Origin of the sequence: Frigoribacterium sp. CFBP 8751, from assembly GCF_014841545.1 — a bacterium.
Classification (GTDB): Bacteria; Actinomycetota; Actinomycetes; order Actinomycetales; family Microbacteriaceae; genus Frigoribacterium.
Genome location: NZ_JACYUB010000004.1, coordinates 111,907 through 167,803, shown reverse-complemented (window position 1 = coordinate 167,803; position 55,897 = coordinate 111,907). Strand labels below are relative to the sequence as shown.

Genomic DNA, 55,897 nt, shown 5'->3' with positions numbered 1-55,897 from the left:
CTCTTCGGCTACCGCGGCACCTTCACCTGCGAGTGGGTCGCCGCATCCGACGCGCCGGCCCGGCTGAAGCCGAGACGCACCGAGGCCCGCCTCTAGGCCGCGGGCCGTGCCGGTCGGACCACGTGGCGCAGCGCGGTCGCGAGCCCACCCCGCCCCGCGCCGCCCCGCCCCGCCCCGGGATCGGCGACACCCCCTGTCGGCAAGTCCTGACTCCCGTCACCGCCGCACCCCTCCCACACCGATCACGGCACCCCACCGCCGCACCCGCCAGGAATTGCCGCCACCAGCACCGGCACCGGCACCGGCACCGACGTCGGCACGGACACCGACCCCCGTCGACAAGTCCTGACTCCCGTCACCGCCGCACCCCTCCCACACCGATCACGGCACCCCACCGCGTCACCGGCCAGGAATTGCCGACACCGACACCGGCACCGGCACCGGCACCGGCACCGAACACGGAACGAGACCGGCATCCGCACCGGCGTCGGCCTCGGCACCGGCATCGGCATCGGCATCGGCATCGGCATCGGCATGGAACCCGGGCCTCGGCGTCGTCGGCCGGCCCGGAGGGGCGGGTCGACTCCCGGCGGAGGAACGACCCGGCCGGTCACATCAGCAGGCCAGGGAGGGCCGTGTACGCGACGACGAACACGATCGACAGGGCGACCACCGACCCCGCCGTGACGACGGGCACCCATGTCCGGGCGGACGACCGGGTGCGCATCGTGCCCCAGGCGAGGAACGCCGCGCCGAGGACCACCTGGAGCACCCAGTAGACGGCGCCCGGCCCCTGGTCGAGGACGACGAGCCCGTAGAGCCCCTCCCCCACGAGCACCGTCGAGAGCGGCACGACCGCCAGGGTCCGCCAGGTCGGCGACGACGCACGGAGGAGTGCGGCGCTGACACCGATGACCGGCCCCACGAGGAGCCCGAGGATCGTGAAGACGTTCTGGAACGGCTCGTCGTAGGGGAAGCCGCGCCACCCCGACACGATCCGGTAGCCCTCGACCAGCAGCACGAACGCCACGGCGCCCAGGACGGCCGACAGGGCCGGGCGGGCGCGCACGGCCAGGACGAGCGCGAAGACGAGGACCGACCAGCCACCGGACGAGTTCGCGAACCCTCCGAGCCACTCGGGCAGGAAGCCTTGCGCCGGGCTCGTCAGGCCGCCGAGCACCAGTGCTCCGGCAGCCACCACGGCGACCCGACCGGCGCCGAGGACGATCGTCACGGCCCGGGACCCCTGCCGTCGGGCGGCCGGCGTGGTGGGGCGGTCGAGTCGGGTCCCGGTCATGGCAGCTCTCCTTCGAGGAGGTGCCAGCGTACGAACGACCGGCGTCGTCACGCGTCCTCCGCGCGTCGCAGCCCGTGCCCCCCGAGGATGACCTCGCCCACCTCGCCCGTCGAACCGGGACGCCGGCCGGACCCGCGCGCCGTCAGAAGGTGGCGAGCGCGCTGACCGTCATCTGCTGCACCCGGGCGTTCGCACACGCCTCGAAGCTGGACCCCGAGGCGGGCACGAAGATCGACTCGAGCGAGCCGGGCGGGTAGATGCGGAACCCGTCGGTCGCCTGCGGCCGGCACTCCGCTGCGTCGTAGTTCCCCGTCTGGGCGATCTGCACGATGGTCTGGACCTCGCCACCGGGGGCGAGCGTGTGGGTCTCGTGCGAGGACGACCGGTCCAACGCGGCCGAGGCACCGATCTGGGTGCCGTTCCCGTCGCCGACGAACGAGACGCCGGGCCAGCCCTGCAGGGTGCAGGAGCGCTGGCCGCTGTTGGTCAGGATGATCGCGACGCCGTAGCTGCCGGCCGCACCCCCGCCTCCGTCGGCGATCTCGGCGGTGAGCTCGCCCACCGTGCACCGCGAGGAGGCGTCGCCCGGGGCACCGTCGCCCAGGTCGCCACCGCCGCCGGACGCCCCGTCGGGACCCGGCGTCGCCGTGGGAGAGGAGGCGCTGGTCGGCGAGTCGGTCGCCGACGAGCCGGACGTCGGTGAGGCCGTGACGGTGACGGTGGGGGCCGCCGCCGTCTCGGGGCCATCCGAGGCCGAACAGCCCGAGAGCACGACGGCGAAGGACGCCACGACGACCGCGGCGGGGACGAGGGAACGGAACGGACGCTTCACGCCTCCACCGAATCACGCCCGGCTAGGTTTTTGCACAGTCTGCACCGTTGGTCGCTCGTTCCGCGGCCTCCGACCGGACGACGAAGGGCCCGACATCCGCGGATGCCGGGCCCTCCGGGGTGCCGACCGAGGTCGGCGGGACGATCAGCTCTGGCCGAGGTCGTCCTTGGCCTTCTCGGTCTCGAGACGCTCTTCGCTCATGTGCTGGTCCTTGTGGCCCTGCTTCGTGAGCTCTTCGTCGTCCGTGCGCTTGCCGACGGCCTCTTCGGCCTTGCCGGCGGCCTTCTGGACGAAATCTTTTGCCTTGTCACCAACGGACATGACGTACCTCCTGGTTGTGGGTCGACCGGACTGACCCGGTACGTCTGTGACGGTAGGCCGGGCGTCCGCGGGCCGCCGGGGTTCACAGGCTGTTCCAGGTTCGTACCCGGACCTCGACCGGACCGATCGGTCTCGACCCGGCCCACGCCGTCCCCTAGGATCAACGCCGAGGGGGCACCATGGCACGACACGCACCAGGGTCGGGCGGCGACGACGACGTCACGCCCGGTCACGAACCCTTCGCGCCCCGCGCGTCCGACACCGGCGACGCCCCCGCGGCGGAGGTCGCGCCCGACGGCACCGAGCCCCGGCTCGTCGCATGGTCGCACCGCGGCGCCGCAGGCACGGCCGGTGCCGCGACCGCGGCATCGGCCGACCCGGCGAGCGCGACCGAGGCCGACGAGGCCGACGAGGCCGACGACGAACCCGCACCCCGGTCCGGCCGTCGCCGCCTCGCGATCGTCGGTGGCGTCGTCGCCGCCGCGGCCCTCGTCTCCGTCGTCGTGAGCGCGGTCCTCTTCACGAGCGGCTCGGCCCCGCTCGCGGCCGGTGCCCCGACCGAGTCCGCGCGCCCGACCACGGTCGCCCGCACCTCGACGCCCACCCCCAGCGCGACCCCGTCGCCGACGCCGACCGCCCCCGCGACACCCTCGCCGCGGGCGGCCACCCCGCCGCCGCAGGACGCCGCCGTGCCGGCGCCCTTCATCACCCCGGTCGCGGCCGGCACGGTGGTCGCCGAGGGCGACCTCGCCTCGCCCAAGGGCAGCATCCACCTGCACTACCGCGTGGTGGCCGGGGGTGACGACACCTACGCGACCGAGCTCACGGACGCCACCTCGAGCCTGCCCGTGCCGGTGGGCGTCGCGTTCTACCAGGTCGCCCCGTCCGTCGGCGACGGCGTCACGTACGGCGGCGACGGGGGCGTCGAGCTCGGGGCGTCCGTCACGACTCCGACGGCGGCCTCGGGCAGCTTCGGCTCGATCAGCCAGCCCTCGTACCTCTCGACGCTCGTCGTCCACTCGACCAGCACCTCCTCGGATGTCCCCGTCGAGATCTCGGCCGGCAAGGTGCTCGCCGTCGCCCCGGTCGCGTGGTCGGTGCCGCCGCGGCAGACGAACATCGTCCCGGTCGACTCGGGTGCGGTGGCCTTCGCCTCGGGGGCGCTCGAGGCGACCACGGCGTCCGGGGCCCCCAAGCGGTACACCGTCGCACCCGACGACCTCATCGACGTCGTCGCCCAGCGCTTCGGCATCTCGGTCTCGGCGCTCCTCTACATGAACCAGGGCCTGCAGGTCATCGACGACGCGCAGCACCTGTTCGAGGGCACGACGCTCGTCCTCGACCCCGACAGCGTCTGACCCGGGACGTCCCCGACGGCGACGCCTAGGGTCGAGTGGTGAGACTCCACCTCGCCCCTGGCCGGCTCGTCCGTCGCGCCGTGTGGTGGGTGCAGGACTACGCCTACGCCGCCGTCTGGCAGGTGCGCGCCGTCACGAGTCCGCGAGACCCCGATCGTTACCTCGGCGGCACCGGTCGGCCCGTGCTGGTGATCCCCGGCGTGTGGGAGACCTGGTCCTTCCTGCGACCGATGATCGAACGCCTCCACGCCGAGGGCCATCCCGTGCACGTGCTGGACGACCTGCGGTGGAACAGCCGTCCGGTCGAGGCCACCGCGCGCGACGTCGCCGCGTACCTGCTCACCCACGGACTCACCGACGTCGTGATCGTCGCCCACAGCAAGGGCGGCCTGATCGGCAAGTACGTCATGGCTCTGCTCGACGAGACCCGCCGCGTGCGGTCGATGGTGGCCGTCTGCTCGCCGTTCTCGGGGTCGCGCTACGCCACCTGGCTCGTGCTGCCCGCCCTCCGGGCCTTCTCGCCCCGGGACGCGACGACGATGCTGCTCGCCCGCGACGAATCAGTCAACGGCCGCATCACCTCGGTCTTCGGCGAGTTCGATCCGCACATCCCCGAGGGCAGCCAACTGCCCGGCGCCGTGAACGTCCGCCTCCACGCGGGCGGGCACTTCCGGGTGCTGGCCCACCCCCGCACGATCGCGACCGTGCTCGCCGCCGCGGGCGAGCCCGTCGAGCCGGTCAGGCCGGTGTGAGCAGTTCGCGCGCGAGCACGTCCGCGACGGCCAGCACCTTGTAGCCCTCGCTCTCGAAGAACACCGTCATGCGGTCGGCGTCCGTGCTCATCACGGTGCCCTCGCCCCAGGTCGCGTGCACGACGCGGGCGTCGGGCGCGAACGCAGGAGGCGCGGTGTCCGTGACGCCGTCCTGCCCGCCTTCGCGCGCCTCCTGGGGTTCCCCGGCCTTCTCGGCGGCCCGGCAGCCGTCGCAGTTGCCGCAGCGTTCGGGCGACTCCTCGCCGAAGTAGCCGAGCAGGAAGTGCCGTCGGCAGCCGGGAGCCTCGGCGAAGGTGCGCATCATCTCGATGCGCGAGCGTTCGACCCGGTCACGCGTCTCGGCGACCCCGCGCGCCGCCTCGGCCGCGCTGCGGGCGTCGAAGCCGTCGACCGGCTCGAACCCCCTCGACGACTCGGACAGCGCACCGCCCTCGAGCAGCAGGTCGATGAGGCGCGAGACCGTCCGGGCGCCGAGGGCCAGCTGGTCGGACACCTCCGATCGCCGGACCGGCCGTCCCGCGGCCGAGAGCGCGGTGAAGACGCCCCGCAGGTCTGCTCGCCCGGGCAGGCCCGATGCGAAGAACGACCGCAGGGAGAGGTCCTCGGGCCGGTAGTGCAGGGTCGCGGTGGCGGGGTCGCCGTCCCGCCCGGCCCGACCGATCTCCTGGTAGTACGAGTCGAGCGAGTCGGGCACGTCGGCGTGCACGACGAACCGGACGTCGGGCTTGTCGATGCCCATGCCGAACGCGCTCGTCGCCACGACCACGTCGACCTCGCCCGCGTGGAACCGCTCGTGCAGCTCACCCCGCTCGGCCGACCGCTGGCCGCCGTGGTAGCCGACGACGGTGCGGTCGGGGCAGCGCTCGGCGATCGCGGCGGCGTAGTCCTCGGTCGCCTTGCGGGTGGCGACGTAGACGATGCCGGGGGTCGTCGAGGCGGCCACCTGCTCGACCACGGCGCGGGCCTTCTCGTCGTCGTCCTCGTGCCGCACGACCTCGAGGGAGAGGTTCGGCCGGTCGAAGCCGTGGCTCAGCACGAGCGGGTCGTCGAGGCGCAGGCGCTCGACGATCTCGTCGCGCACCGGGCCCGACCCGGTCGCCGTCAACGCCAGCACGGTCGGGCCGCCCAGGCGCTCGACGACCTCGCCGAGGTGCAGGTAGTCGGGCCGGAAGTCGTGCCCCCACGACGACACGCAGTGCGCCTCGTCGACGACGACGAGGGCGACCCCGGCGTCGCGCAGGCGGTCGACGGTCTCGTCCCGGGCGAGCTGCTCGGGGGCGAGGAACACGTACGTGACCTCTCCGGCGGCGAGGCGCTCCCAGCCCTCGTCGTTCTCGGCGTCGGTGTGGCCCGAGTTGATCGCGACGGCGGGCGGGGCGTCGGGGCGTCCGACGAGTCCCGCGACCTGGTCCGCCTGCAACGCGATGAGGGGCGAGACGACGACCGTCGGCCCGTCGAGCACGGCACCGGCCACCTGGTAGATCGCCGATTTGCCGAAGCCGGTGGGCATGACCGCGAGGGTGTCCCGGCCGGCGACCACCGCCTCCAGGGCCTCGAGCTGGGCGGGGTGCAGGTCGGTCCAACCGAAGAGGTCGGCGGCCGCACGGGTGATGTCGTCGGTGCGAGCGGTGCTCGTGCGGTCGGTGCTCGTGCGGGTGCGTGCGGGGCGCGTCGTCGTGCTCATGTGGTCCTCGTTCCGGTGGGGCAAAGGTCCATCCCAGACACGTGCGGGGCGACACGCGCAGGGCTGCCAGGCGATGCCCGGCCCTGCGTACCCCACCCGCCGCGGGTCGCGCATGGTACCCCTCGGTGGGCCCGTCGTGCCGTCCGTCGCACCTCCCGCGGACCGGCCCTGCGCCGCCCGTCACGAGCGGAGGGGCGGGTCCAGCCTTCGCGGACCCCCGGGGCGTAGCGTCCGGTCCATGAGCGACGAGAAGCAGACCGAACCCGTCATGGACGGGGCCACCGAGGCGACCGACCACGAGAAGCTGAGCGGCCTGATCGAACAGGTCGAGGCCGACCACGGCGACGAGGGCGCGGCCTCGATGGCCGACCACCTCCGCGACCGCATGGACGAGACCGCACAGGCCGACGAGAGCCCGGCAGACGCCGAGGAGTGAGTCCCGGGGCTCCATCGCGAGGTGGAGCCCTCCGGCCCCGGTCGTGACCTAGCGTCGAGGGATGTACTCCAACGGCTTCTCCCTCGTCGGCGTCCTCTACCCCGTCTTCTTCGTGGTGGTGTTCGCCCTGGCCGTCACGCTGGGCGTGCTCCTGATCAGGACCCTGCTCTGGGTGATCCGGGCACTCTCCGCCTACACCCGCGAGCGTGAGCTGCGCCTCGATCTGCTGCTCGCCGGCGACGACCCCGCCGCGCCTCCGACGCCGGGTGGGTCGGCAGGTCCCGTCGTCTGACACCGGGGAGGCGCGGGTCCCGTCGACCCCCTTCACCTCGCGTTACCGATTGGCTACGCTTCTCGGAGGCCCAGACCCCGCCGACCCCGCCACACCCGTCGTCCGATCGTCCGACGGCAGCTGCCGTGGCGCCGGGGGCTCGGCGACCTGAACCCGCCGGGCTCCCACCCGGCAAGGTCCACCTTCTCTCGTGTCGTCCCGACGGCTAGACGCGTTGCTGCCGCGGCACGACGACCCGCTCGAAGACGACCACCCCGGCCGTCGCGATCGGGATCGCCACGAGGGCACCGAGGACGCCGCCGAGCGCCCCTCCCCCGAAGGCCGCCACGATGACGAGGGCGCCGGGCACCGCCACGGCCTTGGACATCACCCGTGGGGTCAGCACGTAGGCCTCGACCTGGGCGTAGACGAGCAGCACGATGCCGACGACGATCGCGGTGACCGGCGAGACGGTGATCGTCGCGGCGATGATGATCGCGTAGGCCACGACCGTGCCGACCACCGGGATCAGTGCGCCCAGGAACGCGAGGGTCGCGAAGAGCACCGGCACCGGTCCGCCGGCGATCGTCAGCACGACGAAGACGAACACGGCGTTGACGGCGGCGAGCGCGACCTGCCCGGCGACGTAGCGGCCGACCGACAGGAAGATCTCGTCCGAGATGCTCATGACGTTCTCGCGGTGGCTGCGGGGCACGGCGCGGCTGAGCGAGCGCAGCATCTGCGGGAGGGTGATCGCGAAGTAGAGGGTGAGGATCGCGACCACGATCACCGCGGTGATGGCGTTGGTGATCCCCTGACCGACGGCGAGCAGGCCTCCGCCGAGGGCGAGCAACTGGTCGGGGTCGAGCAGGTACGAGGTGACGGCGCCGACCGCGTCGTCGACGTCGACGTCGAACCCGACTGTCTCGACGGCCTGCTGCACCCAGGGCTGGCGCGAGAGCTCCTGCAGGGCGGCGGGGGCCGTCTGCACGACGTGCCCGATCTGCTCGATCAGCGCGGGCACCACGGCGGCGACGATGCCCACGACGACCCCGACGACCAACACGACGGCGACGACGACGCCGACCCAGCGCGGGGCGCCGGCGCGCGCGAGGCGTCGGACGACCGGTTCGAAGGCGAGCGCGAGGAAGAACGCGAGGCCGATGTAGACGAGGATCGTCGACAGGGCCATGAGGGCGACGATGATGCCGACGCCGAGTCCCCCGCCGAGCGTCGCGATGAGGCCGAACCGGAAGGCGCCGGGGCGCTGCATCGGGCTGGGGGGTGTGGCGGTCTGCGTGGCCGTACCGGCCGATCGACGCACGAGACGGGCGCGGGGTGACGAGGGCATCCGACCATCCTGACCTGCTCGAGCCGATCCAGGCCACGCCGGTCCCGGTCGGCGGGGGTTCGAGTCGCACGATCGCCCGTCGGGAGGGAACTCCTCCGACCCGTCACGTGCGAAGGCCCGCCCCGACTCTCGTCGGGGCGGGCCTTCCTGCGTCCGGACCGACGCGTGCGGGGTGAGGTCAGGCCCCCTGCACGTTCTCCTTCGACTGCTGGGCGCTGTCCTTCACGTCGCCCGCGGCGCTCGACGCGTCGTCCTTCACGGTCGAGGCGGCGTCCTGCGCCGTGCCCTTGACCGACGCGAACGCCTCCTGGGCCGGTTCCTTCAGGTTCGACGCCACGTCCTGCGCCGCACCCTTGACCGAGTCGAGAGCCGGGCCCGCCGCCTCCTTGGCGTCGGCGACGAGCTCCTTCTCCTTGTCCGTGGCGGGGATCAGCGACGACACGAGCCAGCCGGCCCCGAAGGCGATCAGGCCGACGGCGAGCGGGTTGCCCTTCGCCTTCCGCACGGCCGCCGACGAGGCGTCCGAGACGCTGCCCGCGGCGTCGTGGCCGGCACCCTGGGTGTTCGAGGCCGCGTCGTGCGCCGCGCCCATGACGGACTCCTTGACGCCCGAGAAGCGGCTCTTCACCTTCTCGGTCTGGCGGTGGGCGATGCTCGACGGGTTCACCTTGTCGGCGAGCGCGTCGACGTCGTAGCCGAGGCCGGCGCGGGTGCGCTCGATCTCGGCGCGGATCTCGTCGGGCGTGCGGCTGCTGCCGTTCTGGTCGGTGGTGCTCATGCGGTGCCTCCAGGCGTCACGGTCTCGGGGATCTTCTTGAGGGAGTCGACCGTCTTCGGTGCCCCCTTGATGCTCTTCAGTTCCTTCCGCCCGCGCAGGAACAGCACGAGGGCGACGATCGCGTAGACGACCGCGACGATCAACGACGACCAGCCGAGGCCGATCAGCTCGCCGAGGCCCCACATGGCGGCCAGCGAGACGAACAGCAGGGCGAAGAGGGCGGTGAGCCCGGCCCCGCCGAACATGCCCGCACCCTTGCCGGCCTTCTTGGCCGACTCGGTCAGCTCGGCCTTGGCCAGCTCGACCTCCTGGCGGAACAGCGTCGAGATGTCGCCGGTCACGCCGGTGAGCAGGTCGCCGAGCGACGTCGTCGCGGCCTTCTCCTCCGGTGCGGGCGGCGTCGACCCGGGCTCGCGGACCGGGTCGCTCACGCGCGCGTCCCCGAGGTGTCGGGCCACGTGGTGGGCACGCCGGCGTCCGGCGTCTGCCCGCCGAAGCCGGGGACGTCGCCCTCGGTGACGACGTCGTACTCACCGGCCACGGGACCGACGTCACCGACGAGACGGCTCGACACGGGATCGGACGCAGGAGGCGCGGGCCGGCTCGCCGCGCCTCCTGCCGTCTCGGTCGTGGCGGCGTGCTCGTCCTTGGCCTCGGCCGTCAGCGACTTCACGACGCGTCCGGCGAGCAGGCCCGAGATCGCGGCGATGGCGATGAAGGTGCCGGGTTTGCGGGCGGCGTACGACTTCACGTCGTCGAGCAGGCTGCCCGGGTCGCGACCCTCGAGCCAGCCGGCGACGCCATGGGCGCGACCGGACAGGTTGCGGACGAGCTCGCCCGCGACACCGCTGTCGGCCGAGTCGGCCATCGTGCCGAGCTGCTCGCCGACCTGGCGGAGGCCGGCCGCGGCCTTCTCCTGCTGGGCGCCGGCCTGCTCCTTGAGCTCGCCGGTCGCCTGGCCGAAGAGCTGCTTGGCCTGGCCGGTGGCTTCGGAGGCGACCTTCGAGGCCTGCTCCTTGGCACTGCCCGCGACGTCGGAGGCCGCGGACTTCGCGTCGTCCGCGACGCCGGCCGCCTCGTCCTTCGCGGCACCGGCCTTGGCCTTCGCGGTGTCGGCCGCGCCGGTGCCGGAACCGGCGTCGGCGCCCGAGCCGATGCCGGTTCCGGTGCCGGCGTGGTCGTGCCCGAGGTGCTCCTCGACGACCGGGGCCGCGGTCGCGCTGAAGTCGCTCGCCGTGGCGTGGGGATCGGTGATGTCGGCATACGCCCCGACCTGGTCGCCCAGGTCGGTCACGGCGTCGTCACGGCGCAGGTGGTCGTGCCCGGAGGCGGCGCCACGAAGCGGCTGCCCCTCGGAGGTGGTGTCGTAGACCGGGGTGGACGGATCTCCGTCGTACCGCTTGTCGTCGCTCATGTCGTGCCTCTCGGATCGTCGGCGACCGTCCGGGTGACGGTCGTGATCGGGGTAGGACCTGTCACTCTGTCCCTCTGCCGGGGGGCGGTGACCGCACATGGTGAAAGCGCGACGGGGGGTTGACACGGGCCGGCCGGAAGGGTCGTGATCGGGACGGATCGTGTCGGGGAAACGCGACATGCCGCCCACGTTCGCACGTGAGCGGCATGTCGTGACCTGTCGGGGCCGGAGCCCTGGCTACTAGCTGTCCTTGCCGTCCGAGACCTCGCTGTCGTCGCTCTGCTCGGAGTCGTCGACGAGGCCCTGCTTCGACCCGTCGGCCAGGTCTTCGGTGTACTTCTTGTCGTCCTCGGTGATGTCGGTCGAGCCGTCGGGGATGCCGTTGTCGTTGGTCATGCCCGCACGCTACTCGCCGAGCCCGCCGTCCGGACCGTCAGTGGAACTGGGGAACGATCATCCACAGTCCGAAGAGCACGGCAGCCGTCCCCACGGCGAAACACAGCCCGCCGGCGACCGTCGCCGCCAACGGCCTCGATCGACTCGCGCTCGCGCCGGCGCTCGCGCCAGCGCCCGCGGCGACGACCCCGGACCCGCCGTCGGACTCGACGGCGCCGTCGGCGAACAGACGGATGCCCAGCGCGAACGAGGTGACGATGACGGCGGTGGCGGCGAGTGCGGTCGCGAACACCACCACGAAGGCGCCCCAGTCGACTCCCAAGAACATGGTCACTCCCCTCGTCCGCGGCTCGCGCCGACCTGTTCGGCGGCCGGGGCCTCGTCGCTGTCGTTGACGGTCTCGTGGGTCACGGGGTGCCGCCGGGCGAGGAGGGCGAAGGCGAGTCCGCCGGCCAGGGCGAGCACCGCGACGACCACCAGGCCCGCCGTGCTCGAACTGGCGAGCCAGGCCGAGACCCCTCCGACCAGCGCGGCGGCCGGCAGGGTCACCAGCCAGGCCGAGGCGATCTTGCCCACGACGCCCCAGTGCACCGTGGCGAGCTTCTTGCCCAGCCCTGCCCCGACGATGGACCCCGACGTCACCTGGGTCGTCGACAGGGCGAACCCGAGGTGGGACGAGATCAGGATGGTCGCGGCCGAGCTCGTCTCGGCCGCGAACCCCTGGGGAGCCTGGACGTCGGTGATCCGCTTGCCCACGGTCCGCATGATGCGCCAGCCTCCGAGATAGGTGCCGAGTGCGATGGCGAGGCCGCAGGCGAGGACCACCCAGAGGGGCGGGGCGGTGCCGGCTCCCTGGTAGCCCGCGGCGATCAGGGTCAGCGTGATGACACCCATCGTCTTCTGGGCGTCGTTCGTGCCGTGGGCCAGCGAGACCAGGGAGGCGCTGACCGTCTGACCGTGCCGGAATCCCGCCGTCGACCCCCGCAGGGTGGCCTGCCGGGTGACCCGGTAGGCCGCGTACGTGGCGACGAGCGCGACCACGCCGGCCACGACGGGCGAGATGAGGGCCGGCAGCACGACCTTCGACAGGACCACGCCGAAGTCGACGGCGCCCACGCCGGCACCGATCACCGCCGCACCGATGAGGCCGCCGAAGAGGGCGTGCGACGAGCTGGAGGGCAGCCCGAGGTACCAGGTGGCGAGGTTCCAGATGACGGCACCCACGAGACCCGCGAAGATCATGACCGGTGTCACCTGGACCCCGCCGTCTCCCTCGCGGATGATGCCGTTCGAGACGGTGCTCGCGACCTCGGTCGAGAGGAAGGCGCCCACCAGGTTGAGGACGGCCGAGATGAGGACGGCGACCTTCGGCTTCAGGGCGCCGGTGGCGACCGAGGTCGCCATGGCGTTGGCCGTGTCGTGGAAACCGTTCGTGAAGTCGAAGACCAGCGCGATCACGATCACCAGCACCACGGTGACGAACACGTCCATCGGTACCGCCCTCCGGGACGACCGCCGGTCACCGACCGGTGACCGCGGCACGATCGCCCCGCTGCGACGCTAGGCCTCGTGGACGCGCTCGAAGATGAACGGCGAAGGAATCTTGCACACCATGCAAATCACCCCGTGGGCATCGGACCCGGCCGCCAGGGGCTCGGTCACGGCTCCGAACCATCCCCCCTCCCCCGGCGTCGACCCACTAGAGTCGTCGCGATGACCTCAGGGTCCTAGTGGAGGAATCCGTGTACCCGTCTCCACCTCGCCCCCCGGCGTCCGACGTGCCGTGGATCAGTCGTGGCTGAGGCGAGCGCCGTCCGGACGGCCGCGGTCTCACTCGCTCGTGCCACCGCACCGGGCACCGACCTGTGCGGCCCGTTCCGCGAGACGTTCGGCGTGACCGGCGCCGCGGTCTCCACGCTCGGCGGTCCTCTCGGCACCGGCACGGTGTGCTCGAGCGACCCCGTGTCGGCGCGCCGGGACGAGATCCAGTTCGACCTCGGCGAAGGCCCCTGCTGGCAGGCGCACGGCACGAACCGTCCGGTGGTCGAGCCAGACCTGGCCACCGCCCCTCCGGAGGCGTGGCCCGCCGCCGCCGCCGCCCTGATCGAGGCCGGCGTCGCGAGCGTCGCCGCCTTCCCGCTCTCGTACGGTCGCCTCGACCTCGGCGCCGTCGACCTCTACAGCGACGAACGCCGCGACCTGACCGACGACGAGGTCGACCAGGCGACGACGCTCGCCTGCATCGCGGGGAAGAGCGTCCTCAGCCGGGCGCTCGACGCGCTCGAGGCCGGGGACGACAGCCTCTTCCCGACCATCTTCCCCCGTGAGGTGCACCAGGCCTCGGGCATGGTCATGGTCCAGCTCGGCGTCAGCGTCGACGAAGCCCTCCTCGTCATCCGCGGCCACGCCTGGTCGAGCGGCCGGGGGCTGCGCGAGATCGCCAGTGAGATCGTGCTGCGGCGCCTCGACTTCTCGTGAGGCAGGCGACGGCCGTCGGCGACACGGCCTAGGCTGACGCCCGTGACCGACCGCGACAGAGAGACCCAGCTCCTGCAGACGTTCGTCACGCTCGCGGACTCGCTCGTGACCGGCTTCGACACCATCGACCTGTTGCAGATGCTGGTCGAGCGCACCACGGCCCTCTTCGACGCCGCGGACGCCGGCATCATCCTCGCCGGCTCGACCGGCGAGCTCGAGGTGATCGCCTCGACCAACGAACGCAGCAAGCTCGTCGGACTGCTGCAGCTCCGTGCCGGCGAGGGCCCCTGTGTCGAGTCCTACACGACGGGCTCGGTCGTCTCGGTCCCCGACCTCGGCGAGATCGACGATCGCTGGCCGGTCTTCGCCGACCTCGCGCGCGACTCGGGCTACGGGTCGGTCCACGCGATCCCGCTGCGGCTGCGTGACCAGACGCTGGGTTCGCTCAACCTGTTCCGAGAGACGACAGGCGCCCTCAACGAGGACGACGCGACCGCTGCGCAGGCCCTGGCCGACGTCGCGACCATCAGCATCCTGCAAGAGCGCGCGCTCCGCGAGATCGACTCCACGCGCGACCAGTTGCAGCGCGCCCTCGACAGTCGCATCGTGATCGAGCAGGCCAAGGGCGTGGTGTCCTTCACACAGTCCGTCGACATGGACGAGGCGTTCCAACGCATCCGGAGGCACGCCCGGGCGAACCGCCTCCCGCTGGTCGAGGTCGCGGCCGACATCGTGGCGCGACACCTGACCGTCTGACCGGTGCGCTAGGCGCAGCCCCGCGAGGCGCGTACGGTGGGACCCGGCAGCCCCAGTCCCCGGTCGCCGTCCTCTCGCATCTCGCGGAGGCGGCCCGAGTGGAGGCCCCATGCAGCCCGACCCGATGGAACCGATGCCCCGCACCCCGCTCGACGAGACAGCCCCCGACCAACCACCCGGGTGGCCGTCACTCGACACCGACGACCACCTCGAGGACGACCCGGGGCTCTGACCTCGGCCCTGCCGTCGTGAGATGTCAGGCCGCCGTGCGTGACCGCCGCGATCGGGCCAGCACGAACGGCAACTGCGTCTCGTCCACGACGGGCACCCCGTACCGGAGGGCCTTCCGCACCTTGCCCGACGGGCACGCGACGTCCGCCGCGACGACCAACGACGTCTCGGTCGTGACCGCCGGCCAGACCACGAGCCCGGCCCGCTCGAGCGTCCGCGCGAGGGCGTCCCGCCCCTGGCTGAGCGAACCGGTGAGCGCGACGTGCGCGCCGGGGGCCAACGGACCCACGTCGGGGCGGGCGAGGGTCGGCGTACGGGGCGCGGACGGGGCCCCGAGCGACTCGTCGAGGCCCTCGATGACCTCGAACTCGTCGAGCTCGTCGTCGTCCGCCGGCCGGGGCGCGCGCTCGAGCACCGACGGCACCAGGGCCGCGTCTCGTCGGTGCGGGGCGATGCCGAGCATCTCGGCCACCGCGTCCACCTGCCGCCGCTCGTCGTCCGAGAGCACGTCGTGCGCCCAGACGGTCGAGACGAGCGAGGCGAAGTAGCGGTCGTGCAGCACGGCCCGCGTCGACCCGTCGAGGCCGAGCTCCGCGGCCAGGGTCGTCAAGTTGCCCTCTTCGGCCGTCGACAGGTACCCGTGGGACAGGGCCTTGTCGAGCATGGCCGCGTACTGGTCCTGCCGACGACCGAGGTCGAGCCGGGGCAGCAGTTCGGTCGCCCGCTCGAGGAACCTCGGCTCGACGGGCGCCGGCTCGACGGACAGGCCGTACACGTCGCGGTCCAGGTCGAGCCCCACGGGGCCCGTCAGGTGCGTGCTGCCGGTCGGACTCGCCGGGGGCACCGCCGCGGGAGCGCTCGGCGTCACGGCGCCGGACGCCGAGAGGACCGAGCCCGCCGAGGGGACCGGGGCGAACTCGGGCACCCGGGCGACGCGGCGCCGGGACCGCCAGGCCGCGCGGCCGGGACCGTGGCCTCCGTCGTCGGCGCCGCCCGCGCCTCCTGCGTACCGGGGGTGAGGGGTGGACCGCGGGGTCTCGGCCGTCGGCCACTGCTGCAGGGCGGCGTAGCGGCCCCAGTCCTGCCACCAGGCCGACTGGGCGTCACCCATGCGCAGGTAGGCGGACAGCAGGCGGGCCGTCGCGGTCGCGTCCGCCAAGGACTCGTGGGCGACGGTGAGGTCGACGTCGATGGCCGCGCAGCAGTCGGCGAGCGTCCGTCCGGCACCGGGCAGGTAGGTGGGGGCGAGCTTCATCGTGCAGAGGGCGCCCGCGCCGTCGGGCCCGAGCGGCGAGACCAATCCGAGGCGCGCGAACTCGGCCGCCAGGAACTGCGCCTCGAAGCGGGCGTTGTGCGCGACGACGACCCGCCCGCGCAGGCGGTCGCAGAGCTCGTCGACGACGTGCTCGAACCGGGGTGCCCCGCGCACGTCCGCGCTACGGAGGCCGTGCACGTGGATGGGCCCGAGGTCTCGCGAGGGGTCGACGACGGTCTCGAACGACGCCTCGACCTCACCGTGGGCGTCGAGGTGCACGATGCCGATCTCGATGACCCGGTGGTGTCGCCCGGGCCAGAGACCCGTCGTCTCGACGTCGATGACCGCGTAGCCGCCGTGAACCATGTCATCCCTTTCGTCGGGGCGAGCCTGGCAGGTTGCCCGATGGGCATCCAGCCCGCAATCGGGTGACACCCGTCGTGGGGCGGTGGGGGGACGCGGGGTCCGGAGGCGCGGCTCGGCGCTTCCCGTCGGTCGCGTCGTCCGCCACGATGGAGGGCATGACCGCCGCCCCTGCCTCCGTCACCGCCGCGACCGCCTCCGCCACGGCTCCGGCCGCCTCCGTCACGGCCGTCTGCCGGGTGTCCGCCCTGCTGCCCGACTCGGGCACGATCGGCGTGACCGCGATCGACAAGCGCCCCGTCGACGGGCCCGTGCACGTCCGCCCGCTCGGCCTCCGCGCGGACGTACAGGCCGACCGCAAGCACCACGGCGGTCTCGACCAGGCGGTGTACGTCTTCGCCGACGAGGACGCCGCCCACTTCGCCGAGCTGCTCGGCCGCGAGGTGGCGCCCGGGCTGTTCGGTGAGAACCTGCGGACGTCCGGGGTCGACGTCACCGGCGCCGTGATCGGCGAACGCTGGGCCGTGGGCGAGACCCTCGTGCTCGAGGTCACGAAGCCTCGCGTCCCGTGCGGCACGTTCGCCCGCCGACTCGGCGAGGCCATGTGGGTCAAGCGGTTCTACGCCGAGGGCCGCCCCGGCACCTACCTGCGGGTGGTGAAGGCGGGGCCCGTCCAGGCGGGCGACGGGGTCACCGTACTGTCGCGGCCGTCGCACGGGGTGACGATCGGAGAGGCCTTCACGGGGCTCGAGCCGGACCGGGCCGAGGCCCTGCTCGCAGCCGTCGACGGGCCCGACCGCCTGAGACTCACCGACGAGGTCCGGGGCTTCGCCGAGAAGGCCCTGCGAGGGCGCGTCCCCGCCTGAGCACGGACGGACCCGCTCCACTAGCCTCGACGACGAGGGCCCGGACGGGGCCCGCGCCAGAGGAGGCACCCCATGTTCGAAGCCGAGAACATCCGTGACTGGATCGGCATGCCCGTCGTCGACCCCGACGGCGACAAGGTCGGCTCGCTCGAGAGCATCTACTTCGACACCGCCGCCGACCAGCCTGCCTTCGCCACGGTGACGGCCGGCCTGCTCGGCCGCTCGCGTCTGGTCTTCGTGCCGTTGCAGGGCGCGGTCGTCGCCCCCAAGCACCTCAAGGTGCAGTTCGCCAAGAAGCTCGTCAAGGACGCCCCGTCGATCGAGACCGACGGCGAGCTCGAGGCCGCCCGCGAGCCCGCCGTGTTCGAGCACTACGGCCTCGTGTACCAGACCGGCGCGGCCGGCGAGCGACGCCTCGGCCGCCGCTGACCGCGGCACCACGACATCCCGAGGGGCCCCGCCACATCGGCGGGGCCCTTCGGCGTCCGCGGGGACGATGGTGCGCGCTCGAGTGCAGAACGTGCAAAAATCAGGAGGCGCTGGTCGGTGACCGGCGCCTCCTGCGTCCTGCGCACGCCCCGACGCCGCCGTCACGCGCTCCGGCCTCGTGCCGCCCACGCCCCTCGCCTCGCCTCACGGCCCGTGCCGCTGCCCGAAAGGCTCCCCCATGACCGACGCCTCCGCCGCCCACTCGACCCGCGCCTCCTCGGCGTCCTCCCCGGGGGCCGGCCCCGGCCAGCCCGCCGGCGTGCCGCGTCACGCCTGGTACGCCCTCGTCGCCCTGCTGCTCGGCATGTTCATCGCCCTGCTCGACACCACGATCGTCAACGTCGCCCTGCCGACGATCCGCACGACGCTCGACGCCTCGGAGTCGACCCTGTCGTGGATCATCTCGGGGTACGCCCTCGCCTTCGGCCTCGCACTGATCCCCGCGGGACGCATCGGCGACCGCATCGGCCACAAGTGGGTCTACTTCACGGGCGTGCTGCTCTTCACCCTCGCGTCGCTCGCCTGTGGCCTCGCCCAGGACGACACCCAGCTCGTCGTGTTCCGCGTCGTTCAAGGCCTGGCGGGCGGCATCTTCGTGCCCGCCGTCACCGCGTTCATCCAGTTGCTGTTCCCCGGTCGTTCGCGCGGCAAGGCCTTCGCCATCATGGGCGCCGTCATCGGCGTCTCGTCGGCGCTCGGCCCGATCATCGGCGGCCTGATCATCCAGGCGTTCGGCGACGAGAACGGCTGGCGTCTCGTCTTCTACGTCAACCTGCCGTTCGGCATCATCACCCTGATCGCCGCCGCCGTCCTGCTGCCCAAGCGCGACGAGTCGGTGCCCCGGCCCGACCGCGGGCTCGACTGGATCGGCCTCGTCCTGGTCTCGGGCGCCTTCGTCGCCCTGCTCGTCCCGCTGATCCAGGGGCAGGACGAGGGCTGGCCGCTCTGGACCTACCTGACCATCGCCGCCGGCGTCGTGCTGCTCGCCCTGTTCGGGCTGTGGGAGGTCGCGTACACCAAACGCGGCAAGACCCCGCTCGTGCCGCCGAAGCTGTTCGCGCACCCGTCGTTCACCGGCGGCGTCGTGCTCGCGCTCGTCTACTTCGCAGCCTTCACCAGCATCTTCTTCACGATCTCGCTGCTCTGGCAGTCGGGGCTCGGCCACAGCGCGCTGGCCTCGGGCGCCGTGGCGATCCCGTTCGCGGTCGGCAGCATCATCAGCTCGTCGCAGAGCAACCGCATCGCCGCCCGGCTCGGGCGCGGCGTGTTGATCCTCGGTACGGCACTCGTCACGATCGGCCTCACCTGGATGTGGCTCGTGCTCGTCACGGTCGACGCCTCCGACCTGACCAACTGGATGCTGCTGGTGCCGCTGCTGCTCGCCGGCCTCGGCAACGGCTTCTTCATCGCGCCGAACGTGCAGTTCATCGTGGCCACGGTCGACCGGCAGGACGCCGGCTCGGCCAGCGCCGTCATCTCGGCCATCCAGCGCATCGGCTCGGCCGTCGGCATCGCGATCATCGGCAGCGTGCTCTTCGGGACGCTGACCATCTCGGGCCGGACGCCGGCCGACGTCGCCACCGGCTTCACGGACGCGGCGGCGCACGCGATGCTCGTCAGCGCGATCTTCGCCCTGGCGTCGTTCGTGCTGGTGTTCGCCCTGCCGCGCCGCGTCCCGCAGCAGCGCGGCTAGCCCCCTCGGGGCGCTGCCCACGAACGGGTGGGGCCGGGATGCGAACCCGGCCTCCTCGTTCGGGCGGCACCAAGAAACGTGAGGCACACTGCAACGATGCCCTCAGCCCTGCCGACCACAGAGCCGACCGTCCGCCCCGTCTCGACCACCCGTCGAGACCGGGTGCTGCCGCTCGACGGCCTGCGCACGCTGGCCATCGCCCTCGTCGTGCTCTACCACCTGCACGTGCCGGGCTTCGGCAGCGGGTTCGTGGGCGTCAACGTCTTCTTCGTGCTGTCGGGCTACCTGATCACCACGTTGCTGCTGCGCGAGCACGCGTCGACGGGACGCATCCGGCTCGGCAGGTTCTGGGTCCGCCGCCTGCTGCGGCTCTACCCGACGCTGCTCGCCGTCGTCGTGGTCGGCGTCTCGCTGTGGTGGCTCGTCGGCGACTACCAGGGGTCGACGCTCGGCCCCGTCGGGGCCGCCGTGATCGCCTTGACCTACTCGGGCAACATCGCCCGGGCCTTCTTCGACACCTCGCAGGGCGTCTTCGCCCCGATGTGGAGCCTGTCGATGGAGGAGCAGTTCTACCTCGTCTGGCCGCCGGTGCTCGTGCTGCTGCTCGCCGTCGCGGTCAAGCGCAAGGCCCTCGTCGCCGGCCTGTCGGTCGTCGTCGTCGCCTCGGCCGTCGCGACCTGGTTCCTCTACGACCGCCCGTCCGGCAGCGCGACCCCCGACATCTACTTCAGCCCCGTCCTCAACGTCGCCCCCCTCTTGATGGGCTGCGCGCTGGCGATCGTCCTGCGATCGGACCGCGTGCGGGCCGCCCTGGCCGGCCACTGGGGCGCGCTGGCCACCTGGCTCGGGCTCGGCGGGGTCGTCGGTTCGTTGTTCGTCATCGGATCGGGCTGGCAGCAGAGCGTCCTGACCTTCGCGGTCGCCTTGCCCGCGGTGGGCCTCGCGTCGATGCTCTTGATCGGCGGTCTCGTCACGGCGTCGTCGCCCGTCGCCTGGGTGCTGTCCCTCGCCCCGGTCGCCTGGTTCGGACGAGCCATCTCGTACCCGCTCTACCTCTGGCACGTCGTCTTCATCGCGCTCGTCGAGCCGTACGTGCAGGGTGCTCTCGGCGTCGTCCTCGTGCTCGCCGCGGCGATCGGCACGTCGGTGCTCTCGCACCACTTCGTGGAGAAGCCCGCCCTGAAGCTCAAGGGGCGCTTCGAGCCCCGGGAGCCGCGCCGCGCCTCCTCGTCCGTCGCGCGGGACCGCGAGCTGACGAACGCCTGACGCCGGGCGCCGGGCGCCGGGTGCCTGACGCCAGTCGGGCCCGGGTCAGAGCCAGCCGCGCTCGCGCGCGACGCGGGCCGCGGTGTGCCGAGACGAACTGCCGGTCTTCTGCATGGCCGACGAGAGGTAGTTGCGCACCGTTCCGGAGGCGAGGTGCAGCCGGGCGCTGATCTCTCGGACCGAGAACCCGTCGGTCGTGAGGCGCAGCGTGTCGAGCTCGCGCTCGGTCAGCGGGCAGTCGTCCATCATCGCCGAGGCCGAGATGTCGGCGTCGATGTAGCGGCGGCCGTCGTGCACTTGCACGATCACCCGTTCGAGCTCGTCGGGGTCGACCGACTTCGGCAGGAAGCCCCGTACTCCGGCGCGGAGGGCACGACGGAGCACGCCGGGGCGGCCGTGACGGGTCAGCAGCACGACCGCCTGCTCGGGTCGTCGACCCAGGATCGCGATCGCCGCCTCGATGCCGTCCATGCCGGGCATCTCGAGGTCGAGCAGCACGACGTCGGGCTCGTGGAGCGCGGCGAGGGCCACGGCCTCGGTGCCGTCGGCGGCCTGGGCGACGACCTCGACGGTGTCGCTCAGGTCGAGCAGGGCGGCGATCGATCGACGCAGCAAGGTCTCGTCGTCGGCGAGCAGCACCCGGATCATGCGGACCTCGTGCCGGTCGACGCCCCGCTCGACGCCGCGGGGGCCGCCGCGGGGGCCGCCCCGGCCCGTGTCGCCGTCGGCCGGGGCGCACCCCCGGCTCCTTTCGCTGCTGCCCTCGCCTCGACCCGGAACCGGCCGTTGTCGTGCCGGGTGGTCACCGTGCCTCCGACCGCGGCGAACCGTTCGCCGAGGCGGGCGAGGCCGCTGAGGCCGCGCATCGGTTCGGCCGCGCCGTCGTTGACCACCTGGACGAACTCGAGGCCGAGCACGATGGTGACCCGCTCGGCCTGGGCGTGGCGCAGCAGGTTCGTGGTGGCCTCGCGCACGACGTGACCGAACAGGTCGTCGGCCGGGTGCCCGACGGGAGGGGCACCCGTGACCTCGAGCTCGATGCCCGCCGCGCGGATGAGCTCGGCCGAGTTGGCCAGTTCGCCGGCGAGCGTGAGCGTGCGTTCGCCGTAGGCCAACCGACGGGTCTCGGCGATCGTCTGCACGATCAGCTGCTCGGCCTCGCGGAGGTGCCGTCGCGCGGCGGCCGGGTCGCGGTCCAGGGTCTTGTCGGCCAGCTGCAGCTGCAGGCGACCGACGTGCAGGGCCTGCCCCTGGATGTCGTGCAGGTCGACCGAGAACCGGTACCGCTCGCGCATCACGGCGAGCTCGGACTGGGTCTCGCGGGCCGCGTCGATCTCGAGGTACAGGTCGAACCCGTACCGGTTCAGCCGACAGATCCCGTAGAGCGACAGCAGGCCGATCACGACCGCCGTCGACAGCCCCACGAGCGGTGCGGCCGCGTCGACCTCGACGACCACCACGGGCACGAGCGCGGCGACCACGGCGGCGGCGACCCATCGCCAGGAGGCGAGCGGGGGCGTCGTCGCCAGGTACCCGACGGTGAGGCCGAAGGGGAAGAGCAGCAGGGCGTTCTGCCCGCCGAGCGGGACCGCCAGCCAGACGAGGTACGAGACCACGAGGCCGGCGACCGCCAACGGGACGGGTGGGCGGCGCTCCCAGAAGAACGAGTGGGCCGTGACGAGCGCCCCTGCGACGCCGGAGGCCGCCACCAGCCACCAGGAGGCGCCCTCGGCCAGCAGCGTCACGACGAGGACGAGGGTGGTGAAGACCGCGAGCGCCACGAACGACCACGTGACGTACCGCCGCATGCGCGCGAGCGGGGGCAGGTGACCGCCCGGTCGAGGACGCACGGCCAGCGGGAGGTGGGGCATGAGACCACGCTAACGGAGGCCGCCGACGCACGGAGGTGCCCGATGTCATGACCGAGCATGACCGATGTCACGCGGCACGGATGGCACGCCGGCACTACCCGTCGTCCGCTCGGCGCGAGATCGTCGAGGTCATGACGAACTCCATCGACACCACGCCCCGACCGGCCGTCGCCCCCGGCTCCGCCGAGCGCGGCGACGCCGTCATCTCGACGCACGGCCTCCGCTGTTCGTACGGCTCGTTCACCGCCGTCGACGGCCTCGACCTGACCGTCCACCGCGGCGAGCTGTACGCGCTCCTCGGCACGAACGGTGCCGGCAAGACCACCACGCTCGAGGTGCTCGAAGGGCACCGCACGGCCGACGCGGGCCGGGTCGAGGTGCTCGGCGGCGATCCGACCGACCGGGGGCGCATCCGCCCGCGGATCGGCACGATGCTGCAGGACTCCGGCCTCGCCCCCGAGCTCACCGTGCGCGAGAGCATCCTGCTGTCGGGCGCCGTCTCGGGTCGCGACGACGACGTCGACCGGGTGCTCGGTCTGGTCGGCGTCGACCACAAGGCCCGGGCCCGGGTCGCCCAGCTGTCGGGCGGCGAGCGCCGCCGCGTCGACTTCGCGGCCGCGGTCTGGGGCACCCCCGAGCTCGTCTTCCTCGACGAACCCACCACGGGGCTCGACCCTGCGGCACGTGACGCGCTCTGGGCGGTCGTCGCCGAACTGCGGGAGGCGGGGGTCACCTTCGTCCTGACCACCCACTACCTCGAGGAAGCCGCCGAGAACGCCGACCGCATCGGTCTGATGCACCGGGGGCGCATCCGCCGCGAAGGGACCGTCGCCGACCTCACCGCCGGCAGCACGACCTCCATCCGCTTCGTCGCCCCCGGCCCGCTCGACGGCCTCCCGCTGGAGGTCGCCCGGACCGAGAACGACCTCGTCGTGATCGAGACCGACGACGCCCAGCGCGACCTCGGGGCGTTGCTCGGCTGGGCGGCCGACGCCGATCGCCCGTTGGCCCGTCTCACGGTGCACGAGTCGGGACTCGACGACGTGTTCCGCGACCTCAGCCGTGCCTCCTGAGCGTCGGCCGTCACCGGACTCCGCTCCCCTCCCCCGTCCCCCTCCGAAAGGACATCCCATGACCACCGTGACCCGTCCCTCCCCCACCCGGTCGGCAGGCTCGCGACGTCGTTCCGGCCCGCTCGCCATCGCCCTCGCCGAACTGCGCATGCTCGTGCGCAACCGCACCGTCGCCCTCTGCGCACTGCTGCTGCCCCTCGGCTTCGGGGCCCTCACCTACGCCTTCGACTCGTACGGCACCGCCGGCATGCTCGCCGGCGTGCAGATCATCGGCATGGTGGGCCTCGGCGTCTACGTCACCGCGACGACCACCCTCGCGGCCCGTCGTCAGTCCCTGTACCTGAAGCGCCTGCGCAGCGGGTCCGTCGGCGACGCGGGGATCATCGCCGGGCTCGTGCTGCCCGTCGTGGCGGTCAGCGTCGCGCAACTCGTCATCGTGCTCGGCGTGCTCGCGCTCCGCGAGCCCCCGGTGCACGCCGGGCTGCTGATCGCGGCCGTCCTGATCGCCGAGGCCATGTTCGCCGGCTTCGCCCTGGCCACGGCCGGGTTCAGCACCTCGCCCGAGCACGCCCAGTACACGACCATGCCGCTCTACCTGATCACGCTCGGGGTGGCGATCTGGTGGACGATCACGGGCGCCGACGACCTGCTCTGGCTCAAACGCATCCTGCCCGGCGGCGGGCTCATGGAACTGATCACCTTGGCCTGGAACGGCGGTGACCTGTCGCTCGTGTCCGTGCTGTTGGCCCCGACACTGGTCTGGGCGGCCCTCGGCGCCCTCGCGGCCACGAAGGCCTTCCGCTGGGAGCCCCGCCGCTGATCGGCCCGGCCCCGACCCCGGCCCGGGGCCGACGCGGCCTCGTCAGGGCCGACGCGGCCTCGTCAGGGCCGACGCGGCCGGGCGACGGCGGGCACGCCCACCGCGACCGACCCGGCCGGGACGTCCTTGGTCACGACCGCGTTGGCCCCGACGACGCTGCCGCTGCCCACGGTGACGCCGCCGAGCACGGCGGCCCCGGCACCGATCATCACGCCGTCACCGACGGTGGGGTGCCGGCGGCCGAGCGCGCCTCCGCGTCCCTTGCCCCCGAGGGTCACGCCGTGGAAGATCGTGCAGTCGTCACCGACCACCGCCGTCTCGCCGATCACGACGCCCATGCCGTGGTCGATGAACAGGCGGGCTCCGAGGCGGGCCCCGGGGTGGATCTCGACGCCGGTCAGCGATCGGACCGCCTGCGACAGCAGGCGCGCGGCGAACCGCGACCCGAGGAGGCGCGGTGCCGGCCCCGCACGCCACAGTCGCGAGGTCACGCGGTGCGCCCACACCGCGTGCAGGCCCGAGTAGACCAGCGCGGTCTCGACGCGTCCTCGGGCAGCCGGGTCGCGCCTCCGGACGGTGTCGAGGTCTTCGCGGAGGCGGGCGACCAACCGCACCCTAGGCGTCCGCGAGGTCCTGGAACAGCACGGTCGACAGGTAGCGCTCTCCGGTGTCGCAGACGATCGCGACGATGCGCTTGCCGGCGTTATCGGGCCGTTTCGCGATCTCGAGCGCGGCGTGGATGATCGCGCCGGACGAGATGCCCGAGAGGATGCCCTCCTTCGTGGCGAGGTCGCGCGCGACGCGCAGGGCGTCGTCGAGCTGGACGGGGAAGACCTCGTCGATCTGCGACCGGTCGAGCACCTCGGGCACGAAGTTCGCGCCGATGCCCTGGATCTTGTGCGGCCCGGCCTTGCCCTCGCTCAGCAGGGGCGAGTCGGCGGGCTCGACGGCGACGACCTTCACGCCGGGGACCTTCTCGTGCAGCACCTGACCCACGCCCGTGATCGTGCCGCCGGTGCCGACGCCCGCGACGAAGAAGTCGATCTTCCCGTCGGTGTCGCGCAGGATCTCGGGTGCGGTCGTGCGGCGGTGGATCTCGGCGTTGGCCTGCGTCTCGAACTGCTGCGCCCAGATCGCGTTCTCGGTCTCGGCCGCGATCTGCTTCGCTCGCTCGACGGCGCCCTTCATGCCCTCGGGGCCGGGGGTCAGGACGATCTTCGCGCCGTAGGCCTTCATGACGGTGCGTCGTTCGACGCTCATCGTCTCGGGCATCGTGACGATCACCCGGTAGCCGCGGGCGGCACCGACGAGGGCCAACGAGATGCCGGTGTTGCCGCTCGACCCCTCGACGATCGTCCCGCCGGGCCCCAGGTCGCCGGACGCCTCGGCCGCGTCGACGATGGCGACGCCGAGGCGGTCCTTGACGCTGGCACCCGGGTTGTAGAACTCGAGCTTGGCCAGCACCTCGGCCCCGCCCTCGGCGGGCAGCGAGTTGAGCTTGACGAGCGGGGTGTTGCCGAAGGCCGAGGTGATGTCGGCGTGGATTCCGGGCATGCGCGGGTCTCTTCCGTGAACGGGGTCTGTGCGGACGAATCGATGCTCATCTTAGGCAGCCGCCCTGCGCCGTCTCCCTGTGTGTCCCCGGGCGACGTGCGTCCCCCGCCGCCACCCCGCCACGATATGAGCAGGCCGCCATGATGTGGTCACAGCACCATGCCTAAACCTGGCGGTGTGGCCACATCCTGGCGTTCTGCCGTGGTCTGAGCTCGACGTCGAGGTCACGGAGAATCCTGGCGAGCGGAAGGCGCAGCGCGACGTCCTCGGCGTCGCATCGACCGATCGCCGAGATTCCACCAGATCGCACGAGACGCCGTTCACGAGCCTTCTCGGCCTTCACCACGGCAGACGGCACCTGGCCCGCACGCATCGCAGCATCGTCGTACTTGGCCTTGCCGTCGAATTCGAGCGCCGCGTCACCGATCACGAAGTCACATCGTCCGGCCAGCCCCTCGTCGTCGAAGAACTCGACCTGCATGGCGGGCTCAGGAGCGCCGAGCTCGAGCAGCGCCAGGCGACAGAGGGATTCGCCGCCGTTCTCCGCCCACGGAGTGGCGAACGCCATGACCCCACGCGCCGTCGACAGCCCCCGCGTGCCGGGTTCGCGGTCAAGCCGCTCGAACAGCAGCCGGCGCATTCCGTCGGCCGCGGCGTCCACGAGCGACCGGTGACCAGCGGACCGACGCGGATCGCGTCGGTCCGACGCCTCGAAACACCCCGTCCGAGCCGCGGCGCGGCGAAGGACGGCGTCGACACAGAGCACCCCGTCGGCGAAGGACGCAGTCCTCGACCTGTCGACGGCAGTCCGCCCCTCGCTCGTCACGAGGAGCCCGTCGATCTCGACCGTGTCGTGTGCATCGATCGGCCCCGGGTGGCGAACGACTCGTGCGGTCGCCTGTGTCCGTTCGCGGCCGGGATCGATGACATGCACCGGCCCTCGCGGCCAGTCGACGCTCGGCAGACGGTGGAGGGCGACGGCCGAGCCGTGCGACACGACGACCCGCGGTGACAAGCCGGCCACGACCGCCCGCGTCGTCAAGACGTGTCGTCCACGTCTGTCGAGACGCGCCCAGTCGGCGGCTTCCACGTAGGCCCCAGGGTGCACCCGATGCAGCAGGCCCCGTCTCGCGTCACGCCTCAGAGCGGTGCCGTGCCTGCTCTGGGAACCGTAGGTTGCGGAGAAGACGAGGGGTGGAAGCGCAGTGGTCACACCCCCACCCTGTCCGCGCCCACCGTCCTCGAGGCCCGACCAGCGCCTCCCTGTGGACAGGGTTCACGTCGTCACCCCCGTGCACGAGGCACGTTCGGTCGGAAAACACCGTGAGATGGTCACAGCACCAGGACTAATCGCGGTGCTGTGACCATCTCGTGGCGGGGTGGCCGGCCCTGCGAGGCGGCAGCGGCGGCGGCGGCAGCAGCGCGGGAGGCGCGGCGCCGGACTACGCGCCCGTCACCTTCCCGGGGTTGAACACGCGTCCCGGGTCGGCCGAGTCGAACAGCCCCTGCATGACGGCGACGCCCTCGGGCGAGACGTCCTGCGCGAGCCACGGCTGGTGCTCGAGCCCCACGCCGTGGTGGTGCGAGACGGTCGCCCCGGTGTCGATGAACGCCTGCTGGATGGCGTGCTTGACCACGTCGTACTCGGCCTCGGCGTCGTCACCGTGCTCGAAGGCGAAGGTGAAGTACAGGCACGCGCCCGAGTGGTACGAGTGCGACAGGTGGCCCATGATCCAGCCCTGCTTGCCGATGCTGTCGAACGCCTGGTTCGCCGCGGCGTAGACGCGCGACGACACGAGGCGCAGCTTCGACCAGGGGGCGGCGGTCTCGGAGACGTCCGCCGCGCCTCCGTGGTCCATGAAGAAGTCGCGCAGGTAGGGCGTGTCGAACTTCTTCTGGTCGTAGAGCTTGCCCGGCCCCTTGCCGACGCTCATGCCCTTGTTCGCCTTGACGATCTTGGCGACGGCCTTCTGGGTGTGGGCGACGTGCTCGGGGCTGCCCTCGTAGCCGATGAACGACAGGCACATGGCGTCGACGTCCCAGCCCTTGGCCTTCAGGATGGTCGGCAACAGGTCGGTGACCTTCTGCGAGATGCCCTTGCCCGGCTTCGACGTGGCGAACGAGAAGGCGGTCTCGTGGGCGTCGCTGACGCGGGTGACCGACGGGCTCACGTCGCTCTCGGCGATGGCCTGCATGGCGGCGAGGCCGTCGTGCCACGACGGGAACAGGTAGGCGAGGATCTCACGCTTCTCGGGCAGCCGGTGCACCTGGGCGGTGACCTCGGTGATAACGCCGAGACGTCCCTCGCTGCCGATGATCATCTCGCGCAGCGACGGACCCGTCGACGCGCTCGGCACGGCGCGGATCGAGAGCACGCCACCGGGGCGCACGACCCGCAGGCCCTTGGTGATGTCGGCGATGTCGCCGTACTTGTCGCTCTGCATGCCCGACGAGCGGGTGGCGACCCAGCCGCCCATGGTCGAGTGGGTGAAGCTGTCCGGGAAGTGACCGAGGGTCCAACCGCGGGCGTTCAGCTGCTCCTCGAGGTCGGGGCCCTGACCGCCGGCCTGGATGCGCGCCAGCCCACCGTCCTCGTCGATGTCGAGCACCTTGTCGAGGCGGCCCATGTCGAGCGAGACGACCGTGCGCTCTTCGGCGGGCAGGGGCTCGAGGCTGCCGACGATGTTGCTGCCGCCGCCGAACGGGATGAGCACGACGTCGCTGGCGACGGCCAGGTCGACGATCTGCTGGATCTCGTCCTCGTCGGCCGGGTACACGACGACGTCGGGCACGCGGTCGAGACGCCCCGCGCGGATGCGGATCAGGTCGCGGATGCTCTTGCCGTAGGTGTGGACGACCCGGTCGTGGTCGTCGGTGACGACCTGGCCGTCGCCCACGATCTGGACGAGCGAGTCGAGCACCTCGGCACCGGCCCGCGAGGCGGGGACGTCGAGGTCGTCGAACGAGAGGCCGGTGTCGTGACCCTGCGACAGCTCGACGCCCACGATCTTCTTGACGAAGGGGGCGAAGGCGGGCTTGTCGTCGTGGTGGAAGGCGACGCCCTCGACGCCCCAGCCCCACCACTTCATGTGCTTGACGCCGTCGACGGCGGCACTCTTCTTCTGCTGGACGTCGGTCACGGGCGTTCTCCTTCGTGCGGGTCTGACGGGCCCAGGATGCGGGCGGTGTTGGCGTCCTTCAGACGCAGGATCTCGGTGCGCACGCGCGTCGAGAAGTCGGTGACGGACTCGCCGTCGTGGGGCCGCATCGGGTCGCCGAACGCGACGCCGACGGGAAGTCGACCGGGCCGGGGCCAACTGCGCCCTCGGGGCTGGGCGATGTTCGCGCCGATCAGGGCGAGGGGCACGACCGGCACGCCGCAGGCGGACGCGAGCGCGGCGGCACCGGGCTTGAAGGCGGCGACCGTGCCGTCCTTCGAGCGGGTGCCCTCGGGGAACACCAGCACGGGGTAGCCGCGCTGGAGCAGGGAGCGCGCGCTGACGGTGGGCTGCCCCTGGCGCCCGCGGGCGGCCGCCTTCGCCGCGGCACGCCGGCGGGCCGAGCTCTGCGGCGTCGACCCGGCGGACGCACCGGACGAGGAGGCGCGGGTCGCGTCGACCGCGGAGGCCGGCGTCCCCGAGCCCCGCTGCACCGGGAACGCGTTGAAGAACAGTTCGGTCAGCTGACGCCGCCAGGGCACGTCGAAGAAGTAGTCGGCCGCGGCGCCCGTGGCCAGGTAGCGCGCGAGCTTGCGGGGCAGGGCACCGAGGATGAGCGGGGCGTCCAGGTGGCTCGAGTGGTTCGCGACGACGATGAAGCCCCCGGTGAGGCCCTCGACCCGGTCGCGGTCGATGACCGTCACGTCGGTGATCGACCAGATCGTGGGCTTGAGCACCATGCGCTGCGCGACGTAGCGGGCCATCGCGTGTCGCCGCGAGCTGAAGCGGTCGCGGACGTCGCTCGCGACGTCACCCGCACGCTGGGCGACGTCCCCGGCTCGCTGGGCGACGTCGGCCCTGACGTCGTCGACCCGCTGGGCCACGGCGTCGAGGCGCGCGTGGTCGCGGCGGCGTTCTCCGTCGTCCTTCACGCTCACTGCCCCACCGGCTTGCGGCGGCTCGACGAGATCGCGCCGGACGCGGCCCGGACGGCGCCCTTGGGAGCGTGCCGGACCAATCCCATCAGCACCTTGTACCGAAGCGTGGGCATGGAGATCACCTTGCCTTTGTCGACGTCGCGCAGACAGGCGACGACGAGTTGTTCGGTGCTGAGCCACAGGGCGTTGGGTATGGACGACGACTTTATGCCGGCCCGCTGATGGAACTCCGTCCGCACCCAGCCCGGCAGCAGGGCCGTGACGCCCACCCCGGTGCCCTTGAGCTCGACCGAGAGACCTTCGCTGTACGAGGTCACCCACGCCTTGATCGCCGAGTAGCTGCCCATGGCCATCAGCCCCGCGGTGCTCGACACGTTGACGATGCGACCCCGGCCGCGCTCGCGCATGGACCTCGCCGCCGCACCCGAGAGGACGAGCACGGCCCGGCACATGACCTCGAACGCGAGGTCGTGTGCAGCGACGTCGGTGGAGGTCAACGGGGTGTGCATGCCGAAACCGGCATTGTTCACCAGCAGGTCGACGGGGCGGGTCGGATCGGCCAGCCGCTCGGCCACCCGGTCGACGTCACCACGGTCGCCGAGGTCGGCCGCGAGCACCTCGACGTCACGGCCCAGCGCGCGCAGAGCGGTCGCCGTCTCGTCGAGTCGGGTGAGGTCACGCGCGACCAGGACGATGTCCCAGCCGCGCATGGAGAGTTGGCGGGCGAATTCGGCTCCGATGCCGGACGTGCCCCCGGTGACGAGCGCTACAGCCATGCCGCTTACGATACGGTGCTGAGAGCAGACTGCGCGCATCGAGACACGTTCGAGGCCCTTCTCGCCTCGTCCACTTCTGCCCCGGAGGACCCCCTGTCATGACGACCAGAGATGCCCCGCGCGCCGACCCCGACTTCGACATCCGCAAGTTCACCAAGACGGCCCAGGGGAACTGGCGTCCCGACCTCGACCTGTCCGGCTTCGCCGACGCACCCCTCGGCCCCGAAGCCCTGCGCCTCGTCCGTCACCTCGGCCGTCTCGAGAGCGCCACGATGGAGAACCTGCGCAACCTGCTGGTCACGGCCACCCACAAGGACACGAGGGTCACCGCGTTCCTCGTGACGTGGGCGTTCGAGAAGTTCTGGCTGGCCGACGCCCTCGACGCCGTCCTCGAGGCCCACGGCGAGCCCCGCAACCGCGACGTGCCCGAGGGCCCGAAGCGGCACGCCGCCTCCGAGGCCGTCGAGCGCCGTGGCCCGATCACCCGGGCCCTGCAGGCCATCACCGTCGGGTCCCCCATCGTCGCCGTGCACACGACGACGGGGGCCGTCGACGAGTGGGTGCTCCGAGAGGCATACGACCGCCTCGACGAGCTCGCGGGACACCCCACGCTGACCACCGTGATCGACCGTGCGAGGGTCGTGAAGGGCCGTCACGAGCAGTTCTTCTCGAGCGAGGCCGACTGGCGACTGCGCGACTCGCGCCGCTCGGTGAAGATGACCCGTGCCTCCTTGCTGACGGCCGTCTGGCCGATCGGCGCCGTCGAGCGCGCCGACTCCGAGCGCACGTTCTTCGACGCCACCGTGTTCGGCGGGGCCGAGGGCCATCTGCGTGCCGACCGCGTGGGCTCGCAGGTCGCCGACCTGCCGGGCCTGGACGCCTCCGTCGGGGCGACCGTGACCAGAAAGCTGACCGCATGAGCTCCGTCCCCGGCCTCGCGCTGCCCGACCAGACCCCGGGTGCCACCCGCGTCGACCTCGGCGGATCGCACGTCCTGCTGACCGGCGGCACCGGCTTCGTCGGTCAGGCGATCCTCGAGCGTCTGCTCTCGTCGCACCCCGGCACGACGGTCACGCTCCTCATCCGTCCGAAGGCCGGCACGTCGGCCGAGGGGCGTCTGCGGCACCTGCTGAAGAAGCCGGTCTTCGCCTCGTGGCGCGAGGCCGTCGGGGCCGAGGGCGTCGAGAAGGCCCTCACCGAGCGGCTCCGGGTGATCGAGAGCGGTCTCGGCGACCTGCCCGACCTGCCCGACGACCTCGACGTCGTCATCCACAGCGCGTCCACGGTGTCGTTCGACCCGCCGATCGACCAGGCCTTCGAGACCAACGTCGGCGGAGCGGTCGGGCTGTACGAGGCCCTACAGAAGACGGGCACCGACCCGCACGTCGTGCACGTGTCGACGGCCTACGTCGGCGGCATCCGCAAGGGCGTGTTCCCCGAGGCGTCGCTCGGCCACACCGTCGACTGGCGCGTCGAGCGCGCCGCCGCGGCCGACGCCCGCGCCCGCGTCGAGGCCGCCTCGCGGCAGCCCGAGACGCTGCGCACCTTCCTCGCCCAGGGTCGTGCGGCACACGGCAAGACCGGTCCGCAGGCGGTCGCCGCGGCCGCCGAGGAGGCGCGGGTCGCGTGGGTCAAGGCCCGTCTCGTCGACTACGGGCGCACCCGGGCCGAGACGCTCGGCTGGACCGACGTCTACACCCTGACCAAGGCCTTCGCGGAACGCGCCGCCGAAGAACTCTGGGCCGAGGCCGGGCACCGCCTGTCGGTGGTCCGACCGGCGATCGTCGAGAGCGCCCACCGGCACCCCTACCCCGGCTGGATCGACGGCTTCAAGGTCGCCGACCCGCTGATCATGTCGTACGCCCGCGGACTGCTGCCCGAGTTCCCCGGGGTGCCCGACAGCGTGCTCGACGTGATCCCGGTCGACTACGTCGTCAACGTCATCCTGGCGGTCGCCGCGAACCCGGTCGAGGCCGGCAGCCCCCAGTACTTCCACGCCAGTTCGGGCGGCAGCAACCCGTTCTCGATCCTGCGCATGTTCGAGAACCTCAAGGCGTTCTTCACGGCGAACCCGCTCCCCCGCGACGAGCACTCGTCGATCGAGGCGCCGCACTGGAACTTCCCGGGCGTGCGCAAGGTCGAGGGCGCCATCCGCACCGCGAACCGCGTCAACGACGTCCGCGAGGCCGTGCTCACGCGACTGCCGAGCACGCTACGCACCCGCACGGCGCTGGCCGGGGTGCAGACCCGTCGGGCCGACCTCGAGTCGCTCCAGAGCCTGACCGACCTCTACCGCCACTACGTGCAGTCCGAGATCATCTTCGACGACCGCCGCACGCGGGCCCTGCACGCCGGTCTCCCGGCGGGCTCCCCCGCCGACATCGGCTTCGACGTCACCGACGTCGACTGGGAGGCCTACTTCCAAGAGGTGCACTTCCCGTCGATCACCTCGATGACCCGGGCGTTCTCGGTGCGACCCGCCGCGTCGGCCGCCGTCGCCGACACGCGGGCCCTGCCGCGACGCGGCGACGTCGTCGCCGTGTTCGACCTCGAGGGCACGGTGCTCGACAGCAACATCGTGGAGCAGTACCTCTGGGTGCGCTCGGCCGGGTTCCGCAAGGCCGCCTGGCCCGGCGAGGTCGCCAGCCTGCTCACCTCGCTGCCGCGGTACCTGCGGGCCGAGGGTCGCGACCGTGGCGAGTTCATCCGCACCTTCTCGCGGCGGTACGAGGGCATGCCCGTCGCGCGGCTCTCGGGCGTCGTGCGGTCGCGCGGCTACGCCGACACGGTCCTGCGCCACACCCTCCCCGACGCGCTCGCCCGCCTCGCCGAGCACCGAGCCGCCGGGCACCGCACCGTGCTGGTCACGGGCTCGATCGACACCCTGACGACTCCCCTGGCGCACCTCTTCGACGACGTCGTCGCCAGCACGATGCACCAACGCAGCGGCGTCTACACCGGCTACCTCGCACAGCCCCCGCTGGTCGACGAGGCCCGCGCCGCCTGGCTGCGCCAGTACGCCCAGGCGAACGACATCGATCTCTCGGGGTCGTACGGTTATGGTGACTCGTTCGCCGACCTCGCCTGGCTCGAGATGGTCGGGCACCCGAACGCGGTCAACCCCGACAGCAATCTGGCACGTGAGGCGCTCCGAAGAAGATGGAGCATCCGCGATTGGACTCGCAGCGGCCCCCACGGCAGAAGCGGCACCAGCACCACGAGCGGCACCAGCAGCACCACAGCGAAAGGAGACGGAGGCAGGGTCTGAACCCGCGCCTCCTGACATCACATGGCCTTCGACATCGACAAGTTCGCCGCGACCTCCGAACGACTGAGCTGGGACGACCTCGACCTCGACCACTTCCGCAAGAACCCGCTGTCGGCGGACTCGCTGCGGACGCTGCGCTACATGGCCGACGTCGAGTACCACACGGTCTGCTACACCCGTGACCTGCTCACGACTCCTTCTCACAAAGAGAACGAGATGACCACGTTCATGACGATGTGGAACCGCGAGGAGTTCTGGCACGGCGAGGCCCTCGCCGCCATCCTCGAGGTGCACGGCATCACGGTCGACTACGACCAGCTGCGGGCCAACCGCCTCAAGCTCGGCTGGCGCGAGCGCCTCGACCCGGTCAAGCAGGGCCTGCTCGGCAAGATCGTCGGCTCCGACTTCGTCGCCGTCCACATGTCGTGGGGCGCCGCCAACGAGTACTCGGCCGTGTCGGCGTACAAGCGCATGGCCGAGCTCGAGCAGGACCCGGTGCTCGCCGAGCTGCTGAAGCGCATCGCCAAGCAAGAGGCCCGCCACGTCGCGTTCTACGTCTCGCAGGCCCGCGAGCGTCTGCTCGCGAGCAAGAAGGCCCAGAAGCTGACGCGCTTCCTGTTGTCGAAGGTCTGGGCCCCCGTCGGCTCGTCGATCATGGAGGTCGACGACGTCAAGTTCGTCTTCGGCCAGCTGATGAGCGGCGAAGACGGCCGCAAGGCCGCCGTCAAGCTCGACCAGAACATCTCGAACCTGCCGGGCATGAGCGGCCTCACGATCTTCCAGAAGGCCCTCGACGGCCTCGGCATCCGCGCGGACTCGGTCGGCGGCTCCTCCGCCGGTTCGGTCGCCACGGCGTGAAGACGAGCCACCTGAGGCACTTCCTCGTCGCCGCCGACGTGCTGCACTTCCCGGTCGCGGCCGACAAGCTCGGCATCTCGCGACAGAAGCTCGAGTCGTCCATCGAGGCGCTCGAGCTCGAGTTCGGTGCGAAGCTGTTCGACCGTGACGTCACGCCCTACCGGTTGACCAAGGCCGGCAAGGCCGCGGTGGTCGTCGCCGAGGACGAACTGGCGAGCCCGTCCACCCCGACGCCGCCACCACCCCCGCCGGCCGGCGGCAAGGCCAAGGCGTCCAAGGGCAAGGGCCGCACTCCCGCGGTCAAGGGCCAGCCCAAGCCGTTCAAGAAGCGCCAGGGCCGCTAGGCCCGGAGCCCGCCACGAGAGGGACCCTGCACCATCGGACCGCGTGGTGCGGTGGTCAGTTCGTGGCGGCGTCGGACTCGACGCCGGCGAACCACTCGGCGTACCGCGTGTTCCGTGCCATGCGGCGGGTCTCGTCGGGTGCGTCGTCGTCCCACCACACCGGGCCGCGTTCGCCCAGCGACGTCTTGGCGGCGTCGACCCGGGCCCGGGCGTCCTCGACGGCGGCAGCGTCGTCGGCGGCCAGCGCCGTCTTCTTCGCGCGCCGCGCCTCCATCAGGTCGTGGACCAAGGAGGCGCGGGTCGCCTCGTCGAGGCGCGGATCGGTCCGGCGCCACAGCCGGCCACGGACCACGAGGTACCGGCCGTCGGGCGTGACCAGGGGTTCGGCGCTCATCCGTCGCGGCGGTGACGCTGCACGAGGGAGTGCAGGAGGGGAAAGCTCCGGGTCACGGTCTGCCAGAGGGTCTCACGGTCGAGGCGATCGTCGTGATGGACGACGAAGTCGCGGTTCTTGGCGGCGAGGGAGAACTCGACCTCGTGGAACCTCGTGCCGTCGTACGCGACCAAGCGTTTGCTCAGGTCACCGGCCCGGTTGGCCAGCGCCTCGAACGCCAACGGAAGCGCGGGGTCGCCGTCGAACGCCTCGCGACCCCGGGACACGAGCTCGGCCGAGGCCGTGAGGGTCGCGTCGAGGTCGGCCAGCCAGCGTTGGGCGCGGTCCGGAGGGGGGATCACACGGGCACCGCTTGCGCCAAGATCTCGCGATCGGTCTCGGGGTCGAGTGCCCGCCGGGACACGACGTCGACCTGACGCTGGAACACGGCTTCCATGTCGAGCTCGAACTGGGCGAAGTCGAAGTAGGTCGCCTCGGCCCCCGGATCGACCAGAAGGTCGATGTCGCTGTCGTCGGTCTCGGTCCCGCGGGCGACCGACCCGAAGACGCTGACGGCGTCGATGTGGCTCAGGCCCGCGAGGCGCCGGACGAGATCGGCACGCGAGGTGATCTCGTCCAGCAGCGAGACGCCCCCTCGACCGGACGGGGGACGCTCGGACATCTCGACGAAACGGCTCCACGGCACGATGACGACCTCGGGGCGGCGGTGCGGCCCCACGGCGACGGCCGGACGGTCGGGGTCGAGCCTGAAGTCCCTCATGAGGCGACTGAAGCCGCTGCGGGCATCAGCCACGGCGAGGACGTCGGCGCCTCGGATGGAGGTCTCCATGGAGACGATGCTAGCGCGGAGCCCCTCAGCGTGTACATCTTTCTGTACATCTGTTCTCAGGCCCGCGCGACGGCCTGCTTCGCGAGCTCGCGCTGCACGCTGAGGGCGAGCTCGCGCAGCATGACGAGGTCGACGCTCTCGACCGTGCGGGGCTCGGGGTCGGCGACGCAGAGCGCACCGATGCGGACGCCGTCGGGGCTCTCGACCGGGTAGCCGGCGTAGAACCGCGCCGGCGCCTCGACGCCGAACCGTTCGTCGGCCCAGGCGTCCTCGACGATGAACGGCTGGCCGCCGGCGACCGTGTGGGCGCAGAACGAGAGCGCCATCGGCAGCTCGCGGTCACCGCCTCCGGCGAGGGCCTTGTTCCAGTGTCGGTCAGCGGTGACGAGGGAGAACGCGGCCCCGCTCGCGCCGAGCAGGGTCCGCGCCCGTTCGACGATGTCGTCGAAGCGTTCCTCGGGATCGGTGTCGAGGAGGCCGAGAGCCCGGATCGCCTCGATGCGGTCGACCTCGGCCTGTGGAGCGTGTCGGCGCGCCCGGGCCACGCCGCCACCGGCGGACATCTGCGCGTCGAGCATGGGCGCGAGCATCTCGGCCTGCGCCTCGCCCCAGCGGGCGTACTTGGCGATCAGCTTGTCCCGGTCGTCGTGGCCCGAGAGCGGCGACGGTGGCATGAGCACGTGCACGCGGGGGTGGGTCGAGCAGACGTCCCGGATGGTCTCGTTCAGCTCGGCCGCGTGTCGGTCGACGAGGCCGCCACCGGCGATGCGGAACACCGTCACCTCGCTGGGCGACTGGACGCCCGTGACGAGCACGGGACTGCTCGCGCCCCCGGTCTCGGTCTCGATGTGCACGAGCAGGTCGACGAACGCACGCCGCCACTTCGTGACGTCGGTCATGGCGAGGGCGTCGTTGATGCCCGTCACCACGACCACGGCGTCGTAGCGCGTGAGGTCACGGTGTCCGAGCACCTGCCGGGCGGACACCGTCCCCATCGAGGGGTCGGCCACGACGTCGACGTCGACCCCGCGCCCCGTCGCCTGCGAGACCGCCCGCGCGAGATGACCCGCGAGCCCCAGGTCGTGGCTGCGGACGCCCCACCCGACGGCGGGCCCGCTGCCGAACAGCAGCACGCGATCGGGGCTGACACCCGGAGCGTGCGTCCGTGCGACTCCCTCGGGCCGGGGCAACCCCAGGCGTCGGTCGAACCAGCGGTTGCGCTGGCGGATCATCCCGCGCACGAGCGGACTGACGAAACGGTTCATGCCGGGTTCCTCCCACAGCGGTGGCCTGATCGACGAGGGCTCCGCGTGGTGAGGGCCGAGCGGTGTCCCTCCATGCTCTCGCCCGGGTACCGGGCGGGCCAGCCCCAGGTCGGGGGGCCGACGGACGAACGCACCCGTCAGGTCGAGTGCGGAGCGTCCGACCGCTGCGGCGGCTGCGCGAGCAGGTCGGCGAGGTCGACCTCGACGAGATCACGGAGGCGCTGGTCGCGTTCGTCGGGATACGCCGGGTCGACCGCCTCGACGGCCGACACCTTCGTGACGATCGCGGCCCCGACGTCGCCCCAGGCCCGGTCGACCGCCGCCGCGACGATGTCGCCCACGAAGTCGTCGTCGGACTGCAGCTCGTCCAGCCGGTCGGCCACGGCCGTGTAGGTCTTCTCCCGGAACCAGAGGGTGTCGTCGTCCCCGCGCCGGTAGTCGTGCTGGTGTCGCGACCGCCCCTTGGCCTTGAGGGCCTTCGCCCGTTCGCCGCCGATCCGTTCGTTCTGCTCGCGTTGTTCCGCCGCGAGGCGACCGAGGATGGTGCGCACGGCCTCGCGGGTGCGCTCGTGGTCGAAGTGCTCGTCGTCGCGCAGGGCACGGATGACGATCGAGTTGGCCACCGAGACGACGGCGGCCGCACGCGAGATGAGGACGCCCTCGGCGACGGCACGCTCGAGGGCGGCGGGATCGGGCGTCGCCGGTTCGGAGGGGACCCCGCGCGTCTTGCCGAACTTCATCGCGCCTCTCTCTCGACCGGGTGGCGCCGGAGCGCCGGGTGACGGACCGACGGTGGCCCGACGTCCCATTAAAGACCCACGGCGGGGTCCGTCGCCCCGGAGCGGGACGACGGACCCCGCCGCGACGGGGACGACGGATCAGGCCGTGGCGGCCAGGGCCGTCGAGGTCTCGCGGACGAAGTCGTCGAGGTCGCCGGGGTCACGCGACGTGACGAGCGTGAAGCCCTGCTCGACGTCGGTCACCACCGAGCGGTCGACCCAGGTGCCGCCGGCGTTGCGGACGTCGGTCTGCAGCGAGGCGTAGGAGGTGAGCTCCTTGCCCCTCACGAGGCCGGCCTCGATGAGTGCCCACGGGCCGTGGCAGATCGCGGCGATCGGCTTGCCCGCCGTGGCGAAGGCCGTGACGAGGTCGACGGCGTCGCTCTCGGTTCGCAGGGTGTCCGCGTTGATGGTGCCGCCGGGCACGAGCAGGAGGTCGTGGTCGGCGGCGTCGACCTCGGCGATGGTCGTGTCGGGACGGACGGTCTGACCCGGGTCCTTGTCGCCGACGAGCGTCTGGATCGGCTCGGTGGAGACGCCGGCGACGACGACGGTGGCGCCCTGCTCGCGCAGCTTCGCGACGGGGACGACGAGCTCGTCCTGCTCGACGCCGTAGTTGGTGACGATCGCGAGAACGCGGCGTCCGGTGAGTTCGGTGCTTGCCATGGTGATGCTCCTCTCGGGGCCGGTCGGGGCCCGGTGTGCGACCCCTCCCGTCTACGCGGGCGGGCTGGGTCGCGGCTGGCCCGGTGTACCCCACCCGCGCCTCCGGACCACGGCCTCGTCGGCTCAGCTGGCCAGCAGCGCCCTGGCGGTCCCCTCGTCGAGGATCAGGTCGGTGACCAGGCCCGCGGCGAGCGCACCGCGGACGCTGACGACCTTGGCCTCGCCGGCGACGACGCAGACGCGACGCGGCGTGCGCCGGATGGTCGCCAGGTCGGGCCCCGTGGCGCGCTGGTTGAGCTCGATGTCGGCCGACGAGCCGTCCTCGCGGAAGAACACGGTCGCGACGTCGCCCACCACGTGGTCGTGGCCGAGGCTGTCGTGGTCGCTCTGCTCGAGGTAGCCACCCGAGTAGACGTGGCTCGGCACGTGCGCCTCGCGCGAGCCGACGCCGAAGACGACGAGGTCCATGGCGCCCTGCAACGAGAGGACGCGCCGGGTGCTGCGCTCCCGCCAGAGGGCGCGCTTGGTCGCCGGGTCGTCGAAGAACGCCGGCACGGGGAACTGCTGGATCAGGGCGCCGTACGCGTGACCGAACCGTCGCAGGATCTCGCTGGCGTACTCGATGCCCGTGGTGCGGGTGTTCGCCGCACCGTTGAGCTGGACGAAGACGGTGTTGTGCGTGGTCTTGGGCACCAGGTACCGGCTGACCGCACTGACGGTGGAGCCCCAGGCGACGCCGACGACCATGTTCGAGTCGACGTACTGGGTGAGCGTTCGTGCAGCCGACAGCGCGACGCGGTCGAGCCGGTCGACGTCGCTCGTCTGGTCGGGCACCGGGACCACGTGCGCGACCACGCCGAAGCGTCGGTGCAGACCCTCTCCCACGGCCGTCGGCTGGTCGAGGGGTGACTTGATCTGGATGTCGACGAGGCCCGTCTCGCGAGCCGACTTCAGGAGGCGCGAGACCGACGAGCGGGACGTCTGCAGTTCGTGCGCGATCGCCTCCATCGTGAGGTCCTGCATGTAGTAGAGATGCGCGGCACGTAGGGCCTCCTGCGTGCGTTCGGACGTGTCGCCAGCGACCAACGGGACCTCCTTGCACGTTCGTGCAGATCCGTTGCACCTTGTGTGCATCGGGACGACGATGAATCTACCGGCCCGCAGGACGAGTCGGTCACCACCACCTGACATCGCATCTCGAAAGAAGCAGTGACCATGTCGAAGAAGACAGACTCGATCCGTCCCAACGTGCAGCGCATCGTCGACCGCCCGACGGCACAGGTGCTCGTCGTCGGCGGTGGCATCAACGGCATCGCGACCTTCCGCGACCTCGCCCTCCAGGGCGTCGACGTCGTGCTGGTCGAACGCGCCGACTACGCGTCGGGGGCGTCCGCCGCGTCGTCGCACATGATCCACGGCGGCATCCGTTACCTCGAGAACGGCGAGTTCCGCCTCGTCCGCGAGAGCGTGGAAGAACGCAACGGCCTGCTCAAGATCGCGCCGCACTACGTCAAACCGCTGCAGACCACGATGCCGATCTTCTCGACGTTCAGCGGCATCATGAACGCGCCGCTGCGCATGCTGACGCACAAGCAGCGCTCCACGAAGGAGCGCGGCGCCCTGCTGATCAAGGTCGGCATGACGATGTACGACTCGTTCTCGCGCGACGGCGGCTCGGTGCCGCGTCACAAGTTCCTCGGGCGCAAGAAGGCCCTCGCCGAGATGCCGCACCTCAACAAGGCACTCAAGTACACGGGCACCTACTACGACGCGTCGGTGCACGAGCCCGAGCGCCTCGCGCTCGATGTGCTGAAGGACGGCCTGGCCGCCGGCGACAACGCCCGGAGCGCCAACTACCTCGAGGCCGTCGGCACCGCCGACGGCGGCGTGACCCTGCGCGACGTCGTCACCGGCACCGAGTTCACGGTGAAGGCCGACGTCGTCATCAACGCCTCGGGCCCCTGGACCGACCTCACCAACAAGGCCTTCGGTGCCGAGTCCCAGTACATGGGCGGCACCAAGGGCTCGCACATCGTCGTCGACAGCCCTGAGCTGCTCGAGGCCACGAACGGTCGCGAGATCTTCTTCGAGAACAACGACGGCCGCATCGTCCTGATCTACCCGCTCAAGGGTCGCGTGCTCATCGGCACGACCGACCTCGAGGCCGACATGGCCGAGCCGGCCGTCTGCACCGAAGAAGAGGTCGACTACTTCTTCGACCTGGTGAAGCACGTCTACCCCGACATCGAGCTCGACCGCGGCCACATCGTCTACCGCTACTCGGGCGTCCGCCCGCTGCCGAAGCACGACGACCTCGCCGCGGGCTTCGTGTCCCGTGACTACCGCATCGTCGAGACCGAGGTCGCCGAGCTGCCCGGCACGACCGTCCTCAGCCTCGTCGGCGGCAAGTGGACCACGTTCCGCGCCCTGTCGGCCCACCTCTCGACCGAGGCGACGACGAAGCTCGGCGTGACGCGGTCGGTGGACACGACGGGCATGGCGATCGGCGGCGGCAAGGGCTTCCCGACCACCGACGGCGCCCGCACCACCTGGGTGGCGGCCCACGCCGACGGGCTCGACCGCGACCAGGTCGACCGCCTGCTGACCCGGTACGGCACCCGCGCCTCGGACGTCATCGAGGTGCTGCTCGACCAGCCGTCGCAGGCCCTCGAGGCCGACTCGACGCTGACCACGGCCGAGATCGCCTACTTCGCCGAGCACGAGGACGCCGTCCACCTGGCCGACGTCGTGTTGCGCCGCACCAACCTCGCGTTCGTCGGTGGCGTCACCATCGAGCTGCTCACCGAGATCGCCGACGTCATGGCCGGCTCGCTCGGCTGGACGACCGAACAGCGCGACGACGAGATCGAGCAGACCCTCACGACCCTGCGCGACTCGCACGGCGTCGAAGTCGCCTCGCAGCACGTGCCCGCAGCGACCCCCGCCGCCGCCCAGTAGCCGCACCGACCCGAGTCACGAAGCCCCGCCCCCCGTCGTGGAGGCGGGGTTTCGTCGCGCCCGGGACCGAGCCCGTCCACTGGCATTGACATGTGGACTTCGCTGCCCATCGGGCAAAATGTGACGTTTCCGTATTAGGATGCTGGCCGGGCACACGCCCGTGAGGATCTAGGAGGCCGCATGCCGATTCCCGTCACTCCCCCTGCCGCCGAGCGACAGCTGCTGCGCGACACGGTCCGCAGCCGCATCCGTGACGCGATCATCGACGGCACGCTCGAACCGGGCGAACGCCTGCACGACGACGAGCTGATCGCCTGGCTGCAGGTGTCGCGCACCCCGATCCGCGAGGCACTCGGCGACCTCGTGCGTGCCGGCCTCGTCGAGATGGCGCCGAACCGCTACACGAAGGTCGCGACGCCGAAGGCCGAAGAGGCCGTCCAGGCGGTCCAGACCCTCGGCGTGCTCTTCGGCGGCGCCGTCCGCCTGGCCGTCCCGAACCTGCCGGCCGCCGTCAAGCGCGAGATCGTGCGGGCGATCGACGTCTGCCTCGGTGATCTCGACCGTGAGGACGCCCCGGCGCTGAACGCCCACGCCATCGCGCTCTTCTCGACCTACGTCGACCACTGCGGCAACCCGTCACTGGTCAAGGTGTGCACCGACGTCACCGACGGCCTCGCCTACAAACTGCGCGTGCCGAACATCGTCCAGGTGCTGCAGTGGGACTCGATGGCCGACTCGTTTGCCGCCCTGCGCGAGGCGACCGAGGCCGGCGACCCCATCGCCGCCGAACTCGCCGCCGAAGACCTGCACGCCCTGCCCGGCCACCGCCCGGTCGCCTGAGCGGGAGACCCGAGGAGGCGCGGGTCAGGTCGCCGGGAGCGTCGGCGTCGGGATGGTCGGCGGCAGGGCGGGCGGCGTGGCCCGCAGGTCGGCCACGCGGTCGGCCGGCTCGGTGCGGGCGAGGAAGCCGATGCGCGACTCGCGGACGTGCCACCCCATCAGCTCGGCGGCCCCGGCCTCGTCGCCCGCGTCGATCGCCGCGAGGATGCGGCGGTGGTCGGGCCAGAGCCGCTTGCCTCGCGAGAAGGTGTCGAGTGCGTACAGCCACTCGATCTTGTTCGACAGCTGGCGCAGCAGGGTCGCCAGTGTGGCACTCCCGCTCAGCTGCGCCACGCCGACGTGGAACCGGTCGTTGAGCTCGACGAGACGGTCGAGGTCGCCGGCCTCGACGGCGGCGTCCCCGTCGTCGAGCAGCTGGCCGAGCACGCGCCGTGTCCGCCACCAGTCCTCGGGCGGGCGCGGCTCGCCGAACAGCTCGCGCGCCCGCAGGGCGGCCCGACGCGCGGTCGAGATCTCGAGGGCCTCGCGGACGGCGAAGAGGTCGTCGGCCTCGTCGACCGGGATCGCCGCGACCCGACTGCCCACGTGGGGCGTCGACTCGACGAACCCCTCGGCCTCGAGCGCGCGCAGCGCCTCGCGCACCGGGACGCGCGAGACGCCGTGGCGGCGGGCGACCGAGGCCTCGGTGATGCGCGTCCCCGGCACGAGGGTGCCCTCGACGATCTCGCGACGCAGAGCGTCGACGAGGACGACGGGCGGCGGGCCCTCAGAGGGCGAGGCTGGCACCGGGGATGGCTCCCAACAGTTCGGTCGTGTACTCGGCACGGGGCGACAAGAAGATGTCGTCGACGCTACCGCGCTCGACCACGGCGCCCTTGCGCATCACCACCACGTCGTGGGCGATCTGGCGCACGACGGCCAGGTCGTGCGTGATGAACAGGTAGCTGAGGCCGAGTCGACGCTGCAGGTCGCCGAGCAACTCGAGGATCTGCTCCTGGACGAGCACGTCGAGCGCCGAGACGGCCTCGTCGCAGATGAGCAGCTCGGGCTCCAGCGCGAGCGCCCGCGCGATGGCCACCCGTTGGCGCTGGCCACCCGACAGCTCGTTCGGCCGGCTCTGGGCGACCGATCGGGGCAGGGCGACCTGGTCGAGCAGCTCGGCGACCCGCTGCCTGCGGGAGGCCCGGTCGCCGACGCCGAAGATGCGCAAGGGCTCGTCGATCAACCGCTCGACGCTGTACGACGGGTCGAGCGAACCGTAGGGGTCCTGGAAGACGGGCTGCACGCGGCGACGCAGTGCTCGACGGGACGCACCCCGGCTCGCCGTGATGCTCTCGCCGTCGATCAGGGCCGACCCGCTCGTCGCCGACTCGAGGCCGAGCACGATGCGGGCCACGGTCGTCTTGCCCGAGCCGGACTCCCCCACGATCGCCGTCGTGGTGCCGCGCGGCACCTCGAACGAGACGTGGTCGACGGCCCGCACCTGCTCGCCACGGCGACCACGGAGGCGGAACTCCTTGACCAGGTCGGTGACGGTCAGGATCGGGTCGACCCGCGCCTCCTTCGCGTCCGTCGTGTCGTCGAGGACGGCCTCGCCGCGACGGAGGGCGGTGGCCGAAGCCAGCGTCGGCGCGGCCGCGACGAGGCGCTTCGTGTACTCGTGCTGCGGGCGACGCAGGATCTGCTCGGGCGTGCCCTGCTCGACGACGCGACCCTCGAGCATCACGACGATGCGGTCGGTGCGGTCGGCGGCGAGCCCCAGGTCGTGGGTGATGAAGAGCAGGGACGTGCCGCGGCTCTCGACCAGCGTCTGCAGGTGGTTCAGGATCTGCCGCTGCACCGTCACGTCGAGCGCGCTGGTCGGCTCGTCGGCGATCAACAGCTGCGGCTCGCGGGCCAGGGCGATCGCGATGAGCACGCGCTGGCGCATGCCGCCCGAGAACTCGTGGGGGAACTGCCCCGCCCGGCGCTCGGCCTCGGGGATGCCCGCCTCGGTCATCAACGCGACGACGCGACGCTGCACCTCGTCGTGGCCACGGAGCCCGTGGGTGCGCAGGGCGTCGGCGATCTGGGCACCGACCTTCATCGACGGGTTCAGGTTGGTGGACGGGTCCTGCGGCACCAGGCCGATGCGCGCGCCCCGCACCTGGCGCATGGGCGCCTCGGTGGCCTGCGCGAGGTCGAGGGTGCTGCCGTCGGGGCCCGCGAGCTCGATCGTGCCGCCCGTGATGTGGCCGGCCCCGGGCAGCAGGCGCAGGATGGCCGCGACCACCGTCGACTTGCCCGAGCCGGACTGGCCGACGATCGCCACCCGCTCGCCCGGCAGGACGTCGAGGTCGACGCCGTGCACGGCGGGGGTGTCGCCGAACGAGACGCGCAGGTCGCGCACGCTCAGCAAGGGGGAGGTCGGGTTCTCAGCGTCCTGCGGCATAGGCCTGGGCTCCTCGGGGGTTGGCGGCGGCGGAGAGCACGCCGGTCTCGGGGTCTCGCGAGACGCTCGACAGCCGGCCCAGGGACCAGCCGCCGGCGCGGGTGACGACGTGGCCGCGGGCGACCAGCGCGTCGATGACGTCGTCGCCCAGACGGTCCTCGACGACGACGCCCCCGGGCTCCCAGGTGCGGGGCCAGAAGCTGCCGGGGAACGACGTGGTGTGCAGCGCGGGGGCGTCGATCGCCTGCTGCGGGGTGTACCCGCCGACGATCGTGCGCAGCAGGTAGAGCAGCTGCCACTGGTCCTGCTGGTCGCCGCCGGGCGAGCCGAGCGCGACGACGGGCTCGCCGTCCTTCAGCACGAGCGTGGGCGTCAGCGTCGTGCGCGGGCGGGTGCCGGGCTCGAGGGTCGACGCCGTGCCCTCGTCCAGCCACGACATCTGCAGCCGGCTGCCGAGGCAGAAGCCGAGCTCGGGGATCGTCGGCGACGACTGCAGCCAGCCGCCCGACGGGGTCGCCGAGACGATGTTGCCCCAGCGGTCGACGACGTCGAGATGGCAGGTGTCGCCGCGCGTCTCGCCGGTCGGCTCGGTGAACGGCTCGGCCAGACGGTCGGCAGGAGGCGCGGTGCCGGTCGCCGGGGCGTCCTCGGTCGGTGCGACGGGCGCGGCGGATGCGGCGGATGCGCCGGGTGCGGCGCCGGGTGCCGGTGCCCGCCCGGGGGCGGCGACCGTGGGCTCACCGACGCCGGCGGGTGCCTCGCTGAGCGCGGGCGGCAGGTACTCGGTGCGCATCGTGGGCAGGGCGAACGGATCGCGACCGGGGACGTCGCCGGGTCGCAGTTCGTGCGACGCCCGGTCGCCGATCAGCGCGCGACGCTCGTCGGCGTAGTCCGCGGACAAGAGGGTCGCGAGGGGCACGTCACCGGGGCCGTACCAGGCCTCGCGATCGGCCATCGCGAGCTTCTGCGCCTCGACGACGGTGTGGGCGCCGACCGCGGTCGACGGGTCGAGCAGCTCGTCGTCGAGCGGTTCGAGCAGCGCCAGCACCTGCAGCAGCGCGGGACCCTGGCCCCAGGCGCCGGTCTTGGCGATCGTGTGGCCGCGGAACTCGATCGTGGTCGCCGGCTCGGTCGTGGCGCGGAACGCGGCGAGGTCCGCGGCCGTGACGACGCCCGCGTGGTCGGTGCCCGACGAATGACGGTGCGGAGTGCGGACGAACTCGTCGATCGCCTGCGCGACGTGTCCGCTGCCCCACTCGACCCGCGCCTCCTCGATCTTCGCCTCGCGGGACGCGTCGGGGCCGAGGGCCTCGCCGGCCGCGACCAGCTCGTCGAGGACGGCCGCGTAGGCCGGGTTCGTCAGCAGGTCGCCCTCGCGTGGCACCTCACCACCGGGCATCCACTGCGCCGCCGAGGTGGGCCAGTGCTCGGTGAAGAGGTCGGCGACGGTCTCGATCGTGGACGCCACGCGCGCCACGATCGGGTGGCCGTCGCGGGCGTAGCCGATCGCGTAGGCGAGGACGTCGGCGAGCGACCAGGTGCCGTGCTCGGCCAGCAGCTTCAGCCAGGCGTCGACCGCACCGGGGACGGCGGCCGCGAGGGCTCCCGACCCGGGCACGAGCTCGAGGCCCTCGGCCAGGTAGTGCTCGCGGGTGGCCCCGGCCGGGGCGGGGCCCTGGCCGACGAGCACGGTCGGGTCGTCGGGGGCCTCGGCCGTCGCGTAGATCGCCGTGAGGTCGCCGCCTGGACCGTTGAGGTGCGGCTCCACGACGTGCAGGACGAAGGCGCCCGCGACGGCCGCGTCGAAGGCGTTGCCGCCGCGCTCGAGGACCGACTGGGCCGAGGCCGTCGCCAGCCAGTGCGTCGACGACGTCATGCCGAAGGTGCCGCGCAGGTCGGGGCGGGTGACGAACTCGTCGGGGGTGGTGTAGGTCACGAGGGGGTCACTTCCGGTCGCTGGCGGTGGGGTCGAGGGCGTCGCGCAGGGCGTCGCCGAACAGGTTGAAGCCCAGGCAGATCACGGCGATCGCCAGTCCCGGCACGACGGCCGCGAACGGCGCCTTGGCCAGGTACTGCTGCGCGTCGCTGAGCATGATGCCCAGACTGGCCGTCGGCGGCTGGATGCCCAGCCCGAGGAACGACAGCAGGGCCTCGCCGATCACGGCGACCGGCATGATGACCGTCGCCTGCACGATGATCGCCGAGACGCAGTTGGGCAGGACGTGCTGGAAGATCACGCGGAGGCCCGTGGCGTCCATCGTCGTCGCGGCGAGGACGAAGTCGGTCGACTTGACGCGCAGCGTCTCTCCGCGCACCACGCGGATCATCGTCGGCACCTGCGCGATGCCGAGGGCGACCACGGCGTTCGTCAGGCTCGGACCGCTGATCGCGGCCAGCGCCACGGCGATGATGAGGAACGGGAACGCCAGCATGACGTCGGTGAGGCGCGAGATGACGCCGTCGAGCCAGCGCCAGTAGCCGGCGAGCAACCCGAGGGGCGTGCCGACCACGACGGCCAGCATCACCGACAACACGCCCACCTGCAGTGAGACGCGGATGCCGTACACGGTGCGCGACAGGATGTCGCGGCCCAGGTCGTCGGTGCCGAGCACGTAGCCCACGGTGCCGGGCACCTGGAACGGCAGTTCGAAGTTCACCCGCGTCGGGTCGTACGGGGCGATGAGCGGCGCGGCGAGGCCGGCGACGAGGACGACGAGCAGCATGACGCCGCCGGTGACGCCCAGCTTGTTGCGGACGAGCCCGCGCCAGACGCGTCCCCGCGCCGAGCCGAGCCCCGCCCCTGCGGCGGTGGGTGTCTCGATGACGGTCACGATGCGCCTCCTACCCTGATGCGCGGGTTGATGACGGAGTACAGGACGTCCACCGCCAGGTTGATCACGATGTAGCCGACCGTGATGATCAGCACGACGGCCTGGATCACCGGGTAGTCGCGAGTGAAGACCGAGTCGAGCGTGAGCTTGCCGAAGCCCGGCAGCGCGAAGATGCGCTCGGTGACCACGGCGCCCGAGATCAGGCCGCCGAGCTGCAGGCCGACGATCGTGACGACCACGATCATCGAGTTGCGCAGGCCGTAGCGCATCAGCACCCGACCCCGACCGAGGCCCTTGGCCCGCGCGGTGCGCACGTAGTCGGTCTTCATCGTCTCGATCATCGAGGCGCGGGTCTGCCGCATGATGACCGCGGCGAGGCTCGTGCCGAGGATCAGCGCGGGCAGGGTCAGGTGGTAGAACGCGCTCGCCGGGTTCTCGGCCACCGGCACGTATCCCGACGCCGGGAACAGGCCGAGACCGGCCGCGAGCCAGAGGATCGCGAGGATGCCGAGCCAGAAGTTCGGCACCGAGAGCCCCACCAGGGCGGCGGCGTTGGCCATCCACTCGGGCCAGCGGCCCCGGTACCGCTCGGCGACGACGCCCAGGGCGACGCCCACGACGACGGCGACGACGATCGCGTAGAGGGCGAGCCAGAGCGTGACCGGCAGGGTGGCACCGATCAGCTCGGTGACCGGTGTGCCGGTGCGGGTGGACTCGCCGAAGTCGCCGCGGACGAAGTTGCCGACGAACCGGCCGTACTGCACGAGCAGCGAGTCGTCGAGGCCGAGGTCGGCCCGGATGGCGGCGACGCGCTCGGGCGTCGCCTCTTCTCCGGCCAGGGCCAGGGCCGGGTCGCCCGGCAGCTGGCGCACGCCCCAGAACACGACGATCGAGGCGATCACGAGCGTGACGGCCGACTGCCAGAGCCGGGTGATCAGGTAACGGGTCATCGGGTCACTCCCCCTCGACGAAGGCGGCGTTGCTGAGGCGCACGACGCCGTCGGCGTAGGTGGACACCCCGGCGACCTCGTTCGTCAGCGCGGTCAGGCTGCGGGTGCGGTACAGGTAGATGAGCGGTTCGTCCTCTTGCACCTGCGTCACGGCCTCGCCGTAGAGCGCGGCACGCTCGTCGACGTCGATGGACGCGGCGGCGTCGGCGAGCAGCTCGTCGACCCGGGGGTTGCTGTAGCCCGAGTAGTTGTTGCCGCCGCCGGTGCGCAGGAAGTTCACCATGTTGCCGTTCGGGTCGACGCGACCGGACCAGCCGAGCTGCAGCGCGTCGAAGTCGCCACGCGACTGCACGTCGAGCAGGGTCGAGTACTCGACCGGGGTGATCGACAGGCGGAACCCGCCGTCCGCCACCTGGGCCTGCAACGCCTGGGCGAGCCGCAACGTGTCGGCGTTGTTGCTGGCCTGGATCTCGATGTCGTAGGGCGTGGCCACGCCCGCCTCGTCGAGGAGGCGCTTCGCCCCCTCGGGGTCGTAGCCCGGGCAGGCGTCGCTGGCGTCCGTGGCGAACGGACTCGTCGGCGGGATCGGCGAGCAGGCGGTGTCGTTCCACCCGCCGAACACGCTCTGGACGAGCGCGTCACGGTCGATCGACATGGCCAGCGCCTGACGGACCCGCACGTCGCTCGCCAGAGGGGTGTCGATCTGCACGGGGTCGGTTCCGACGCCGTCCTGGTTGCCGATGTTCACCGTGATGCCCTGGTAGCCGAACGAGCCGACCTGCAGCACCGTCAGGCCGTCGTCGGCCATGAGGGAGTCGACGTCCATCGTCGACATCGAGTCGGCGACCTGCACGTCACCCGCCCGCACGTTCGCGGCCCGGATGCTCGCGTCGGTGATGATGCGGTACGTGATCGTGTCGAGGTGCACGTCCTCGGCGTCGTAGTAGAGCGGGTCGCGCTCGACCGAGATCGAGGTCTGCGGCACGCGGTCGACGAACTTGAACGGGCCGACGCAGACCGGGGCGTCACCGAAGTCGTCACCCTCGGCCTCGAGCGCCGTCGGCGACATGATCATGCCGGCCCGGTCCGCGAGGGCCGCGGTGAGCGGGGCGAAGGGGCGCTCGTAGGTCAGGCGCACCGTGTCGTCGTCGAGGGCTTCGACCCCGGTGACGGGGCCGAGCTCGCTGGCCCGCGACGAGTCGGGCTTGTCGAGGTGGCGGCGCAGCGTGGTGACCACGGCCTCGGCGTCGAGTGGGGTCCCGTCGGCGAACACGGCGTCGGTGCGCACGGGGATGTCGACCGTCAGCCCGCCGTCCGACAGCGTCGGCAGCTCGGTCGCCAGCAACGGCACGAGGTCACCCTCGGCGTCGATGTCGTACAGCTTCTGGCACACCGTCTCCATGACGTAGCGCGTGTAGAGCGACGACGACGTGGTGGGATCGAGGGCGTCCGGCTCGGCCGACAGCGCCATGACCAGGTCGCCACCCTCGACGATCGTCTTGTCGCCGATGGGGGCGGTGGTGACGTCGGTCTTGTCGGGCGGGTTCGTGCCGGCGGGCTGCTGCGGGACGCAGGCCGTCAGCGCGAGCGTCGCGGCCGCGGCGAGGGCCGGGAGCGCGAGGGCTCGGCGCAGGCGGCGACGGCCGGCCGGAGCGCTCGCGGCGCGGGTCGCGCCGGCGCTCGCGGCGCGGGTCGGGCGGGGTGGGCGGGCCATCGGGCCTCCGATGCTCGGGTGGTATCGGTCTGTGCGGCGTGGATTGCATACAATCCTGCCGCACGCCCCAGTTTTGTATACGAATTGTTTCGCGCGGGTAAAACGTCACGCGGGCTCGCCACCCGCCGGGCGCCGGGCGCCGGGCGCCGTCGCGGCTCGAGACGCACCGCCCACTGAACGTCGCACCGCCTGTTTGTGCGGTGCGACGTTCAGTAGGCGGTGCGAAGCGGAAGGCCGACGCGCAGGAGCTCGGCGCGGAGCTTCACCGGGTGCTCGAGTTCGTCCCAGACCGTCCGGCCGAAGCCCCGGACCTCCGGCCGATCACGGATGCGGTCCTCACGGATCTTCTCGTCGACCACGACCCGAGACGGGGTCTGTCCCTTGAGCCACCGTGCCTGCGTGTACTTCGACAGGCCGTCGAACTCGAGCACGATGCCGAACTCGGGCCACCAGAAGTCGACGACGTCGCGGCCTCCGGCCCAGGGGAATGCCTGCTGCAGCACGGGCGGCGGGGCCCCGAGCTGACGGAGGAGCACTCGACACCAGGACTCGCCCGCCGACTCGGCTCCGGCGTCGGCGAAGGACAGCGCTCGCCGGGCACCGACTCGCCCGCGAGCCGTCGGCCGGGCATCGAGAACGGCCGTCAACTCGTCACGGGTGGACGATCGCGAGTGCAGGACACCGTCGAGAGCGGCGACACCGTCGCGGAAGGACGACGTCAGGGCGAGATCGACTGCGGTGCGCGCCGAGGACGTGACCCGCAGGGAACGGACGACCCGCGCCTCCTCGGGTGTGAGCGGTGCTGCGTGGCGGACGACTCCGGTCGACGTCTGGGTCGACCTCCGAGCCGGGTCGGTGACGTGCACCCGCTCGGGCCACTCGCCGATGACGGGGACGTCGTGCACGGCTGCCGCCGACCGGTGCGAGACGACGACACGTGCGTCGAGGCGATCGACGACGGCCAGCGCACGGAGGACGTGACGCCGTCGAGGAGTCGACGCCTGCCAGAGGTCGGCTGCGACGTACGTGCCGGTCGCCAGACGCAGGAGTTCTCCCCGCGCTGCGCGTCGACGCAGCGCGGCGGCTTCACGCGTCTGGTGGCCGACGGAGTCGATGTGGAGCAGGGGAGGGAGGGGAAGTTCGTCCACCCCGACACTGTGCCCGAGATCGCCCGCATNCGGGGCGGCTACTCGAGGTTGGCGTGGCGGGGCCAGAGCTCGTCGGCATCGGCACCCGAGCGCTTCCACAGCGCGTGGAAGACGGCGTCGCCGAGCAGCACGACGGTCTGCTCGAACAGCCCGCCGGCGTACTGCGACGAGGCGGCTCCCGAGCGGTCCTGCTTGTCGGCGGCGGGGACCACGAGCACGGCCTCGGCGAGGTCGGCCAACGGCGAGTCGGCGGCGGTGGTGATCGCGGCCACCCGGGCCCCGGCGTCGACGGCCGTGCGGGCCGCGGCGACGATGCCGGACGTCGTGCCCGAGCCGCTCGCGGTGAGCAGGACGTCTCCGTCGGCGATCGCGGGAGTCGTCACCTCGCCGACGACGTGCACCTCGAGACCGAGGTGCATCAGCCGCATCGCGGTCATGCGCAGGGCGAGACCCGAGCGACCGGCGCCGTGGACGAAGACGCGCTCGGCGTCGTCGACGAGGTCGGCGAAGGCGTCGAGCTGCCCGGACGTGTCGGACGAGTCGTCGCTCCCGGCGTCGGCGTCGAGCACCGCCGAGACGGCGGCGTCGACCTCGTCCGCCACGAGCTCGAGGGCGGTGGCGACGGAACCGTGGTCGTCGTCGGGGGACGTGCTGTCTGCGGGAGTCACGCGTACCAGCCTGCTCGCCCCGCGCCTCCTGCGTCCAGGTTCGGGTGGACGCCCCGGAACGACGGGGCTGCGACCAGAAGAGGGGCCACCGCGGACCCGCACTGGGGGCAGCCCGGTGCCCGCCCGCTGCCTAGCCTGGGACGGGGGGACGACACACCGAGAGACACCCGAGGAGCACCACGTGACCAGGACGGTCGACACACCCGCGCACCCGACGCGCAGCTACGAGCGGCTGAGGCCTGCCATGCGCCTGTTCTACCTGTGGACGATCTCGCGCTCGCGCCACGTGCCCTCCCCGCGCGGTCGGCCGACCTACCGGGCGGACTCCCCCGACCCCGACACCGTGCTGCTGATCGGCACGGGTCCGACCCATGGCTTCGGCGTGACGAGCCACGAGCAGGCGCTCACCGGTCAGATCGCCAAGGAGACCTCGAAGAGCACCGGTCGCGCCTGCTCGGTCGACTACATCGGCGACGAGATGATGAACGCCGGTTCCGCCCGTTCGTGGATCGGCGACCACGACCTCAGCCTGTACGACACGGTCGTCGTGATGCTCGGCCTCAACGACGCCGTCATGCTCACCCCGCTCGAGGGATGGCAGCGTGACGTGACGACACTCGTCACCGACCTGACCCGCCGCGTCCACCCGACCGCCCGCATCATGCTGGTCGGCGTGCAGCCCGTGCGCTCGGTCACGCGGTTCGACAACCCGTTCGGATCGGTCGCGGACCGGCACGCCGCCCGCATGAACGAGATCACCGAGCGGATCGCCGCACAGCACCCGTCGGCCTCGTACTTCCGGCTGCCCCCGGGAGAGCTGCAGCCCGGTCGCCCGCACGGCTGCGAGACGATGTACCGGCAGTGGGGCGCCGTGGTCGCCGACCGGGTGGCCCCGACCCTCGACGTCGTGCGCCGCGGCGAGACCGTCGAGCACATCGGCCGCACGTCCGTCGCGCCCGTCGTGCCCGAGCGGGTCGCCGCCCAGCTCGAGGTGGCCCGTCTGGCGGCCTCGGTGGCCGCACCGGCCCCGGTCGATCCGGTCGTCGCGCAGCTCGAGGCCGCACGGGCGGCCGTCGCCCGACTCGAGGCCGAGCAGGCCGTCGCGGCACGCGCGGCAGCCGCACCCGCACCCGCACCCGCACCCGCACCCGCACCCGCACCGCTGCCGACACCGGCCACGACGCCTGCGCCGATGCCGACGCCTGCACCCGTGAGCACATCCGTGACCGCCCCCGGAACCGCGTCCGTCCCGCCGACCGACACCGCGCCTCCTGCTCGTCCGCGTCGGGCCCTGCCCGAGCCGACCTTCGAGTGGTCGGGAGCCGAGAAGCTGGTCGAGCTCGCGAGCAGCGGTGGCTCGGACACCCTGCAGGACCTCGCCCGCCGAGCCGAGAAGGAGTTCGGCGTCGACGTCGCGGTCGTCTCGCTGCTCGACGGCAAGAAGCTCTACTACGCGGTCAACACCGAGCTGCTGCCGGTCTCGATCCCGCGCGAGCTGACGTTCTGCGACGTGACCGTCGCGGCCGACGCCCCCGTGATCGTCGAGGACGCCCGCAAGGACGACCGGTTCAAGGACAACCCCTACCTCGACCTCAACCACGGGTACTTCTACGCCGGGCACCCCATCCACTCGTCGTCCGGCGAGGCGATCGGCACCTTCTGCCTGCACAACACGCGGCCCCGCAAGGCGAAGAGCGTGTCGTCCGAGAAGCTGGCCGAGTTCGCCCGGCTCGCCGAACTCGAGCTGCAGAGCTACGAGACGGCCGAGGGCGGTCACGACCTGCCGACGATGTACGAGACCCGGGAGGCGGCGGTCGCGGCGGCCGTGTCGGGTCGCGCCCCGCAGGCGGCCGCCCTGGCCCAGGGGGTGGCCGACGCCGCGGGCGCGGTACCCGTCGCCGCGGTACCCGACGTTGCGGCCGCGGTACCCGTCGCCGCGGCGGCTGCTGCCGCACCGGCCACCCCGGCCCCCACGCGCGTCGGGCGCCACGCCGCCCCCTGACCGCGACCCGTGGGCGATGACGCACCACGTCCGCGTCGTCGAACCACCCGAATGCGTGGTTCGACGAGGCGACGGCGGTGCGACCGTCCCGCCGTCAGGCTCGCCGCGGCCCCTTCCGCTGCTTCAGCCACAGCACGAGCACGAAGCTGAAGATCACGAGCACCATCCACGAGCCGATCTTGCTCGGGTGCACGAGGCTCCAGCCGTCGGCCTGCGAGGCGTAGGTCCAGGCACCGAGCAGGGTCGCGGCGTTCTCGGCGACCCAGATGAACAGCCCGATCAGGGCGAACGACACGAGCAACGGCATGCGGCGGTCGACGCCCCGCACGCGGAACGTCACCGACCGCCGGGCGATCAGCAGCGCGGCGACGCCGAGCAGCACCCAGCGCAGGTCGGTGATCCAGTGGTTCGTGAAGAAGTTGACGTAGAAGCCGACCGCGACGGCCATGGTCGCCACCATCGGCACGGGGTCGACGCGGAGGTCGAGCCGGCGCCACGCCTGGCAGATGTAGCTCGCGACCGCCGCGTACATGAAGCCGCTGTAGAGCGGCACGTCTCCCAGGCGCAGCACGCCGGGCTCCGGGTACGACCACGATCCGATCGCCACCTTGAACACCTCGAGCCCGAGGCCCAGGACGTGGAAGACGCAGATGACGAGCAGTTCGTCCCGGGTCTCGAGCCGCGTCACGACGAGCGCGACCTGCACGAGCAGGCACCAGACCAGCAGGGCGTCGTAGCGCGGGATGCCCACGTCCACCACGCGGGTCACGGCGAGCCCGGCGAAGATCGCGACGGCGAACACGCACGAGAGGGCCTGGGCGCGGCCGAAGGCCAGCAGGTCGAGCAGGGACTCGCGCGCGCGGGCGGCGCGACCCAGGCGGCGACGCGGGACGATCTCGACGGCGGACACCGCGCCTCCTCGGTTCGTCGTCGGCGCGGGCCGGGTGGCCGCACCGTCGCCCCGACGGGTGCGACCTCGTCCACGCTACGAAGCCCGAGGAGGCGCGGCGTCCGCCCCGAGGACCACCCGCCTCCCCCGCGGGTCGCGTCCCCGGACACGCGAGAGCCCCCTCGCCGGGGGCGAGGGGGCTGTCGTGGGGTGCTCGTCGGCGTCCCGCGCTGCGGGCCGCTGGTACGCACCGTCGACGGGCCGGGCGTCAGCCCGTCCGAAGTCGTGCACCGGGCCGTGGCCCGGGACGGTCAGATCTGGTCGTCGTCCACCAGGCCGGCCACGAAGGGGTAACGGTCGGCCACGTACTCGTGGAGGTCGGGGTGGACGAGGGTGTCGAGCGAGGGAAGCGAGGAGGTCATGGTCGGGCCGTTCAGTCGAGGTCGTCGGTGTCGTCGAGTGCCGTGTCGAAGTAGGACACGTGGTCGCCGACCTGATCGGCGAGGATGCGCTGTGCGAACGTCATCGTGCCCGCTTCAGGCCGACATCGCGTGGGCCGGGGCGG

The 55,897-nt window shown here is 72.1% G+C and carries 56 protein-coding genes (2 of these 56 running past the window's edge); 20 read left to right on the top strand and 36 right to left on the bottom strand.

Features of this window, described 5'->3' with window-relative positions; genetic code table 11:
• Window positions 1-96: the final stretch of a DUF4166 domain-containing protein gene (locus tag IFT88_RS12035; protein ID WP_192120818.1), read on the top strand. It extends 588 nt beyond the left edge of the window; only the last 96 of its 684 coding nucleotides appear in the window; its start codon lies off the left edge, out of view; it ends in the stop codon at window positions 94-96.
• 514 nt (window positions 97-610) lie between these two features.
• On the opposite strand, the gene IFT88_RS12030 is transcribed toward IFT88_RS12035, so the two are convergent.
• The 3 genes from IFT88_RS12030 to IFT88_RS12020 form a co-directional block, all read right to left on the bottom strand.
• Window positions 611-1,297 carry a DUF6518 family protein gene (locus IFT88_RS12030; protein WP_192120816.1) on the bottom strand — a complete coding sequence of 229 codons (687 nt, stop codon included), beginning with the start codon at window positions 1,295-1,297 and terminating at the stop codon, window positions 611-613.
• Window positions 1,298-1,439: 142 nt separating this feature from the next.
• Window positions 1,440-2,129 (bottom strand): DUF4232 domain-containing protein, encoded by a 690-nt coding sequence (locus tag IFT88_RS12025; protein WP_192120814.1) that lies wholly within the window; start codon window positions 2,127-2,129, stop codon window positions 1,440-1,442.
• Window positions 2,130-2,273: 144 nt separating this feature from the next.
• Entirely contained in the window at window positions 2,274-2,450 is a 177-nt protein-coding gene (locus tag IFT88_RS12020; RefSeq protein WP_123518567.1) for a CsbD family protein, read from the bottom strand.
• A 179-nt stretch (window positions 2,451-2,629) separates the two neighbouring features.
• On the opposite strand from IFT88_RS12020, the gene IFT88_RS12015 reads away from it, so the two are divergent.
• Together IFT88_RS12015 and IFT88_RS12010 are read left to right on the top strand one after the other, a co-directional pair.
• The gene (locus tag IFT88_RS12015) at window positions 2,630-3,808 is read left to right on the top strand and encodes a LysM peptidoglycan-binding domain-containing protein (protein WP_192120812.1); all 1,179 of its coding nucleotides are present in this window, start codon (window positions 2,630-2,632) and stop codon (window positions 3,806-3,808) included.
• A 38-nt stretch (window positions 3,809-3,846) separates the two neighbouring features.
• A complete protein-coding gene (locus IFT88_RS12010) occupies window positions 3,847-4,560 on the top strand; it encodes an alpha/beta fold hydrolase (protein WP_342212150.1) in 714 nt (237 codons plus the stop codon).
• Here IFT88_RS12010 and IFT88_RS12005 read toward each other — a convergent pair.
• A complete protein-coding gene (locus tag IFT88_RS12005; RefSeq protein ID WP_192120809.1) occupies window positions 4,547-6,265 on the bottom strand; it encodes a RecQ family ATP-dependent DNA helicase in 1,719 nt (572 codons plus the stop codon). The two genes, IFT88_RS12010 and IFT88_RS12005, sit on opposite strands and share 14 nt — an antisense overlap.
• Window positions 6,266-6,503: 238 nt before the next feature.
• On the opposite strand from IFT88_RS12005, the gene IFT88_RS12000 reads away from it, so the two are divergent.
• Window positions 6,504-6,701, top strand: coding sequence for a hypothetical protein (locus IFT88_RS12000; protein ID WP_054146271.1), 198 nt, complete (start codon window positions 6,504-6,506; stop codon window positions 6,699-6,701).
• 61 nt (window positions 6,702-6,762) lie between these two features.
• Entirely contained in the window at window positions 6,763-6,993 is a 231-nt protein-coding gene (locus IFT88_RS11995; RefSeq protein ID WP_192120807.1) for a hypothetical protein, read from the top strand.
• Between the two features lie 205 nt (window positions 6,994-7,198).
• Here the strand turns inward: IFT88_RS11995 and IFT88_RS11990 are convergent, their stop codons facing one another.
• From IFT88_RS11990 to IFT88_RS11960, 7 genes are all read right to left on the bottom strand, one after another.
• The gene (locus tag IFT88_RS11990; protein WP_192120805.1) at window positions 7,199-8,323 is read right to left on the bottom strand and encodes an AI-2E family transporter; all 1,125 of its coding nucleotides are present in this window, start codon (window positions 8,321-8,323) and stop codon (window positions 7,199-7,201) included.
• A 178-nt stretch (window positions 8,324-8,501) separates the two neighbouring features.
• Window positions 8,502-9,101 (bottom strand): DUF3618 domain-containing protein, encoded by a 600-nt coding sequence (locus IFT88_RS11985; RefSeq protein WP_192120803.1) that lies wholly within the window; start codon window positions 9,099-9,101, stop codon window positions 8,502-8,504.
• The gene (locus tag IFT88_RS11980; RefSeq protein ID WP_192120801.1) at window positions 9,098-9,532 is read right to left on the bottom strand and encodes a phage holin family protein; all 435 of its coding nucleotides are present in this window, start codon (window positions 9,530-9,532) and stop codon (window positions 9,098-9,100) included. Before IFT88_RS11980 ends, IFT88_RS11985 begins: the two co-directional genes overlap by 4 nt.
• On the bottom strand, window positions 9,529-10,515 hold the full coding sequence (locus IFT88_RS11975; RefSeq protein WP_192120799.1) for a hypothetical protein: 987 nt from the start codon (window positions 10,513-10,515) through the stop codon (window positions 9,529-9,531). The genes IFT88_RS11980 and IFT88_RS11975 overlap by 4 nt, the downstream gene beginning before the upstream one ends.
• A 240-nt stretch (window positions 10,516-10,755) precedes the next feature.
• Window positions 10,756-10,911, bottom strand: coding sequence for a hypothetical protein (locus tag IFT88_RS11970; protein ID WP_157489621.1), 156 nt, complete (start codon window positions 10,909-10,911; stop codon window positions 10,756-10,758).
• A gap of 37 nt (window positions 10,912-10,948) precedes the next feature.
• On the bottom strand, window positions 10,949-11,239 hold the full coding sequence (locus IFT88_RS11965) for a hypothetical protein (protein WP_043595176.1): 291 nt from the start codon (window positions 11,237-11,239) through the stop codon (window positions 10,949-10,951).
• A gap of 2 nt (window positions 11,240-11,241) precedes the next feature.
• Window positions 11,242-12,402 carry an inorganic phosphate transporter gene (locus IFT88_RS11960; protein ID WP_056225104.1) on the bottom strand — a complete coding sequence of 387 codons (1,161 nt, stop codon included), beginning with the start codon at window positions 12,400-12,402 and terminating at the stop codon, window positions 11,242-11,244.
• A gap of 303 nt (window positions 12,403-12,705) precedes the next feature.
• On the opposite strand from IFT88_RS11960, the gene IFT88_RS11955 reads away from it, so the two are divergent.
• Both IFT88_RS11955 and IFT88_RS11950 read left to right on the top strand, forming a co-directional pair.
• Window positions 12,706-13,389, top strand: a complete 684-nt coding sequence (locus tag IFT88_RS11955) for a GAF and ANTAR domain-containing protein (protein ID WP_052505258.1) — start codon at window positions 12,706-12,708, stop codon at window positions 13,387-13,389.
• 42 nt (window positions 13,390-13,431) lie between these two features.
• Window positions 13,432-14,145, top strand: coding sequence for an ANTAR domain-containing protein (locus IFT88_RS11950; RefSeq protein ID WP_192120797.1), 714 nt, complete (start codon window positions 13,432-13,434; stop codon window positions 14,143-14,145).
• 256 nt (window positions 14,146-14,401) lie between these two features.
• On the opposite strand, the gene IFT88_RS11945 is transcribed toward IFT88_RS11950, so the two are convergent.
• A complete protein-coding gene (locus IFT88_RS11945) occupies window positions 14,402-15,997 on the bottom strand; it encodes an exonuclease domain-containing protein (protein WP_056225101.1) in 1,596 nt (531 codons plus the stop codon).
• A 155-nt stretch (window positions 15,998-16,152) separates the two neighbouring features.
• Here IFT88_RS11945 and IFT88_RS11940 point away from each other — a divergent pair, with 155 nt between their 5' ends.
• From IFT88_RS11940 to IFT88_RS11925, 4 genes are all read left to right on the top strand, one after another.
• Window positions 16,153-16,860, top strand: a complete 708-nt coding sequence (locus IFT88_RS11940; RefSeq protein WP_043596810.1) for an MOSC domain-containing protein — start codon at window positions 16,153-16,155, stop codon at window positions 16,858-16,860.
• Between the two features lie 72 nt (window positions 16,861-16,932).
• Entirely contained in the window at window positions 16,933-17,289 is a 357-nt protein-coding gene (locus IFT88_RS11935; protein ID WP_043596802.1) for a PRC-barrel domain-containing protein, read from the top strand.
• 238 nt (window positions 17,290-17,527) lie between these two features.
• Window positions 17,528-19,042, top strand: coding sequence for an MFS transporter (locus IFT88_RS11930; protein ID WP_043596803.1), 1,515 nt, complete (start codon window positions 17,528-17,530; stop codon window positions 19,040-19,042).
• Between the two features lie 96 nt (window positions 19,043-19,138).
• Window positions 19,139-20,308: an acyltransferase family protein gene (locus tag IFT88_RS11925; RefSeq protein ID WP_192120795.1), complete on the top strand. Its 1,170-nt coding sequence runs from the start codon at window positions 19,139-19,141 to the stop codon at window positions 20,306-20,308.
• A 45-nt stretch (window positions 20,309-20,353) separates the two neighbouring features.
• Here IFT88_RS11925 and IFT88_RS11920 read toward each other — a convergent pair whose 3' ends face one another.
• Both IFT88_RS11920 and IFT88_RS11915 read right to left on the bottom strand, forming a co-directional pair.
• Window positions 20,354-20,956, bottom strand: a complete 603-nt coding sequence (locus tag IFT88_RS11920; RefSeq protein WP_056225096.1) for a response regulator transcription factor — start codon at window positions 20,954-20,956, stop codon at window positions 20,354-20,356.
• Window positions 20,953-22,179 carry a sensor histidine kinase gene (locus tag IFT88_RS11915; RefSeq protein WP_192120793.1) on the bottom strand — a complete coding sequence of 409 codons (1,227 nt, stop codon included), beginning with the start codon at window positions 22,177-22,179 and terminating at the stop codon, window positions 20,953-20,955. The genes IFT88_RS11920 and IFT88_RS11915 overlap by 4 nt, the downstream gene beginning before the upstream one ends.
• A gap of 131 nt (window positions 22,180-22,310) precedes the next feature.
• Here IFT88_RS11915 and IFT88_RS11910 point away from each other — a divergent pair, with 131 nt between their 5' ends.
• Window positions 22,311-23,252, top strand: coding sequence for an ABC transporter ATP-binding protein (locus tag IFT88_RS11910; protein WP_192120791.1), 942 nt, complete (start codon window positions 22,311-22,313; stop codon window positions 23,250-23,252).
• Window positions 23,253-23,310: 58 nt separating this feature from the next.
• Complete coding sequence (locus IFT88_RS11905) at window positions 23,311-24,072, top strand: ABC transporter permease (RefSeq protein ID WP_137847752.1); 762 nt, start codon at window positions 23,311-23,313, stop codon at window positions 24,070-24,072.
• A gap of 62 nt (window positions 24,073-24,134) precedes the next feature.
• Here IFT88_RS11905 and epsC read toward each other — a convergent pair whose 3' ends face one another.
• From epsC to IFT88_RS11875, 6 genes are all read right to left on the bottom strand, one after another.
• Window positions 24,135-24,686: a serine O-acetyltransferase EpsC gene (epsC, locus tag IFT88_RS11900; RefSeq protein WP_137847753.1), complete on the bottom strand. Its 552-nt coding sequence runs from the start codon at window positions 24,684-24,686 to the stop codon at window positions 24,135-24,137.
• A gap of 1 nt (window position 24,687) precedes the next feature.
• Complete coding sequence (cysK, locus tag IFT88_RS11895) at window positions 24,688-25,626, bottom strand: cysteine synthase A (RefSeq protein WP_192120789.1); 939 nt, start codon at window positions 25,624-25,626, stop codon at window positions 24,688-24,690.
• A 163-nt stretch (window positions 25,627-25,789) separates the two neighbouring features.
• The gene (locus IFT88_RS11890; RefSeq protein ID WP_137847760.1) at window positions 25,790-26,287 is read right to left on the bottom strand and encodes a hypothetical protein; all 498 of its coding nucleotides are present in this window, start codon (window positions 26,285-26,287) and stop codon (window positions 25,790-25,792) included.
• A gap of 781 nt (window positions 26,288-27,068) precedes the next feature.
• On the bottom strand, window positions 27,069-28,766 hold the full coding sequence (locus tag IFT88_RS11885) for an FAD-binding oxidoreductase (protein WP_342212149.1): 1,698 nt from the start codon (window positions 28,764-28,766) through the stop codon (window positions 27,069-27,071).
• Complete coding sequence (locus tag IFT88_RS11880; protein WP_082060043.1) at window positions 28,763-29,716, bottom strand: lysophospholipid acyltransferase family protein; 954 nt, start codon at window positions 29,714-29,716, stop codon at window positions 28,763-28,765. Before IFT88_RS11880 ends, IFT88_RS11885 begins: the two co-directional genes overlap by 4 nt.
• Window positions 29,717-29,718: 2 nt before the next feature.
• The gene (locus tag IFT88_RS11875) at window positions 29,719-30,498 is read right to left on the bottom strand and encodes an SDR family NAD(P)-dependent oxidoreductase (protein WP_043595700.1); all 780 of its coding nucleotides are present in this window, start codon (window positions 30,496-30,498) and stop codon (window positions 29,719-29,721) included.
• 98 nt (window positions 30,499-30,596) lie between these two features.
• On the opposite strand from IFT88_RS11875, the gene IFT88_RS11870 reads away from it, so the two are divergent.
• The 4 genes from IFT88_RS11870 to IFT88_RS11855 are packed head-to-tail and all read left to right on the top strand — an operon-like array spanning window position 30,597 to window position 34,968.
• A complete protein-coding gene (locus tag IFT88_RS11870; RefSeq protein WP_192120787.1) occupies window positions 30,597-31,418 on the top strand; it encodes a hypothetical protein in 822 nt (273 codons plus the stop codon).
• A complete protein-coding gene (locus IFT88_RS11865; RefSeq protein ID WP_192120785.1) occupies window positions 31,415-33,766 on the top strand; it encodes an SDR family oxidoreductase in 2,352 nt (783 codons plus the stop codon). Before IFT88_RS11870 ends, IFT88_RS11865 begins: the two co-directional genes overlap by 4 nt.
• Window positions 33,767-33,787: 21 nt before the next feature.
• Window positions 33,788-34,624 (top strand): hypothetical protein, encoded by an 837-nt coding sequence (locus IFT88_RS11860; RefSeq protein WP_043595701.1) that lies wholly within the window; start codon window positions 33,788-33,790, stop codon window positions 34,622-34,624.
• Complete coding sequence (locus IFT88_RS11855) at window positions 34,621-34,968, top strand: helix-turn-helix domain-containing protein (RefSeq protein WP_043595703.1); 348 nt, start codon at window positions 34,621-34,623, stop codon at window positions 34,966-34,968. Before IFT88_RS11860 ends, IFT88_RS11855 begins: the two co-directional genes overlap by 4 nt.
• Window positions 34,969-35,023: 55 nt before the next feature.
• Here IFT88_RS11855 and IFT88_RS11850 read toward each other — a convergent pair whose 3' ends face one another.
• The 7 genes from IFT88_RS11850 to IFT88_RS11820 form a co-directional block, all read right to left on the bottom strand.
• Window positions 35,024-35,362 (bottom strand): hypothetical protein, encoded by a 339-nt coding sequence (locus tag IFT88_RS11850; protein ID WP_043595704.1) that lies wholly within the window; start codon window positions 35,360-35,362, stop codon window positions 35,024-35,026.
• Complete coding sequence (locus IFT88_RS11845; RefSeq protein ID WP_056225079.1) at window positions 35,359-35,703, bottom strand: hypothetical protein; 345 nt, start codon at window positions 35,701-35,703, stop codon at window positions 35,359-35,361. The genes IFT88_RS11850 and IFT88_RS11845 overlap by 4 nt, the downstream gene beginning before the upstream one ends.
• Window positions 35,700-36,191 (bottom strand): nucleotidyltransferase family protein, encoded by a 492-nt coding sequence (locus tag IFT88_RS11840; RefSeq protein ID WP_192120783.1) that lies wholly within the window; start codon window positions 36,189-36,191, stop codon window positions 35,700-35,702. The genes IFT88_RS11845 and IFT88_RS11840 overlap by 4 nt, the downstream gene beginning before the upstream one ends.
• Before the next feature lie 56 nt (window positions 36,192-36,247).
• Window positions 36,248-37,456, bottom strand: coding sequence for a GAF domain-containing protein (locus IFT88_RS11835; protein WP_052505321.1), 1,209 nt, complete (start codon window positions 37,454-37,456; stop codon window positions 36,248-36,250).
• Window positions 37,457-37,593: 137 nt separating this feature from the next.
• A complete protein-coding gene (locus IFT88_RS11830) occupies window positions 37,594-38,196 on the bottom strand; it encodes a hypothetical protein (protein ID WP_192120781.1) in 603 nt (200 codons plus the stop codon).
• A 138-nt stretch (window positions 38,197-38,334) separates the two neighbouring features.
• Window positions 38,335-38,901 carry a type 1 glutamine amidotransferase domain-containing protein gene (locus IFT88_RS11825; protein ID WP_192120779.1) on the bottom strand — a complete coding sequence of 189 codons (567 nt, stop codon included), beginning with the start codon at window positions 38,899-38,901 and terminating at the stop codon, window positions 38,335-38,337.
• A 123-nt stretch (window positions 38,902-39,024) separates the two neighbouring features.
• On the bottom strand, window positions 39,025-39,924 hold the full coding sequence (locus IFT88_RS11820; protein WP_249409010.1) for a sugar-binding transcriptional regulator: 900 nt from the start codon (window positions 39,922-39,924) through the stop codon (window positions 39,025-39,027).
• A gap of 192 nt (window positions 39,925-40,116) precedes the next feature.
• On the opposite strand from IFT88_RS11820, the gene IFT88_RS11815 reads away from it, so the two are divergent.
• Together IFT88_RS11815 and IFT88_RS11810 are read left to right on the top strand one after the other, a co-directional pair.
• Window positions 40,117-41,859: a glycerol-3-phosphate dehydrogenase/oxidase gene (locus tag IFT88_RS11815; protein ID WP_043595729.1), complete on the top strand. Its 1,743-nt coding sequence runs from the start codon at window positions 40,117-40,119 to the stop codon at window positions 41,857-41,859.
• A gap of 180 nt (window positions 41,860-42,039) precedes the next feature.
• Window positions 42,040-42,699 carry a GntR family transcriptional regulator gene (locus IFT88_RS11810; RefSeq protein ID WP_052505322.1) on the top strand — a complete coding sequence of 220 codons (660 nt, stop codon included), beginning with the start codon at window positions 42,040-42,042 and terminating at the stop codon, window positions 42,697-42,699.
• A gap of 24 nt (window positions 42,700-42,723) precedes the next feature.
• On the opposite strand, the gene IFT88_RS11805 is transcribed toward IFT88_RS11810, so the two are convergent.
• From IFT88_RS11805 to hxlB, 7 genes are all read right to left on the bottom strand, one after another.
• Window positions 42,724-43,485 (bottom strand): GntR family transcriptional regulator, encoded by a 762-nt coding sequence (locus tag IFT88_RS11805; RefSeq protein ID WP_200925430.1) that lies wholly within the window; start codon window positions 43,483-43,485, stop codon window positions 42,724-42,726.
• The gene (locus tag IFT88_RS11800) at window positions 43,466-45,130 is read right to left on the bottom strand and encodes a dipeptide ABC transporter ATP-binding protein (protein WP_056225068.1); all 1,665 of its coding nucleotides are present in this window, start codon (window positions 45,128-45,130) and stop codon (window positions 43,466-43,468) included. Before IFT88_RS11800 ends, IFT88_RS11805 begins: the two co-directional genes overlap by 20 nt.
• On the bottom strand, window positions 45,114-47,066 hold the full coding sequence (locus IFT88_RS11795) for a gamma-glutamyltransferase family protein (RefSeq protein WP_342212148.1): 1,953 nt from the start codon (window positions 47,064-47,066) through the stop codon (window positions 45,114-45,116). The genes IFT88_RS11800 and IFT88_RS11795 overlap by 17 nt, the downstream gene beginning before the upstream one ends.
• Before the next feature lie 7 nt (window positions 47,067-47,073).
• Window positions 47,074-47,961 (bottom strand): ABC transporter permease, encoded by an 888-nt coding sequence (locus tag IFT88_RS11790; protein ID WP_056225060.1) that lies wholly within the window; start codon window positions 47,959-47,961, stop codon window positions 47,074-47,076.
• Window positions 47,958-48,911 carry an ABC transporter permease gene (locus IFT88_RS11785; protein WP_043595715.1) on the bottom strand — a complete coding sequence of 318 codons (954 nt, stop codon included), beginning with the start codon at window positions 48,909-48,911 and terminating at the stop codon, window positions 47,958-47,960. The genes IFT88_RS11790 and IFT88_RS11785 overlap by 4 nt, the downstream gene beginning before the upstream one ends.
• A gap of 4 nt (window positions 48,912-48,915) precedes the next feature.
• Complete coding sequence (locus IFT88_RS11780) at window positions 48,916-50,625, bottom strand: ABC transporter substrate-binding protein (RefSeq protein ID WP_192120775.1); 1,710 nt, start codon at window positions 50,623-50,625, stop codon at window positions 48,916-48,918.
• Between the two features lie 1,186 nt (window positions 50,626-51,811).
• Window positions 51,812-52,441, bottom strand: coding sequence for a 6-phospho-3-hexuloisomerase (gene hxlB / locus IFT88_RS11770; RefSeq protein WP_043596854.1), 630 nt, complete (start codon window positions 52,439-52,441; stop codon window positions 51,812-51,814).
• Between the two features lie 181 nt (window positions 52,442-52,622).
• Here hxlB and IFT88_RS17665 point away from each other — a divergent pair, with 181 nt between their 5' ends.
• On the top strand, window positions 52,623-54,443 hold the full coding sequence (locus IFT88_RS17665) for a GAF domain-containing protein (RefSeq protein ID WP_192120771.1): 1,821 nt from the start codon (window positions 52,623-52,625) through the stop codon (window positions 54,441-54,443).
• A 94-nt stretch (window positions 54,444-54,537) separates the two neighbouring features.
• Here the strand turns inward: IFT88_RS17665 and IFT88_RS11760 are convergent, their stop codons facing one another.
• On the bottom strand, window positions 54,538-55,353 hold the full coding sequence (locus tag IFT88_RS11760) for a DUF817 family protein (RefSeq protein ID WP_192120761.1): 816 nt from the start codon (window positions 55,351-55,353) through the stop codon (window positions 54,538-54,540).
• Window positions 55,354-55,868: 515 nt separating this feature from the next.
• Window positions 55,869-55,897, bottom strand: the end of a protein-coding gene (locus IFT88_RS11755; RefSeq protein ID WP_043596001.1) for a hypothetical protein. The gene runs 286 nt beyond the window's last position; the window shows 29 of its 315 coding nt (coding positions 287-315); its start codon lies off the right edge, out of view; the stop codon is at window positions 55,869-55,871.

What these genes read in the sequence shown, in the direction of transcription:
- IFT88_RS11960 (WP_056225104.1), bottom strand. Translation starts at nt 12,402, where the DNA reads ATGGACGTGTTCGTCACCGTGGTGCTGGTGATCGTGATCGCGCTGGTC.
- IFT88_RS11785 (WP_043595715.1), bottom strand. Translation starts at nt 48,911, where the DNA reads ATGACCCGTTACCTGATCACCCGGCTCTGGCAGTCGGCCGTCACGCTC.
- IFT88_RS11870 (WP_192120787.1), top strand. Translation starts at nt 30,597, where the DNA reads ATGACGACCAGAGATGCCCCGCGCGCCGACCCCGACTTCGACATCCGC.
- IFT88_RS12015 (WP_192120812.1), top strand. Translation starts at nt 2,630, where the DNA reads ATGGCACGACACGCACCAGGGTCGGGCGGCGACGACGACGTCACGCCC.
- cysK (WP_192120789.1), bottom strand. Translation starts at nt 25,626, where the DNA reads ATGCCCGGAATCCACGCCGACATCACCTCGGCCTTCGGCAACACCCCG.
- IFT88_RS11815 (WP_043595729.1), top strand. Translation starts at nt 40,117, where the DNA reads ATGTCGAAGAAGACAGACTCGATCCGTCCCAACGTGCAGCGCATCGTC.
- IFT88_RS11905 (WP_137847752.1), top strand. Translation starts at nt 23,311, where the DNA reads ATGACCACCGTGACCCGTCCCTCCCCCACCCGGTCGGCAGGCTCGCGA.
- IFT88_RS11865 (WP_192120785.1), top strand. Translation starts at nt 31,415, where the DNA reads ATGAGCTCCGTCCCCGGCCTCGCGCTGCCCGACCAGACCCCGGGTGCC.
- IFT88_RS11910 (WP_192120791.1), top strand. Translation starts at nt 22,311, where the DNA reads ATGACGAACTCCATCGACACCACGCCCCGACCGGCCGTCGCCCCCGGC.
- IFT88_RS11970 (WP_157489621.1), bottom strand. Translation starts at nt 10,911, where the DNA reads ATGACCAACGACAACGGCATCCCCGACGGCTCGACCGACATCACCGAG.
- IFT88_RS11940 (WP_043596810.1), top strand. Translation starts at nt 16,153, where the DNA reads ATGACCGCCGCCCCTGCCTCCGTCACCGCCGCGACCGCCTCCGCCACG.
- IFT88_RS11800 (WP_056225068.1), bottom strand. Translation starts at nt 45,130, where the DNA reads ATGCCGCAGGACGCTGAGAACCCGACCTCCCCCTTGCTGAGCGTGCGC.
- IFT88_RS11825 (WP_192120779.1), bottom strand. Translation starts at nt 38,901, where the DNA reads ATGGCAAGCACCGAACTCACCGGACGCCGCGTTCTCGCGATCGTCACC.
- IFT88_RS11850 (WP_043595704.1), bottom strand. Translation starts at nt 35,362, where the DNA reads ATGAGCGCCGAACCCCTGGTCACGCCCGACGGCCGGTACCTCGTGGTC.
- IFT88_RS11875 (WP_043595700.1), bottom strand. Translation starts at nt 30,498, where the DNA reads ATGGCTGTAGCGCTCGTCACCGGGGGCACGTCCGGCATCGGAGCCGAA.
- IFT88_RS11975 (WP_192120799.1), bottom strand. Translation starts at nt 10,515, where the DNA reads ATGAGCGACGACAAGCGGTACGACGGAGATCCGTCCACCCCGGTCTAC.
- IFT88_RS11925 (WP_192120795.1), top strand. Translation starts at nt 19,139, where the DNA reads ATGCCCTCAGCCCTGCCGACCACAGAGCCGACCGTCCGCCCCGTCTCG.
- IFT88_RS11985 (WP_192120803.1), bottom strand. Translation starts at nt 9,101, where the DNA reads ATGAGCACCACCGACCAGAACGGCAGCAGCCGCACGCCCGACGAGATC.
- IFT88_RS11920 (WP_056225096.1), bottom strand. Translation starts at nt 20,956, where the DNA reads ATGATCCGGGTGCTGCTCGCCGACGACGAGACCTTGCTGCGTCGATCG.
- IFT88_RS11990 (WP_192120805.1), bottom strand. Translation starts at nt 8,323, where the DNA reads ATGCCCTCGTCACCCCGCGCCCGTCTCGTGCGTCGATCGGCCGGTACG.
- IFT88_RS12020 (WP_123518567.1), bottom strand. Translation starts at nt 2,450, where the DNA reads ATGTCCGTTGGTGACAAGGCAAAAGATTTCGTCCAGAAGGCCGCCGGC.
- IFT88_RS11945 (WP_056225101.1), bottom strand. Translation starts at nt 15,997, where the DNA reads ATGGTTCACGGCGGCTACGCGGTCATCGACGTCGAGACGACGGGTCTC.
- IFT88_RS11835 (WP_052505321.1), bottom strand. Translation starts at nt 37,456, where the DNA reads ATGAACCGTTTCGTCAGTCCGCTCGTGCGCGGGATGATCCGCCAGCGC.
- IFT88_RS11860 (WP_043595701.1), top strand. Translation starts at nt 33,788, where the DNA reads ATGGCCTTCGACATCGACAAGTTCGCCGCGACCTCCGAACGACTGAGC.
- IFT88_RS11780 (WP_192120775.1), bottom strand. Translation starts at nt 50,625, where the DNA reads ATGGCCCGCCCACCCCGCCCGACCCGCGCCGCGAGCGCCGGCGCGACC.
- IFT88_RS12000 (WP_054146271.1), top strand. Translation starts at nt 6,504, where the DNA reads ATGAGCGACGAGAAGCAGACCGAACCCGTCATGGACGGGGCCACCGAG.
- IFT88_RS11820 (WP_249409010.1), bottom strand. Translation starts at nt 39,924, where the DNA reads ATGCAGGACCTCACGATGGAGGCGATCGCGCACGAACTGCAGACGTCC.
- IFT88_RS12005 (WP_192120809.1), bottom strand. Translation starts at nt 6,265, where the DNA reads ATGAGCACGACGACGCGCCCCGCACGCACCCGCACGAGCACCGACCGC.
- IFT88_RS11830 (WP_192120781.1), bottom strand. Translation starts at nt 38,196, where the DNA reads ATGAAGTTCGGCAAGACGCGCGGGGTCCCCTCCGAACCGGCGACGCCC.
- IFT88_RS11995 (WP_192120807.1), top strand. Translation starts at nt 6,763, where the DNA reads ATGTACTCCAACGGCTTCTCCCTCGTCGGCGTCCTCTACCCCGTCTTC.
- IFT88_RS11935 (WP_043596802.1), top strand. Translation starts at nt 16,933, where the DNA reads ATGTTCGAAGCCGAGAACATCCGTGACTGGATCGGCATGCCCGTCGTC.
- IFT88_RS11930 (WP_043596803.1), top strand. Translation starts at nt 17,528, where the DNA reads ATGACCGACGCCTCCGCCGCCCACTCGACCCGCGCCTCCTCGGCGTCC.
- IFT88_RS11915 (WP_192120793.1), bottom strand. Translation starts at nt 22,179, where the DNA reads ATGCCCCACCTCCCGCTGGCCGTGCGTCCTCGACCGGGCGGTCACCTG.
- IFT88_RS11810 (WP_052505322.1), top strand. Translation starts at nt 42,040, where the DNA reads ATGCCGATTCCCGTCACTCCCCCTGCCGCCGAGCGACAGCTGCTGCGC.
- IFT88_RS12030 (WP_192120816.1), bottom strand. Translation starts at nt 1,297, where the DNA reads ATGACCGGGACCCGACTCGACCGCCCCACCACGCCGGCCGCCCGACGG.
- IFT88_RS11840 (WP_192120783.1), bottom strand. Translation starts at nt 36,191, where the DNA reads ATGGAGACCTCCATCCGAGGCGCCGACGTCCTCGCCGTGGCTGATGCC.
- IFT88_RS11965 (WP_043595176.1), bottom strand. Translation starts at nt 11,239, where the DNA reads ATGTTCTTGGGAGTCGACTGGGGCGCCTTCGTGGTGGTGTTCGCGACC.